The organism is Jiella sonneratiae (genome assembly GCF_017353515.1).
GTDB lineage: Bacteria > Pseudomonadota > Alphaproteobacteria > Rhizobiales > Rhizobiaceae > Jiella > Jiella sonneratiae.
In genome coordinates this window covers 115,344-171,070 of record NZ_JAFMPY010000013.1, presented here as the reverse complement: position 1 = coordinate 171,070, position 55,727 = coordinate 115,344, and the positions used below count along the sequence as shown (strand labels likewise).

Genomic DNA, 55,727 nt, shown 5'->3' with positions numbered 1-55,727 from the left:
ACCCAGCGTTCCGAAAAGGCCAGGATCTCCGCCACCTCTGCCCGCGATCGACCCTTCGCCAGAAGCAGGATCGTCTGGAAATGGTTGCGCTCGACGACGTCGGCGGCGTCGCGAAATCGCCGTTCAAGCTCATCGATCGTCAGCGGCTCGGGACTGAACGCCATCAAAGGCCTCCTTCAAATCGCTCCCATCAAGCCTATGAAATTCGAGCCCAAGCGGGAATCCTCTGAATCAATCCCCCGAATTCGGTATCAGAGAGATCTGCCGTTTCAGGACATCGAGGTGATTGTCGTCGACAACGGCTCTTCCGATCCCCCGACGATCGAGGATCTTGCACGTCCTGGCCTATCCGTCGCGGTGCATCGCTTTTGCAGCCCGACCGTCTCACCCGTCGCGGCGATGAATTTCGGGCTCAAGCAAGCACGGGGCGACATCATGGCTGCGATGATCGACGGCGCGCGCATGGCCTCGCGAGGCCTGGTGCGCGCGGCTCTCGCCGCCGTCGCGCTTCATCCTCGGGCTGTCGTCGCAAGCTACAACTATCACCTTGGCCCGAAACCCCAGCACGAAAGCATCAAGGACGGCTATACGAAGGCCGTCGAAGATGCCCTCCTGGCCTCGATCGACTGGCCGACTGGCGGCGGCAGGCTGTTCGAGATCGCCTGTTGCGGCCATTGTGAAGGTTGGCCCGGGCCGCTCATCGAAAGCAACGCGCTCTTCATGCGCCGGGACATGTGGGAGGAACTCGGCTACTACGAAACACGCTTCAAGAGCCCGGGCGGCGGCGCGGCGAACCCGGACCTTTTCGCGCGCGCCTGCGCACTGCCCGACGCACAACTCGTCAAGCTCATCGGCGAGGCGACGTTTCACCAGATCCATGGCGGCACCATCGCCAACATGGAGAAACGCGACGCTCTCAAACTCCTGCTCCTCGAATACGCCAAGATCCGCAAGCGGCGGCTGGCGCCGGTCGAACAGCCCGCTTGGCTCTACGATTCGCGGACCGGAACCGTGACGCGCCAGAGCGGGATGAAATGAGCTTCGCTCATCCTCCCGCTCCATCTTCCTGTTTGCGCATGATCTCTTCAGAAAACCGAGTGCATCAGTGCACTAGTGGACTGAATTTGACATTTGAGTCCCGATCGGATGAGGCGTTGTATCAAATGTCAAATTCGAAAAATCCACTAGGATCATAATCTTGGCTCGTGGTCTTTCGATTCCGACATTTGCTGCGCGGTCTCGACAAAGCGGTACCAGATGTCGGAATCGGACCACTAGAGGCTGTCACGGACCCTGGACATGGAATGCGCTGACGAGGCTTCGAAGCGCGAGGTCATCCAAGGTGGCGACCAGACTTGCCAGGATGAAAGTCTTGGCTTCGTCACCCTCCTGGCGGAATGATCTTCGCCGGTCGAACGAACGCGGACCGTCTCGAAGGTCCACAACAGCCCCCAGGCCCGACATGCCAGCTCTCAGCATCATCATCGTCAGTTACGCGATGACACCCCAACTCCGCCGCACGCTCCTGTCGCTCGCCAGTCCGCATCAGCTTGGGCCTCCTTTGATACCGGCGACAGGGTTCTCGCCAAGCGCAGCACGACGGCGACCAAGACCGACACGCCGGTTCTCGAGACGCCGCAGTCGGTCTCGACGATCACCCGCAAGCAGCTCGACCTGCAGGATCCGGACACCGTCGGCGAGGCGCTGCTCTATACGTCGGGGGTGCTCGCCGATCGTGATACGAATTCACGATACGATTCTGTGTTCCTGCGCGGTTTCGGCGCCTTCGGCACCTCGACCAGCTACGTGTCCTATCTCGACGGGCTGAAACTGCCGCGCGGCCAGGCCTTCGCGCAGACTGCGATCGATCCCTATCTCCTGGACCGCATCGACGTCATCAAGGGTGCGTCGGGCCTTCTCTACGGACAGGTCAGCCCCGGCGGGCTGGTCAATCAGGTCAGCCGTGCCGCCTCGGCGACGCCGTCCCACGAGATCTTCGTCGAGGGGGGCACCGACGGGCGCATCCAGGGGGGAGCAACGTGGCGCGGGGCTCTCGTCGAGGACGGCAGCGTCCAATACAGTCTCACCACCATCGGCCGCTATTCCGGCACCCGCTACGAAGATGTCGACGAGGGGCGTTTCGCCGTCGCGCCGGCGCTCACCTTCGAGCCCGATGCCGATACCAGGCTGACGATCCTCGGATATTACCAGAAGGATCCGGAAGGCGGCTATTTCAACTCGCTCTATCCGGACTTTCTCGCCCCGTCCACCTACCGGTCCTACCTCAACCGCGGCCTCAATGTCGGCGATCCCGACTTCGATTCATTCGATCGCGAGGAGTACGGCGTCGGCTACCAGTTCGAGCACCGGTTCAACGACCTCGCCACGGTGCGCTCGAACCTGCGCTATTCATCCGTCGACCTCGACTTCCAGTCGCTGCAGATGGCCGGCCCGATCACCGCCGCCGGCCTGATTCCGCGCCAGGCGCTGCGCTCGATCGAGAATGTCGGCGGCGTCTCGACCGACAATCAGGTGGAACTCGAATTCGACACGGGCGCGATCGGGCACGCGGTGCTGGCCGGTTTCGACTACCAGCATTCCCGGAGCAGTTGGGAATACCGCTACGGCCTGGCCCCGTCGCTCGACGTGACCAATCCCGTCTATGGTCAACCCATCGCTCCCCTCGTACCGATCATCGACAGCGACCAGACGCTCCAGCAGACCGGACTATATCTCCAAGACCAGCTGAGCTTTGGCAACTTCCGTGCGGTCCTGGGGGCGCGCCACGACTGGGCGGACCAGGAGACGGAAAATCTCCTCGCCGGAACCAGCAACGACCAGTCGAACGAGGCGAACAGCTACCGGGCCGGGCTGCTCTATCTGTTCGACAACGGCCTCGCCCCATATGCGAGCTACTCGACGTCCTTCGAGCCGGAAGTCGGCGTCGACCCGGCTGGCAACGCCTTCGTTCCGAGCACGGCCGAGCAGTACGAGGTCGGCGTGAAATACGCGCCGCCCGGGATGGATGCGCTGTTCACCGCGGCGGCCTTCGACATCACCAAGAAGAACGCGCTCGTGCCGGATGCGATCGGCTTCAGCCGGCAGGAGGGCGAGATCAGGTCGCGGGGTCTGGAATTCGAGGCCCGCGGCAGCCTGACGCGAAACATCGAAGTGATCGGGGCGGTGACCCTGCTCGACGTGGAGGTGACGCAAGCCGCCGTCGCGGCCAATGTCGGCAACCGCCCCCAGGCCGTGCCGGACTACTATGGATCGCTCTGGGCGAACTACTCCTTCACCGATGCGACCTTCGACGGGTTGACGGTCGGCGGTGGCCTCCGCGTGGTGGGGCCGAGCTATGCCGACGATGCCAACACCATCGAGGCCGACGGCTATGCCCTGGTCGACCTCGCTCTTCGATACGACTTCGGCCGGAAATTTGCGGATCTGGACGGGCTGCAGGCGACGCTCAACGTCACCAATCTGTTCGACAAGGACTATTACTCGAGCTGCAGCTCGAACATCTACTGCCAGTTCGGCAATGGCCGGCAGATCCTGGCGGGGCTCAAGAAGGTATGGTGAGGCCGGCCGCCGGCATCAGCCGCCGCGGGCTCCTGGCGGGTGCGGCGGCGTTGGCGGCGGTGAATGCCGCCCGCTCCGCGGCGCCGCCGTCCGTCACCGACATGCTCGGGCGGAAAGTCTCGCTGCCGGAGCGGCCGGGCCGCATCGTGCTCTTGGAGGCGGGCGACATCCTGACGATGGGAGCCATTCATCCGTCTCCCGCCTCGCTCGTGGTCGGTTGGGCGGCGACCGACCGGATCGACAGCGAGACGCTGCGCCGGGCCTATGAAGAACGGGCCGGGCATTCCATCGCGCTCGTCGGCGGACAGGGCCCGGACACCGTCTCGCTCGAAGCGGTCGTCGCGCTGGCTCCCGATCTCGTCGTTGCGAGCGCCTATGCCAACGGCGGCAGCGACGCCTTCGTGGAGCGGCTCGAGGCGGCCGGCATCCCGGTGATCTTCAGCGACGCCGCGGACAATCGAGGCGGGGGCGGCCGTCGCGACGACCTGGCGGCCGTGATGCGGCTGTGGGGCGCGGTTCTCGGCCGCCAACGGGAGGCCGAAAGCTACCTGTCCTTCGTCGATGACCACCGCGCGGCGGTGCGCCGGCGGCTGGAGGGTGCCACGGCGGTCAAGACCTATCTCGAGGTGCAATCGACCTACGACGACTGCTGCTGGGCTGCCGGCAGGTCGATCTGGGGAGAACTTCTTGCCGAGGGCGGTGGCCGCGCCCTCGACGCGGTCACGGCGCCCTGGTTCCAGAAGATCTCCGCCGAGCAGCTGATCGTCGAGGATCCCGATGTCTACATCGCCTGCGGGGGCGGCTTTTCGCCGTCCCTGCGGCCGGCCATCGGGCCGGGGATTTCGCGCGGGGAGGGGCGAGCGGGATTGCGGCGGCTCGTCAGGCGAAGCGCTCTGTCGAGTGTCGAAGCGGTCCGCGACGGGCGGGTCCACGGCATCTGGACGGGCTTGATCACGGTGCCGCCGCTCCATCCGCTTTTCGTCGAGCTCGTCGCCAAGTGGACGCATCCCGACGCCTGCGCCGACCTCGATCCCCGCCGCACTCTGGCAACGATGAACGAGCGATTCTTCTCCGTCGCCATCTCGGAGCCCTTGTGGGTCAGCCTCGAAGAGGACGACGGATGACCCTGAAGGCGCAGTGCGGCATCGCATTTCCCCGGATCGCCGACTTCATCGACGTGATCGTCGACGCGCTCGACGCCCACGACATGCGCGTCGAGCGCCAGGCGCAAGGCTTCGTCGCCGTCTCGCCCTTCGGAACGGCGCGCCTGACGCCCGGCGACGAACGGCTCGATCTAGTGATCGAAGCCGTGGACGGCATCAATCTCAACCGGGTTCGATATTCGCTCACCGGTCTGATTCAGTTCAACGCCAAGTCCGAGCGTCTCGCAATCGAGTGGACGGGCGACACGGCCGGCGACACCCTCCCGCCGGACCTGCGCATCCTCACGGTGCGCGAGGTATTCGACGTGACGCCGCGCATGCGGCGGGTATCCTTCGCCGGCGAGGACCTCTTCCGGTTCGCCTCGCCACATCAGCTGCATGCGCGTCTTCTGTTCCAGCCGAGGGGAACGTTCGCGCCGGAATGGCCGCGGCTCGACGACCGCGGAAGCATCGTCTGGCCGGGCGGGCGGCAACGGATCGGATCGCGGGTCTATACGATCCGCTCCGTCGACGCCGGGGCGGGCGTCCTCGCCATCGACTTCGTTCTGCACGAGAGCACGTCGGGACCGGGCATCGAATGGGTCCGTTCCGCCCGTCACGGCGACGTCGTCGGGATCCTCGGTCCCGCGGCGCATGGGCCGAAGCCGGCGGACCACCATCTGCTCGTCGGCGACGAGACCGGGCTCCCGGGAATCGCCCGGATTTTGGAAACGCTCCCCGAGGCGGCGGTCGGCGCCGCCCTGATCGAGGTGAACGATCCCGGCGAGCGCCAGAGCCTCGCCGGGCCGCCGGGCGTCGCCGTGCATTGGCTCTATCGAGACGGATCGCCGGCGGGCACGGCGCGGCTGCTCGAACACGCTGTCGAGGCGATGCCGCCTCTTGCGACCGACAGCTTCGTGTGGGTCGGATGCGAGTTCCACGCCTTCCGGGCCATTCGCGCGATTCTGAAGGCGAGGGGTTTCCCCGCGTCGCGGCAGGTGTGCTTTCCGCATTGGCGGCGCGGCATGAGCGAGGAGGACATCGTCGACGTCGGAGGCGCCGCGGTCGCCGGGTGACCCGGTCGCGCCATCCGTGCCGGTCGCCGAAGACCAGACCGCCATGACGCGGCAGAGCCCGTCGCCGGCAGCGGCCGCGGATGCCGCCTGTCGACGGCTGCTGCGCCGGATGGCGATTGTCGACCGCTTGTCGGGGGGTGGGCGGCGCCAACTCCTCAGCCTGGGCCAGGCCATCGTCCGCAGCCCGCGGGTTCTGCTCCTCGATGAACCGACGAGCGCACTCGATCTCAGGCATCGGCACCGGGTGATGGCGTTCGCGAAAGCGTTCGCCCGTTCGGGCACAGACTTTCACATGAGTGCGTTGATGAAGGTCCGCATCTTGGTGGCTGTCTCGGCGTGTTCCTTTTCCGGATCGGACCCGGAAACGATACCCGCCCCACCGAAAACCGTCGCTTCTTTGCCATTCACGATTCCGCAACGTAGAGCGAGCACCCATTCGCCGTTGCCCTCGCCATCCATCCAGCCGATGAGCCCCGCATACCAACCTCGCGGGAAATCCTCGAGGTCGGCGATGGTCCGCTCCGCGGCGACTTGCGGCCAACCGCCGACCGCCGGCGTGGGATGCAGCGCATAGGCAAGTTCGATCGGCGAGATCCCTTCGTGCAGCGTCCCGGATATGCGCGTCCCAAGATGCCAGACGACGGGGGTCTCGAACAGGGTGGGCTCGCCCGGTACCTCGACATCCTCGGCGAAGCCGCGGAATGTCTCCCCCACTGCCCGCACAACCAAAAGATGCTCTCGACGATCCTTGCCAGAAGCAAGGAGAGACTCCGCCGCCTGCCTGTCCTCGCTCGATCCGGCGAGACGGGGGGCCGATCCCGCCAGCGGATGGCTCGATACACGGCGCCCGGAACTGCCGAGCACCAGTTCCGGGCTGGCGCCGAGAAACACGCTGGACGTCTCTCCGGCTTCGCAGGGCAGGTCTATGCGGTATACGAAGGCCGCGCGGTTATGGGCGCGCAGACGGGCGTGGACGCGGTCGCAGTCGATCGGAGCCGGGCATTCGACGATGACGCGGCGGGCGAGCACCACCTTCTCCAATTCGCAGGCCCCTATGCGCCGCACGGCCTCAGCGACCCACTCGCGAAAGGCCGGTGAATCGCTTCCCTGGATAGAAACGGGGTCCGTGACCTCGTCTCGAACGGGCAGAGCTCCTTGGTCGGCGCAATCCCACTTTACGACCTCAGGCACCCACAGTCTGGCCGGCGCGCCTCGCTCGAACGGGACGAGCCCCACGACGACCGGCTTCTCGGCGGCTCCTCGCCCGCCTTGCGCCGAGGCAAATCCGTTGCGGACCGCCTCGGCGACCGCCGGCCCGTTCCAGACGTCGGCCGTCACACGCCGGGAGACACCACGACAGCGCAGCCGATAGCGTGGTGTCGTCAACTCGAAACTCGCATGCATGCTTCGGGTCCGCTCGGTCGAGCCCGCTGGCGGGCTTTCCCCATCGGGCATGATGACAGGGGCACCACTGCAGGACGCTTGGCGCATCCGGTTCGATGCAGCGGTGAAGGAGGATCGCCTCGCTTCCGATCGCCAGTTACCAAAACGGGACGGCATCGTCCAGTTAAATATGAGTGGAAATGTCATGTTTTAAGTGGACGTGATCGTGCAGCGCCGCGCGCGCCCCGAGCGCCGCACCCGCCGCAACGCTGTGGTGACGATTAGCTACCTGATCGAGATGGCGATGGCGGCGAGTTTGACGAAGCCGAGGGAGTTGGCGAACAACTTGTCGTATCGTGTTGCGACGCGACGGAACTGCTTCAGCTCGCTGAAGAAGCGCTCGACGACGTTTCGCTCAGTGTAGAGGTCTTCGTCGTCGTTGCGCGGCAGTGCCGCCGCGGCAGTCCGCGGATCACGACGACCGGTGCACCTCTGCAGGTCGTGGGATGCAGACGGCCTTCTGTCCTTCTCCACAAACCGGTATCTTGTTCCCTAGCGTCAATGAAATCTGGAAGGCGGAAGCGGATGGTGAAACGTCATCGCAGATTCCCCGGTGCTTTCCTGTTGATCGCCATGGGCTGGGTCGCGCCGGCGGCCGCCGGTTCGCTGACATACGGACCGTTCAGCATCGACGACGCGGCGCCGACCGTCATCAGATTCACCGGCGTCATCGGCCCGCGCGACGGCGTCAATTTCAAGAAGATCCTCCGGGCGGCGCCCGCGGCGCGCACCCTCGAACTCGACAGCCCCGGCGGCAATCTGATCATCGCTCTGGCGATCGCCGAGGACATGGTCGGCGAGAAATTCACGACCGTCATCCCGGCCGGGGCGCATTGTCTCTCGGCCTGCGCGCTTCTGTTCTTTGCCGGGGCGGAGCGCGCGGCGAGGGGGGAACTCGGGGTCCATCAGATCGCGTCGACCAGATCCGGCGACGTCGGCTTCACCCAGGTCGCCCTCGCCGACGTCCTCGACTTCTTTCGCCGCGCCAACGTGGATCCGGAGGTCATCCAGCTGATGCTCTCCACCCCGCCGGAGTCGATGCACGTGTTCACCGCCGCCGAGATCGCCCGCCTGAACATCGACACACGTCCACGAGCCGTCGCCGCCGATCCGACGAGCGAGTGCGACAGGCTTGCCGCGTCGCCGCTCGACGAGACGCGGCCCGCAACGATCGCCGGGGTCGACCTTTCGAAGATCGATGCCGGCAATGCCGTCAAGGCCTGCGAAGCCGCCGTCGCCGCCCATCCGGACGAGGCGCGGCTGATGTTCGACCTGGCGCGGGCCCTTCGGGCGGCGGGATCGCGCGACCGGGAGGCCGCCGAATGGAACCGCAAGGCGGCCGAGCTCGGCCACGCCATCGCCGCCTTCGATCTCGGCGTCATGTACGAAGAGGGCCGCGGCCTCAACAAGGACAACGCCCAGGCGGTGGTCTGGTACCGGCGCGGAGCCGAGAAGGGCTTTCCGACCGCACAGACCTATCTCGGCGACATGTATGCCAACGGCCTCGGCATCGCCCGCGACGACGGCGAGGCCGTCGCCTGGTACCGCCGGGCGGCCGGAGAGGGGGATGCACAGGCTGCGTCCAATCTCGCCGACATGCTCGACGGCGGTCGCGGCGCTGCCGAGAACCCGGCGGAGGCGGTGTCCTGGTATCGCAAGGCCGCCGACCAGGGCCTCGCGCAGGGCGCGTTCGGCCTCGCCTCGATGTACGATCGGGGCCGCGGCATCGCCAGGGACGATGTCCAGGCCGTGCAATGGTACCGCAAGGCGGCCGACCAGGGTCATGCGCTGGCACAGCTTCATCTCGGCGACATGTATTTCAACGGCAGGGGGATCCAGAAGGACGAGACCTCCGCCATCGCCTGGTATCGCAAGGCCGCCGAGCAGGGGAACACCCAGGCCCAGCTCTACATGGGATGGATGTATTTCAACGGGCGCGGCGTCGCGAAGGATCTCGGTCAGGCGGCCGTCTGGTACCGCAAGTCGGCGGAGGCCGGCAACGCCGCGGCACAGTTCACCCTCGGTTCGATGTACGAAGAGGGACGCGGCCTGACCAAGGACCTCCAGCAGGCGGTCGACTGGTATCGCAAGGCGGTGGATCAGAACAACAATTCCGCCCAGCTCAATCTCGGCGTGATGTATGCCAACGGCTCCGGCGTCGCCAAGGACGAAGCGACGGCCTTCGACCTCTTCCGCCGCTCGGCCGACCAGGGCAATGCGAGCGCCGAGAACAATCTCGGCTGGATGTACGGGAACGGGCTCGGGGTCGCCAAAGACGAGACCGCTGCCCTCGCCTGGTACACGAAAGCCGCCAGCCAGGGGAACGCCATCGCACTCTTCCATCTGGGCGAGGTCTACGAGAACGGCCGCGGCGTGGCAAAGGACAGGACCAAGGCGGTGGAATACTATCGCCAGTCGGCCGAGAAGGGGAATGCAAGCGCCAAGCAGGCGCTGGCGCGGCTCGGCGGATGAAGGAGAGACCGGCATGTCGTGGCCGGGCAGGTCGCGGATGGTGCCGACGGGAAAGCAGATCGGCGTGCGAACGCCGGCATCCTGCGCACGACGACCGCCGCAGCCGACCACCGCATGCCTGCGGCACTGCCGTCGGCCGCGGATGCCGGCGCGCGCGATAGTTCTGCGGCCGCCGATCCGCCCGCCGTCGGAAGTGGCGGTTCGGTGCAGACGGGATCCGAACCGACCGTGTTTGATCCGCCGGCATGCTTCAAGTCGGACAGGAAGGGATTTGGTGGAGCCAAGGGGGATCGAACCCCTGACCTCTACAATGCCATTGTAGCGCTCTCCCAGCTGAGCTATGGCCCCACGCGCCGCGAGCGGCTCGGGACGGGACTGGGTGGCCCGTCTCGTGTGGGCGGGTTCATATGCGAGACCGGGCGACAGATCAAGGGATTTTCGTCGCGTCGGCGAAGCCTCTCGCGCGGCGGTGCCGGATCGCCGCGCCGGCCTGCGGGAGACTGCCCCGCGCCGCCCCGGGCGCCCCACCGCGGGCGGGCCTCACAGACTGGTGCGGGCCCGCATCGCCGCCGAAAGCGTGCCCTCGTCGAGATAGTCGAGTTCGCCGCCGACCGGCACGCCGTGGGCGAGCCGCGTGACCTTCACCTCGAGCCCCTCCAGCCGGTCCATGATGTAGTGGGCGGTCGTCTGGCCTTCGACCGTGGCGTTGACGGCGATGATCAGCTCCGTGACGCCGCCGGCCTCGATCCGGTCGATCAGCTGGCGGATCGTCAGGTCCTCGGGGCCGATCCCTTCCAGGGGCGAGAGCACGCCGCCGAGGACGTGATAGGCGGCGTTGAGCGCCTTCGCGCGCTCCAGCGCCCAGAGATCGGCGACGTCCTCGACGACGATCACAGTCGCCTGGTCGCGGGACGGATCGGTGCAGATCGTACAGGGATCGCGCGAATCGATGTTGCCGCAGGTCGAGCACACGCCGATCCTGTCGCGCGCCTCGGCCATCGCCGTCGTGAGCGGCGCGAGCAGCTGCTCGCGGCGCTTGACGAGATGCAGCGCGGCTCTTCGGGCCGAACGGGGACCAAGGCCCGGAAGCTTGGCGAGGAGCTGGATCAGCTTCTCGATTTCCGGCCCGGCGACGGATTTTGCCATGTGTTTCTATCGCAATTTGCAGATGAGATGGGGCGCTTGCACGGTCACGCTCTCGATTTCGGGGGGCGGCTCGCCGCTGCGGAACGTCTGCTTCAGGGAAGCGGCCGCCAGGCCGGCGTCTCGTCGGCGTTCCCATCTCACGCGCAATCGTGCGGGCAGGAGGCACGATGCTCTCCGCTTCGTCATCCCGGCCACCGCGCCGGGATCCATGCCTCTTTCCCGGAATGGCCCTCGTCGGAACAGAAAGATCGATGAGCTGGCAATTCACCGCCGCGTCGGCATTGATGAATTGGAATGGATCCCGGTTCAAGACCGGGATGACGACGCATCGATGATCTTACCCGCACGCTCATTGCGCCGTGGAGGCGGAAACTCCGCTCAAGCCGCGACGAGAAATGTGCATCAGCCAGAGCAGGCTGCATGGATCTCATCGAGCGCGGCGCCGGGATCGATCGTCCCCACCCTGATCAGAACGGAAACTTCATGCCGGCCGGCAGGTTCAGCCCGGCGGTCAGTTCCTGGGTCTTTTCCTGGATCGCCAGCTGCAGCTTGGAGTGGGCGTCGGCATGGGCGGCGACGACCAGATCCTCGAGGATGTCCTTTTCCTCTTCCTTCATCAGCGAGGGGTCGATCGCGAGACCGGCCATCTCGCCGGTGCCGCTGAGCGTGACGGTGACGAGGCCGCCGCCCGACTGGCCGGTCACCTCGATCGCCTTCACCTCGTCCTGCAGCCCGGCCATCTTCTCCTGCATGGCTTTCGCCTGCTTCATCATGTTCATCAGGTCTTTCATGTCGGCAAACTCCTCGGTCGGATGGGGCGGCCCGGGGTCCCGGTCGGGCCTTCGGCGATATAGGGGCGACGGCGCCGGGGTTTGAGGCCGGATCTTCGGCTTTTCACGGCTCATTCATTGCCGATCTCTCGGCGGCCGGCTTTGCCGGCGCCACTTGCGACCGGCCGTCAATCCTCGTCGAGGAATTCCTCGGGGTCGCCGGTGAAGTCGGCCTCGGCGGCCTCGGCCGGCGAAAGCTCCGCCGCCTCCGCCTCGGCGGTCCCGCCGCGCAGGGTGACGTTGGTGATCCGGGCGCCGGGGAAGGCGGCGAGGATCGTCGCGACCTCCGGATCGTTCGCCGCGTCGTCGATCAGCGAGGCGCGCTTTTCGGCTTCGCGCTCGTCGAGGGTCGGCTCGCCCTTGGCGGACGAGACCGAGATCACCCAGCGCCGCCCGGTCCAGGCGTGCAGCCGCTTGGTCAAATCGCCGACGAGGGTCGCCGGGGCCTCGGGCGCCAGCGCCACCTCGATGCGTCCCGGCTGGAAGCGCACGGGCCTGAGATAGCGGCGGATCGACACCCGCATCAGCGAATCGCGCCTGTCCTCGGCAAGCCGCGCCAGCGCCTCGACGCTGCCGATCACGGGCTCGTCCGACACCGGTTGGGGCGCGGTTTCCGGCCGGGCGCGGGCCTCCAACCTGGCGCCGCCGCCGGAGGCGACGAGCCGCGGCTGCGCGCCGGCATTCGCGGTGCCTGCGGCGCGGCCGGCATGGCCCGCCTCGCCGCTCCCCGGCGCGGCCGGCAAAGCGCTCGCCCGCGGGGCGGAGCCATTGCCGCCACCGCTGCCGCCGTCCGCTCCCCGCGGCGCGGCACCTGCCGGAAGCGCGGCCCCGCCGCCCTCGCGAACGAGGCGCAGCAGCTCGTCCGGGGAGGGCAGGTCGGCGGCATGGGCGATGCGGATGAGCGCCATCTCGGCGGCCTGCCGGGGCGTCGTCGTCGAGCGCAGCTCCTCCGACGCCTTCAGGAGCATCTGCCAGACCTGGCCGAGGGTGCGGATCGAGAGCTTGCGGGAAAGCGCCAGCCCGCGTTCGGCCTCCATCGGCGAGATCGCCGCGTCCTCGGTCGATTCCGGCACGTAGCGCAGCGTCGTGACGAGATGGGTAAAGTCGGCGAGTTCGGAGATCACCACCGCCGGATCGGCGCCGGAGGCATATTGATCGCGCAGTTCCTTCAGCGCGCCGGCGGCGTCGCCGGCCATCAGCGTCTCGAAGAGGTCGATGATCCGCACCCGATCGGCGAGACCCAGCATGTCCCGGACCGCGAGGGCGGTGACGGTGCCGGCGCCATGGGCGATCGCCTGGTCGGTGAGCGACAGCGAATCGCGGACCGACCCTTCGGCGGCCCGGGAAATCAGGCGCAGCGCGTCGTCCTCGATCGAGACGTGTTCCGCCTCGGCGATCTTTTTCAGATGCCGGATCAGCACCGCCGATTCGACGCGGCGGAGGTCGAAGCGCTGGCAGCGCGACAGGACGGTGATCGGAACTTTCCGGATCTCGGTCGTCGCGAAGACGAACTTGACGTGCTCCGGCGGCTCCTCGAGCGTCTTGAGCAGGCCGTTGAACGCCTGGTTCGACAGCATGTGCACTTCGTCGATGATGTAGACCTTGTAGCGCGCCGAGACCGGGCGGTAGCGCACCTGGGCGATGATCTCGCGCACGTCGTCGATGCCGGTGTGGGAGGCGGCGTCCATCTCGACGACGTCGACATGCCGGCCCTCCATGATCGCCTGGCAGTGGACGCCGGGGGCGGTCATGTGGATCGTCGGCTCGTTGATCGCGTCGGTCTCGTAGTTCAGCGCGCGGGCGAGGATGCGCGCCGTCGTCGTCTTGCCGACGCCTCTGACGCCCGTCAGCATCCAGGCCTGGGCGATGCGGCCGGTCTCGAAGGCGTTGGTGAGGGTGCGCACCATCGGCTCCTGGCCGATGAGGTCGTCGAAGGAGCGCGGCCGGTATTTGCGCGCAAGAACGCGATAGGGCTCGGGCTTTTCGCCGCCTGCCGGGCCGTTTCCTGCGCTGCCCTCGGTTTCGCTCATGATGCCGCTTCAGCCGGTCCTGGTCGCTCGCTGTGAGATCCGTTCTGACGGCATCGCCGCACCGGCGCAAGGGTGGTGGCGTGGCATCGATCCATTCGTATCGTCACCCGTCCGCTCTCAGGGTCTCGTGGGACTTCATGCTTCGGGCACTCCCACCCATCGCCGACACCGCGCCACGACGGCCGGAGCGAGTTAGACTCTCTCGCGATACCGGAATTGCTTTGCCTGTCCGGGTGCACAATCATCTGTCCGGCCTGGGCGGGGAGCCTGGCCGACACGGCGCCAGACGTGAAACGGGCGGCGGACCGTCCGGCCGCCGCCCGTCTCGGTTTCGCTGTCACGTCCCCGTGGCTCAGCGCATACGATTGACTGCTCAGCGCACGCGAATGACGGCGCCGCTGTCGCGGTCGATGTCGACGCGGATGTCGTTGCCGCGGCGATCGATGCCGGCGACCTTGTAGGTGCTGCGGGTCTTGGTCACCGCCTCGACGTCGTGGAGACCCTGGCGCCGGGCGATGCGGATCGCGTCGCGCTCGGAGATCTCGTCCCGGACGACATGCCGCTCGTCGCGGCGGTGGTCGCGATCCTGGTCGCGCATCTCCTGCGGCGGCACGAGGCGGACGCCGTCGCGGCCGATCTGGATTGACTGGGCTGCCGCGGGAACTGCGGCCGAAAGGCTGGCCGCCGCCAGAATACCGTAAGTCCAATACGCCTTGCGCATGGTCGTTTCTCCTCCGCCGGCACGATCATCCGGCGTCTTCTTGTGTGAAAGTGGAGGAAAAACCCTCGTCTTTGCAAATGGTTCCCGTGCGATAAGGTCGCAGGCCGGCGGCACGGCTTCGAGCGCGGCGGCAAGGGCCTCCCCGAGACTTCGTATGTGGGCATTGTTTACCCGAGCGGCCTGCCGAACGTGCGGGCTCTTCATCCGTCTTCCAGCCCGCCGCCGTGGCCCTCTGGAAATCCGTCCGGCGTGACGGAGGCGGCAGCGGCGAAGAGGGCCCGTCGATGCCGCCGCCCCGTCAGACCCTGGTCAGGCCATATACTGGCCGCCATTCGCCGACAGCGTCGAGCCGGTGATGAAGCCGGCCTCGTCCGAGGCGAGGAAGACGACGCAGCGGGCGATCTCCTCCGCCTCGCCGAGGCGGCCGACCGGGATGTTCGCGACGATCTGCTTTGCCATGACGTCCGGCGGGATCGTCGCCATCATGTCGGTGTTGATGTAGCCCGGGCAGACGGCGTTGACCGTGACGTTCTTGCGCGCGCCCTCTTGGGCGAGGGCCTTGGTGAAGCCGATGTCGCCGGCCTTGGCGGCGGAATAGTTCGCCTGGCCCATCTGGCCCTTCTGGCCGTTGATCGACGAGATGTTGACGATGCGGCCGAAGGAGCGGGCGCGCATACCCTCCCAGACCGGCCGGGTCATGTTGAACAGGCCGTTGAGATTGGTGTTGATCACCTGCTGCCACTGCTCCGGCGTCATCTTGTGGAACATCGCGTCGCGGGTGATGCCGGCATTGTTGACGAGGATGTCGACCGGGCCGAGCTCGGCCTCGACCCTGGCGATGCCCTCGACGCAGGCGTCGTAGGAAGAGACGTCCCATTTGTAGACCGAGATGCCGGTCTCCGCCTTGAAGGCGTTCGCCCGCTCGTCGTTGCCGGCATAGGTGGCCGCGACGTTGTGCCCGGCGGCCTTGAGAGCCTTCGAGATCGCCGCGCCGATGCCGCGCGATCCGCCCGTCACGATTGCTGTTCTGGCCATGTTTCCTCCCTTTCGACGATCCGCTGGCGGTTGGCCTTTGCCGGCGGTAGGCTTTGGGAGGAGACTAGGGTTCGCGCGGACCCGTGGCTAGCTGCCTTTCGGCGGAATGTCCGGCGAATTTGCGCCGGCCCTCGCCGGGTCGGGGAGAATTTCGCGTCGAGAGGCGCGCGGCTGCACCATCGGCGGGGTGTGCGGAGATCATCCTGCGATGCCGAAAGATCCCCGTCCCGGTTCCGCCCGCGGCTACTTCCCCAATGTCGTCCCGGGCGAGAAGCGTCACACCCTCTCGAAGCACATGGCGACACCCATGCCGCCGCCGATGCAGAGCGTCGCGAGGCCCTTCTTGGCGTTTCGGCGCTGCATCTCGAAGAGCAGCGTGTTGAGGATGCGGTTGCCGGAGGCGCCGATCGGGTGGCCGATGGCGATCGCCCCGCCATTGACGTTGACGATGTCGGGGTTCCAGCCGAGATCCTTGTTGACCGCGCAGGCCTGCGCGGCGAAGGCCTCGTTCGCCTCGACGAGGTCGAGATCGTCGACCGACCAGCCGGCCTTTTCCAGCGCCTTGCGGGAGGCCGGGATCGGGCCGGTGCCCATGATCGCCGGATCGACGCCCGCGGTCGCCCAGGAGACGATGCGCACCATCGGCGTCAGCCCGCGGCGCTCGGCCTCCGCCTCGCTCATCAGGACGGTCGCGGCGGCGCCGTCGTTGATGCCGGAGGCATTGGCGGCGGTGACGGAGCCCTCCTTGTCGAAGGCCGGCCGCAGCTTGCCGACGCTGTCCATCGTCACGCCGTGCTTGATGTACTCGTCGTCCGAGACCACCGTGTCGCCCTTGCGGCCCTTGACGGTGAAGGGGACGATCTCGTCCTTGAAGCGGCCGGCCTTCTGTGCCGCCTCGGCCTTGTTCTGGCTCTTCACGGCGAATTCGTCCTGCATCTCGCGGGTCAGCTGCCACTGATTGGCGACGTTTTCCGCCGTATTACCCATGTGATAGCCGTTGAAGGCGTCGATCAGCCCGTCCTTCAGCATGGTGTCGACCATCTTCAGGTCGCCCATCTTCTGGCCGGCCCTCAGATAGGCGGCGTGCGGCGCCATCGACATCGATTCCTGGCCGCCCGCGACGATGACCTTGGCGTCGCCACAGGCGATCTGCTGCATGCCGATGGCGACGGTGCGAAGGCCGGAGCCGCAGAGCTGGTTGAGGCCCCAGGCGGTGGTCTCCTTCGGGCAGCCCGCGGCCATCGCCGCCTGGCGGGCCGGGTTCTGGCCCTCGGCGGCAGTGAGGATCTGCCCCATGATCACCTCGTCGACTTCGCCGGCGTCGACCTTGGCGCGCGACAGCGCTTCCTTGATCGCCACGGCGCCGAGTTCGTGCGCCGGCACCTGTGCGAAGGCGCCGTTGAAGGCTCCCACCGGCGTGCGCGCCGCGCCCACGATCACCACGGATTGCGTGTTGCTCATCGTCATTTCCTCCGCTGTCCTTCGGAACCTGCCTGCCCGCTCGGTCGCCGGCTGAGCTCCGCCCCTGAGATAGGGTCGCCCCGCGCCCGCGAAAGAGGCCCCACGCCGGGCTTTTCGGCCTTTCGTGCCGCCGCGCCGGCCGGACGCCGAGGGCGCCGGCATTCGGTTCCCGGGGCGTGCCCCCCGTTGTTGAACCCGACGGCGCGGCCTCTGGCAAGTCCCGCCGGCTCGCGCTGCGGCATCGCGAACTTTCCGCAAAGCAGCGACCGCTTCCGGCGCCGCACCGCGAAAAGCTGTCGACGTTCCGATCGAACCATTTGGAATGTGCGGGAAATTGTGCCTATCATTTATGCGGCGCACATGAGCGTCCGCACAAAAGCGCGGCGCTCCGGCCCAGGGCGGGTTCCAAGGGAGTTGGCAATGGCCAGGAACGACGAAGTCACGGTCATCAAGAAATACGCCAACCGGCGCCTCTACAACACCGGAACCAGCACCTACGTGACGCTCGAGAACCTTGCCGCCATGGTCAAGGGAAACGAGGAGTTCGTCGTCCAGGACGCCAAGACCGGCGAGGACATCACCCGCTCGGTGCTCACCCAGATCATCTTCGAGCAGGAGAACAAGGGCGGCCAGAATCTGATGCCGATCGCCTTCCTGCGCCAGCTCATCCGCTTCTACGGCGATCAGATGCAGATGGTGATCCCGGGCTATCTGGAACAGTCGATGACGGCCCTCGCCAAGGAGCAGGAAACCTTCCGCGAGCAGATGACCGGCACCATGACGGCCAATCCCATGCAGCTCATGGAAGCGCAGGTGCGGCGCAACACCGAGATGTTCCGCCGCGCGATGACGATGTTCAACCCCTTCGTCGCCGGCGCCCTCGGCGAGGCCGACCATGCGGGCGAGGCGGCGGCCGAGCCGCGTGCCAACGGCGGCGCGGCGCATGGGCGCGACGACGACCTGAAGGCGATGCGCGAGCAGCTGCAGCGCATGCAGGAGCGCATCGAAGCGCTCGACGCGCGGGACGCCGTCAAGAAGGGCGGCTGACGGAGCAGATCGAGGGGCGCACCGCACCGCACCGCACCGCGCGACGCGCTATGCTCGCGCGGCCGCCGCCGCTGACGCGACCGCTCCTGCGGCCGTCACCGATCCGTCCCGGCCGGCGCCTCGACGAAGGCGCGGATCAGGTGGTGGGCGATGGCGAAGCGCTTCGGGATCGCCAGCCCGTCCGGATGCCGGCCCTCCAGCATGGCGCGGACTTCCTCGCGCGGGAACCAGCGGCAGGCTTCGAGTTCCGTCGCGTCGAAGACGATCTGCCGCGTCTCTGCCTTTGCCAGGCATCCGATCATCAGATTGCCGGGAAACGGCCAGGGCTGCGAGGCGAGCAGCGTGACCTCGCCGACGGCAAGGCCCGCCTCCTCCATCGTCTCGCGGCGCACCGCGTCTTCGAGCGTCTCGCCCGGCTCGACGAAGCCGGCAAGGCACGACCAGAAATTCGCCGCGAAGCGCGGCTGGCGCCCGAGCACGCAGCGGCCCTCGCCGTCATGAACGAGCATGATGGTCACCGGGTCGGTGCGCGGGAAGACGACGTTGTCGCAGGCGGTGCATTCGCGGCGGTAGCCGGCGGCGGCGGAGCGCGTCGCGGCGCCGCAGACGCCGCAGAAGCGGTTCTTGCCGTGCCACTGGAGGAGATGGGCGGCCTGGGCGAGGCGGCCCTCGGTGTCGGGATCGAGGCGCTCCTCCATGCCGATGCCGCGAAGGTCCATGGCCGCGAGCCCCGCGGCGTCCTCCTCGGGCAGGGCAACGACGGCGGAAAGTGCCGGGCCGCCCGCGGGGTCGAAGCCGAGCAGGATGGCCGCCTCGAGATCGGCGCCGAGAAGGCGCGCCTCCTCGATGCCGAAGGCGGCGGAAAGCTCGGGGCCGTCGGTCTTCACCAGCCACTTGCCGGCGCCGCCGAGATAGATGGTCGCCGCCGCATCGGCGAGCGCCGCGGCGAGGCTCTCGCCGGTCCGCAGTTCCCCGTCGCGGCGCAGCCGGTTGCGGGAAAAGCCCATGCGCGCGCTCATTTCGGGCCGGGCGTCCGGCCCTTCGGTGCCGCTGGTGCCGTCGGTGCCATCGGTGCCATCGGTGTCGGCCATCTTCAAGAACTCCTTGCGCGCCGCCTTGCGCCTGCCGCCCGCTATCCGCCCGCGAGCACCGCCTGCGCAAGCCCCTTGCGCATGGTTTCGAGGGCCGGCGGGTCGTAGGGCTCGGCGCTGCCGAAGCCCCAGACCGGGCCCGGCCAGGCGGCGTCGCCGTCGCGCCGGGCGATGACGTGGACGTGCAGCATCGGCACCATGTTGCCCAGCGCGCCGACATTGATCTTGTCGGCGCGGCAATGGCCCTTCAGCGCCTTGGCGACGAGGCAGGTCTCGAAGGTCAGCATGGTCTGGTCGAGGGGGGTGAGGTCGTGGATCTCGGTGACGTCGTTCCTCTGCGGCACGAGGATCAGCCACGGCCAGCGCCGGTCGTTCATCAACAGAAGGACGCACAGGCCCAGGGTCCCGATCGCCACGCTGTCTGCCGCGAGCCGCGGATCGACTTTGAACTTGCGCATGAACCTCGCTTTCCTCCCGATGCCCCCGTGCCACCCCGCTTGCAATTAGAATGCTTTTCGCCGATATGGAGACCCGGGAGGTTGGTGGTGGACGAGCCACTCGCCAACCGGGTCAGGTCCGGAAGGAAGCAGCCCTAACGAGCTATGGCACGGGTCGCCGTGCCAGCCTCCCACCCTTTTTCGCGCAAGGCCTTGTTTCAACGGCGGTCACGGGCCGCCGTCGTCGGACACCCACCGCCCCCGCATCGGCGGTGCAGCACCCTGACCGGGTCGCTTGATGTCACGACAAGCGCCGATTCGCCGCAGCCATGCTTCGCCGACCTCCGGTCTCAGGGCCTTGGAGCGACGCGGTGGCCCCGCCGCGTTCCTCCCGCTCGCCCCCGAAATGCCCGGCATCGACGCCGGTGCAACGCTCGCGTAAGAATGGGCCTGCAGGAGACGGCGCAAACGCGCTGCTGCGGCCCGATGCCCGCCTCGTGCGGGCGGACGTCGAGCGTCTTCCCGTTCAGGCGGCACTCGGGTCGCATTCGGCTTCGAAATGGCCTATTGCCGCGCCACGGGTGTTTCGCGGCGGCGACAGGGCCTGAAGAAAAGCGGATCCGGACGATGTTCACACGCCTCACCATCCTGACGATCGTGATCGCCCTGTTCGGCCTCGGCATGAGCTATCTCGCCCAGCGGGGCGGCAGCCACGCGAAGGGCGGCAACTTCGTCGCCTCGCTGTCCGGCGGCAGTTGCGACTACACCAGCGGGACCGTCTGCCGGATCAACCGCGGCGGTGCCGGCACGAACGGCCTGGAGGCGAAATTTTGAGGCAGCCGGCGTCTTACCCGCGCCACCGAGGGGCGGTAGAGTTCCGGCCATGACAGCGTTCGACACCACCTTTGAGCAACTGCCCGTCGCAAGCCCCGAGCCCGTGCATCCGCAGCCCTTCGCCGACGCCGAGGCGGCGGTCGCCGAGCTGAAGCGGCTCTACGACCGGTCGGTGGCCTTCCTCACGGCGCGGTTCGACGACGTCGTCTCGAACGCCAGGGCCGACAGGCGCTACCGGGCCTTCTATCCGGAAGTCGCCGTCACCACTCGCACCCATGCCCGGGTCGATTCACGGCTCGCCTTCGGCCACGTGCCGCTTCCCGGCGAATATGCAGCGACGGTCACCCGGCCCGATCTCTTCGGCCGCTATCTGGTCGAGCAGCTCGACCTTCTCCTGAAGAACCACGGGCAGCCGGTGCTGATCGGCGACTCCGCCACCCCGATCCCGCTGCACTTCGCGCTTCCCGAAGGCACCCATGTCGACGGCGAGCAGGCGGAGCGGCTGGCACATCCGCTGCGCGACGTCTTCGACGTTCCGGACCTTGCCGCGACGGACGACCGGATCGTCAACGGCACCTTCGAGCCGCCGGCCGGCGGGCGCCTGCCGCTCGCCCCGTTCACCGCCCAGCGGGTGGACTATTCGCTGCATCGCCTCGCCCACTACACGGCGACGCGCCCGCGGCATTTCCAGAACTTCGTGCTCTTCACCAACTATCAGTTCTACGTCGACGAATTTTGCATCGTGGCGCGCGAGATGATGCGGCGCGGCGGCGAGGGCTACGAGGAATTCGTCGAGCCGGGCGACGTCGCGACGCCCGCCGGCCACGAGCGGCCGGTTGCCGGCAAGGCGCCGCCGCGGCTGCCGCAGATGCCGGCCTATCACCTGAAGCGCGGCGACGGCCACGGCATCACCATGATCAACATCGGCGTCGGCCCGTCCAACGCCAAGACGATCACCGACCACGTCGCGGTGCTGCGGCCGCATGCCTGGCTGATGCTCGGCCACTGCGCCGGCCTCAGGAACAGCCAGGCGCTCGGCGACTACGTCCTCGCCCATGCCTATGTGCGCGAGGACCACGTGCTCGACGCCGACCTGCCGCTCTGGGTGCCGATCCCGGCGCTGGCCGAGGTGCAGGTGGCCCTGGAAAAGGCGGTTGAGGAGGTCACCGGCCTCGAAGGCTACGACCTGAAACGCATCATGCGCACCGGCACGGTCGCGACGATCGACAACCGCAACTGGGAACTCCGCGACCAGCGCGAGCCGGTGCAGCGCCTGTCGCAGTCCCGCGCCATCGCCCTCGACATGGAATCGGCCACCATTGCCGCCAACGGCTTTCGCTTCCGCGTTCCCTACGGCACGCTGCTCTGCGTCTCCGACAAGCCGCTGCACGGGGAATTGAAGCTGCCGGGCATGGCGACGGACTTCTACAAGCGCCAGGTCGCGCAGCATCTGAAGATCGGCATGCGGGCGCTGGAGCTGATGAGCGAACTGCCCTCGGAGCGCGTGCATTCGCGCAAGCTGCGCTCCTTCTTCGAGACGGCCTTCCAGTGATCGCGGGCGCAGCCGGTTGACGACCTCCTTCCTCTCCCGCCTGATCGAGACCGCCCTGCGGGGGCTGGCGCTCGTGGTCGCCGCGGCGCTCTGCTGCAGCTTCTTCGGCCGCGCCGTGCCGTTCTTCGATTCGCTGTCGCACTTCCGGGCGCATCTCGCCGTCCTGCTCTTCGTCCTCGCCCTTTTCCTGATCGCCATGCGCAGCATCGTCACGGCGACCCTTGCCGCGATCGTCGCCGCCTATGCCGCCGTCTCGGTCTCGCCCTTCGTCGTGCCGCGCCCCGGGGAGGCGGCGGCGACGGGCCCGGCGACCGACCGGGCGTCGCTCAGCCGTCGGCCGCTGACGCTGCTGCAGATGAACCTTCGCTACGACGCCGATCCCGTCCCGGCGATCGCAACGATCGCCCGGCTCGACCCGGACGTCGTCACCCTGCAGGAGATGAACCGCCGCTGGGTCGAGGCGATGCAGCCGCTGCGGGCGACCTATCCCTACGGCGCCTATTGCGGGGTCGGCGAGGTGGTGGGCGGCGTCGCGATCCTGTCGCGGATCCCGTTCGGTGCCGGCGACGCGATCTGCCGGGCCGAGGACGGCTTCGTCTCCCGGCGGCTCGATCTCGGCGGCAAGGCCGCGCTCACCGTCGTGTCGGAGCATCTGGTCTGGCCCTGGCCCTATCGCCAGGGACGGCAGGTCGCGGCGCTCGGCGACGTCCTCGCCGGGCTCGGCGAACCCCTCCTGATCGCCGGCGACTTCAACGCCGTGCCGTGGAGCGCGACGATCGGGCGCTACGCCGCCGCCTCGAAGACGACGGCCGCCGGCGGGATCGGCCCGACCTGGCTCGCCAGGCGGCTGCCGGAAGCGCTTCGCCCGCTGATCGGCCTGCCGATCGACAACATCCTGTTCTCGAAGGGCGTGCGCATCCTTTCGGTCGCGCGCGGCGAGGCGACCGATTCCGACCACCTGCCGGTGCTCGTCAGCTTCGATCTGCCGGCCGCCGCGGCGCTCGACGTCGCCCCGGCCCGCGTCGTCGACGGCGCCGCAAGCCGCTAGCCCTTCGCTCTCAGGATCGCCTTGCCTGCGATCTGCCGCACGCGGCGGGTACTCGCCGCGGCGGATTGTGCGCGACATGCTGGGTCGATCGGAGCGTCGCAACTCCAGGGCAGTCGCGCGAAGGCAAGCGCCATCGGCGACGCCTCGATCTCCCTCCTCGCGGGGGAGATCAGCCCAATCGCCTTGCACCGCCCGATTTTCGAGCCGGAGCCCGGCACGGGCTCTGGACATCATTTATCATATAATATTATCCTTGGATCATCCGGTGTGGAGGCCGGGTGATTTCGGGAGGAATGCATGAGAACTCTGAAGACGCTCGCGGGCGCCGTGGCTTTCGCCGCCCTGATGGCCGGTTCGGCGCTCGCCGCCGACATGACGGTCGGCTTCTCGCAGATCGGTTCGGAATCCGGCTGGCGCGCCGCCGAGACGACGCTGACCAAGGAGCAGGCGGAAAAGCGCGGCATCGATCTGAAATTCGCCGACGCCCAGCAGAAGCAGGAAAACCAGATCAAGGCGATCCGCTCCTTCATCGCGCAAGGGGTCGACGCGATCCTGCTCGCCCCGGTCGTCGCGACCGGCTGGGACCAGGTGCTGGAGGAAGCCAAGGATGCCGAGATTCCGGTGGTGCTGCTCGACCGGCAGGTGGATTCCTCCGACGACCTCTATCTGACCGCCGTCGGCTCGGACCTCGAGCACGAGGGCGCGGTGGCCGGCGACTGGCTGGTCAAGGCGGTCGGCGACAAGCCCTGCAACGTCGTCCAGCTCGAGGGCACGACCGGCTCGTCGCCGGCGATCAAGCGCAAGGAAGGCTTCGAGAAGGCCGTCTCCGGCCACGACAACATCAAGATCGTGCGCTCGCAGACCGGCGACTTCACCCGCACCAAGGGCAAGGAAGTCATGGAGAGCTTCCTGAAGGCGGAGAATGGCGGCAAGGACATCTGCGCCCTCTACGCCCACAACGACGACATGGCGCTCGGCGCGATCCAGGCGATCAAGGAAGCCGGCCTGAAACCGGGCAAGGACATTCTCGTCGTCTCGATCGACTCGGTGCCCGACATCTTCCTCGCCATGCAGAACGGCGAGGCGAACGCCTCCGTCGAGCTGACGCCGAACATGGCCGGCCCGGCATTCGACGCGCTGGAAGCCTATTTCAAGGACAAGAAGCAGCCGCCGAAGTTCATCCAGACCGAATCGAAGCTCTACACCCAGGACGACGACCCCAAGTCGGTCTACGAAGCCAAGAAGAACCAGGGCTACTGATACCCGGCCGAAGGCCTTAACCCGTCTCCGGCCGGCCGGTTCGCACCCCGGCCGGAGGCGGCCATCGCCGGCGGTCCGAGGCCGGCCGCCGCGAGGCTCTTCATGCGGCCGCCGCGCCGGCATGGCAAACGGGCCTGCGGCGGGGTGCGTCATTGCCTCTCCGCTTCGCCGGATCCTATTGTCGTCGTGCCGGGCGCCGCCGCCGCCCCGGCAAAATCGTGGAACTTGCCATGGCCGCAAGCGAGCCGCTGCTTCGCGCAGAAGGCATCAGCAAGGACTTTCTCGGCGTGACGGCGCTTTCCGGCGTCGATTTCGACCTCGCCGCCGGGGAGATCCATGCTCTCGTCGGCGAGAACGGCGCCGGCAAGTCGACCCTGATCAAGATCCTCACCGGCGCCTATCGCCGCGACGCCGGCCGCATCGTGCTTTCGGGCGAGCCGATCAGTCCTTCCGACGTGATGGAGGCGCAGTCGCTCGGCATCGGCACGGTCTACCAGGAGGTCAACCTGCTGCCCAATCTGACGGTGGCGGAAAACCTCTTTCTCGGCCGGGAGCCGAAGCGTTTCGGCCTGATCGACCGGCGCGCCGCCAACCGCCGCTCGCGCGAGATCCTGGCGCAATACGGCCTTTCCATCGACGTTTCGGCCCAGCTCTCGGCCTATTCGGTCGCGGTCCGGCAGATCGTCGCGATCGCCCGCGCCGTCGATCTCTCCGGCAAGGTGCTGATCCTCGACGAGCCGACCGCCAGCCTCGACGCCGCCGAGGTCTCGCGGCTGTTCGCGATCCTCGAAGACCTCAAGGCCCGCGGCCTCGGCATCGTCTTCATCACCCACTTCTTCGATCAGGTCTACCGCATCGCCGACCGCGTTACGATCCTGCGCAACGGCCACAAGGTGGCGACCCGGCCGCTGGCCGGGCTCGAACGGCTGGAACTGGTCTCGATGATGCTCGGCCGCGAACTGAAGGAGGAGGAGAGCCACCGCGCCCCGGCGGGCGAGGCCGGCGAGCGGCCCGTCGTCGCGCGCTTCAGGGGCGTCGGCAAGCGTGGGCGCATCGCCCCCTTCGACCTCGATCTGCGGGCCGGCGAGGTGGTGGGCGTCGCCGGCCTCCTCGGCTCCGGCCGCACCGAGACCGCCGAACTGATGTTCGGCATCGCCCAGCCCGACGAAGGCCGCGTCGAGGTCGACGGCCGGCCGGCCGGCTTCGCCTCGCCGCGCGACGCGATCGCCGAGGGCTTCGGTTTCTGCCCGGAGGACCGCAAGCAGGACGGGATCATCGACGACCTGTCGGTGCGCGAGAACATCGTGCTCGCCCTGCAGGCCCGGCGCGGCTGGACGAAGCCTTTGTCGCGCAAGGAGCAGGAGGCGATCGCCGACCGCTACATCGCCGCCCTCGACATCCGCACCAGCGACCGCGAGAAGCCGATCAAGTTCCTTTCCGGCGGCAACCAGCAGAAGGTGATCCTGGCGCGCTGGCTCGCCACCGATCCGCGGCTGCTGATCCTCGACGAGCCGACGCGCGGCATCGACGTCGGCGCCCATGCCGAGATCATCCGGCTGATCGGCGAACTTCGGGAGCGCGGCATGTCGCTCCTCGTCATCTCCTCCGAGCTCGAGGAGATCGTCGCCTATGCGACGCGGGTGCGGATCCTCGCCGACCGCCGCCACGCCGGCGAGCTCGATGCCGGCGCCATCAGCGCCGACGCGATCATGCGGGCGATCGCCGCCGGGGAGAGGCACGGCGACGGGCAGGGCCGGGCCGCCGAGATCATGCAGGAGGGCGCGGCGTGACGTTGCCTGCCACCATGCGCCGCGTCCTGCCGCAGCTCGTCGCCCTCCTCGTGATCCTCGCCCTGAACACGGCGATCGCGCCGGGCTTCCTCGACGTCGCCTTCGCCAACGGGCGGCTCTACGGCAGCCTGATCGACATCCTCAACCGCGGCGCGCCGGTGGCGCTGCTCGCCATCGGCATGACGCTGGTGATCGCGACGCGGGGCATCGACCTTTCCGTCGGCGCTGTCATGGCGATCGCCGGCGCCGTCGCGGCGGCGCTGATCACCACCGGCCAGCCGCTCGCCGTCACGCTCGTCGCCACCCTCGGGGCCGGCGCGCTCTGCGGCCTGTGGAACGGCGCGCTCGTCGCCTTTCTCGGCATCCAGCCGATCATCGCGACGCTGATCCTGATGGTCGCCGGCCGCGGCATCGCCCAGCTGATCACCGAAGGCATCATCCTCACCTTCAACGATCCGGGCCTCGTCTTCGTCGGCAGCGGCACCGTCCTCGGCGTGCCGTTTCCGATCATCCTGTGGGTGGTGATCGGCCTCTGCGTCTCGCTGCTGTTCCGCGTCACCGCGCTCGGCCTCCTGGTCGAGGCGATCGGCGTCAACCGAAGGGCCTCGACGCTCGCCGGCATCGGCACCTCGGCGCTGCTCCTCGCCGTCTATGCGGCGTCGGGCCTCTGCGCCGCCGTCGCCGGCGTCGTCGCAGCCGCCGACATCATGGGCGCCGACGCCAACAATGCCGGGCTCTGGCTCGAACTCGACGCGATCCTCGCCGTCGTCGTCGGCGGCAATTCGCTGATGGGCGGGCGGTTCTCGATCGCCGGGTCGCTGATCGGCGCGATGATCATCCAGTCGGTCAACACCGGCATCCTGCTCGCCGGCTTCCCGCCGGAGTTCAACCTCGTCATCAAGGCGGCGATCATCGTCGTCATTCTCGTCGTCCAGTCGCCGGCGAGTCACACGCTCTCTGCCTATTTCAGGCACCGGCCCGGTGCCGCGCAGGACAGGTCGGCGGGCGCGGTCCGTGCTGCCGGAAAGACCGGAAGCGCCGGAAAGGAGGCGGTGCGATGACTTCGTCGAGGCTCTTCCCCCTGGCGACGACGCTGCTGATCTTCGTCGTCGCCTACGCGCTCTGCATCGTTCAGTATCCCAACATGCTGTCGACGCGGGTGCTCGGCAATCTCCTCACCGACAACGCCTTTCTCGGCATCGCCGCGGTCGGCATGACCTTCGTCATCCTGTCCGGCGGCATCGACCTGTCGATCGGCTCGGTGATCGCCTTCACCGGCGTCTTCCTCGCCGTCGCCATGGGCGAGTGGGGCGTTCCGCCGCTCCTCGCCATCGCCCTTCTGCTCGTCCTCGCCACGCTGTTCGGGGCGGTGATGGGAGCGATGATCCACTATCTCGCCATGCCGCCCTTCATCGTGACGCTCGCCGGCATGTTCTTCGCGCGGGGCATGGCGTTCCTGATCTCGATCGATTCCGTGCCGATCAAGGCCGGGCTCTACGACACGCTGCACGGGCTCTACTTCAAGATGCCCGGCGGCGGCCGGCTGACCTTCATCGGCATGGCGATGCTGGCGGTCTTCGCCGTCGGCATCCTCGTCGCCCACTTCACCTCCTTCGGCCGCAACGTCTATGCGATCGGCGGCAACCGCCAGTCGGCCGAGCTGATGGGCGTGCCGATCGCCCGGACGACGATCGCCATCTACGCCCTGTCGAGCTTCCTCGCGGGCCTCGCCGGCATCGCCTTTTCGCTGTACACATCGGCCGGCTATTCGCTGGCGGCGGTCGGCGTCGAGCTGGACGCCATCGCCGCCGTCGTCATCGGCGGCACGCTGCTCACCGGCGGCTCCGGCTTCGTCGCCGGAACCCTGCTCGGCATCCTGATCATGGGCCTGATCCAGACCTACATCGTCTTCGACGGGACGCTTTCGAGCTGGTGGACCAAGATCGTGATCGGCCTCCTTCTGTTCAGCTTCATCGCGCTGCAGCGCGGCCTCGTCTGGCTGAGCGCGCGCCGCAGCGGCGCGGCCGCGATGCCGGCATGACCGGCCTTCTCGCCAGCGCCGGTGCCGAGCGCCTCGACCGGTCGAGCCATGCCCATGTCGTTACGACGCTCGGCCGGGAGATCGTCGCCGGCAGTTTCCCGCCCGGCTCGATCCTGCCGGGCGACAAGGAGCTCGGGGAGATGTTCGGGGTTTCGCGCACCGTGCTGCGCGAGGCGATGAAGACGCTGGCGGCCAAGCGGCTGATCGAGGCGAAGACCCGCGTCGGCACAAAAGTGCTCGAGCGCGAGCGCTGGAACCTGCTCGACCCCGACGTCCTGCGCTGGCGGGTCGAGACCGGGCTCGACGCCCGCTTCATCGAGGATCTCGCGACGATGCGGCTCGCCTTCGAGCCGGAGGCGGCGGCGCTCGCCTGCCGCCGCGCCACCGGCGAGGACATCGCGCGGCTGAACGCCATCGTCGAGGAGATCGGCGACCTCGGCCACGACCGGACCTCGATCGCCCGGGTCGACCTCAAGTTCCATCTCGCCGTGGCGGAGATCTCGCGCAACCCGTTCATGCGGGCGACCAGCGGCCTGATCGAGGCGGCGCTCGCCTGCGTGCTGCGGCTTTCTTCGCCCGCTGAGGATGCCGAACTGATCCGCGAATGCGCCGACAATCACCGTCGCATCGTCGAGGCGATCGCCTCGGGCGACGAGGAGCGGGCGCGGGCGACGATGCGCACCGTCATCGAGCTCGGCGCGGTCCGCACTCAGTCCGCCCTCGAAGAAGCGGCACGGGGTCCGTCCGCGACGGTGGGGCCGCGCTCCGGCGCCTGAGCCGCGGCCGGGCGCTTGCGGATCGGCGGTCCCGATCGCCGGGCCCGGCCATCAGGCTTGACGAGTGAGCAAGGCGACCCGAGCCCTTCCACCGGCCCCGACCTCGCCGCACCCCCGCCCGTTCCCGTCGTCGAGCTTCGGCTCGGCGGCGCACCGCCGGCGCGTCGTCGGCTGCCCAACCACCCCCCGGAGCTTGCGCGAGATCACCTTCGGCGGGGTCGGCCGGCCCATGTTGCGCACGCCATTTGTTGACATAAGAATATCTTTATGTGATTTGGGACCTGACCCAAAAGGACAAGCGACGCTCATGACTTCTTCGACCGAACAACTCTTCGGGCCGATCGCCGACGGTCGCAATCCGGCCGAGGCCGCAAAGGCGCTGCAGCAGGCCGTCGCCGAGCGGATCCTCATCCTCGACGGTGCGATGGGCACCGAGATCCAGCTCCTCGGCCTCGGCGAGGAGGATTTCCGCGGCCACCGCTTCGGCGCCTGCGAATGCCATCTGCAGGGCAACAACGATCTCCTCAACCTGACCCAGCCGAAGGCAATCGAGGACATCCACTACGCCTATGCGATGGCCGGCGCGGACATCCTGGAGACCAACACCTTCTCCTCGACGACCATCGCCCAGGCCGACTACCAGATGGAGGATCAGGTCTACGAGCTGAACCGCGACGGCGCGCGTCTCGCCCGCCGCGCGGCGATCCGCGCCGAACAGGCGGACGGCAAGCGCCGCTTCGTCGCCGGCGCGCTCGGGCCGACCAACCGCACCGCCTCGATCTCGCCGGACGTCAACAATCCCGGCTTTCGCGCCGTCACCTTCGACGACCTGCGCATTGCCTACGGCGAGCAGTTGCGCGGGCTGATCGACGGCGGCGCCGACATCGTGCTCATCGAGACGATCTTCGACACGCTGAACGCCAAGGCGGCGATCTTCGCGGCCGAGGAGATCTTCGAGGAAAAGGGCGTGCGGCTGCCGGTGATGATCTCCGGCACGATCACCGACCTGTCGGGCCGCACGCTCTCCGGCCAGACGCCGACCGCCTTCTGGCATTCGGTGCGCCATGCCAAGCCCTTCACCATCGGTCTCAACTGCGCCCTCGGCGCGGCGGCGATGCGCGACCATCTGGCGGAGATCTCGGCGGCCGCCGACACCTTCGTCTGCGCCTATCCGAATGCCGGCCTGCCGAACGAGTTCGGCGAATACGACCAGAGCCCCGAGGCGATGGCCAAGGAGGTCGAGGTCTTCGCGAGAGACGGCCTCGTCAACGTCGTCGGCGGCTGCTGCGGCTCGACGCCCGACCACATCAGGGCCGTCGCCGAGATGCTGAAGCGCCACGCGCCGCGCAAGATCCCGCGCGTCGAGCGGCGGATGAAGCTCTCCGGCCTCGAGCCCTTCACGCTGACCAGGGACATCCCCTTCGTCAATGTCGGCGAGCGGACCAACGTCACCGGCTCGGCGCGTTTCCGCAAGCTGATCAAGGACAACGACTATCCGGCCGCCCTCGAGGTCGCGCGGCAGCAGGTGGAGAACGGCGCCCAGGTCATCGACGTCAACATGGACGAGGGCCTGATCGATTCGAAGCAGGCGATGGTCGACTATCTCAACCTCGTCGCCGCCGAGCCGGACATCGCCAAGGTACCGGTGATGATCGATTCCTCGAAGTTCGAGGTGATCGAGGCCGGCCTGAAATGCGTCCAGGGCAAGCCGCTGGTCAATTCGATCTCGATGAAGGAGGGCGAGGAGAACTTCCTCGCCCAGGCCAAGCTGATCCAGCGCTACGGCGCTGCCGTCGTCGTCATGGCCTTCGACGAAAAGGGCCAGGCCGACAGTTACGAGCGCAAGGTCGAGATCTGCACCAAGGCCTACAGGCTTCTGACCGAAAAGGCCGGTTTCGCGCCGGAGGACATCGTCTTCGACCCGAACATCTTCGCGGTCGCCACCGGCATCGAGGAGCACAATCCCTACGGTGTCGCCTTCATCGAGGCGACGCGGACGATCCGGCAGACCCTGCCGCACGCCCATATCTCCGGCGGCGTCTCCAACCTTTCCTTCTCCTTCCGCGGCAACGAGGCCGTGCGCGAGGCGATGCACGCCGTGTTCCTCTACCACGCCATCCAGGCGGGGATGGACATGGGCATCGTCAATGCCGGCCAGCTCGCGGTCTACGACTCGATCGATCCGGAGCTGCGCGAGGCCTGCGAGGACGTCATCCTCAACCGCGTGCCGAAGGACGGCGGCGATCCGACCGAGCGGATGCTGGAGCTTGCCGAGCGCTACAAGGGGCAGGGCGGCGGCAAGGCCAAGGAAAAGGATCTCTCCTGGCGCGAGAAGCCGGTGAACGAGCGTCTCGCCCATGCCCTCGTCAACGGCATCACCGAATATATCGAGCCCGACACCGAGGAGGCGCGGGCTGCCGCCGAGCGGCCGCTGCACGTCATCGAAGGCCCGCTGATGGACGGCATGAACATCGTCGGCGACCTCTTCGGCTCCGGCAAGATGTTCCTGCCGCAGGTGGTGAAGTCCGCCCGCGTCATGAAGCAGGCGGTCGCCTATCTGATGCCCTTCATGGAGGAGGAGAAGCGGCGGACCGGCGGCGAAGGCCGGAAGAACGCCGGCAAGATCCTGATGGCGACGGTGAAGGGCGACGTCCACGACATCGGCAAGAACATCGTCGGCGTCGTGCTTGCCTGCAACAATTACGAGGTCGTCGATCTCGGCGTCATGGTGCCGGCGGCGAAGATCCTCGAGACGGCGAAAAAGGAAGAGGTCGACATCATCGGCCTGTCCGGCCTGATCACCCCGTCGCTGGACGAGATGGTGCATGTCGCCGCGGAGATGGAGCGCGAAGGCTTCGACATCCCGCTCCTGATCGGCGGGGCGACGACGAGCCGCGTCCACACGGCGGTGAAGATCCACCCGCAATACGAACGCGGCCAGAGCATCTACGTCACCGATGCGAGCCGTGCCGTCGGCGTCGTCTCGAACCTTCTGTCGCAGGACAATCGCGACAGGACGATCGCCGATATCCGCGAGGAATACAAAAAGGTCGCCGAGGCGCACGAGAAGTCCGAGCGCGACAAGAAGCGCATGACCATCGCCGACGCCCGGGCGAACGCCATGAAGATCGACTGGTCGGGCTACGAGGCGAAGGCGCCGTCCTTCCTCGGCACCAGGGTCTTCGAGGATTTCGATCTCGCCGACCTCGCGGCGCATATCGACTGGACGCCGTTCTTCCAGACCTGGGAGATGAAGGGCCGCTATCCGGCGATCCTCGAGGACGAGCGCCAGGGCGAGGCGGCGCGGGCGCTGTTCGCCGACGCGAAAGCCATGCTGAAGCAGATCGTCGAGGAGAAGTGGTTCCGGCCGCAGGCGGTGGTCGGCTTCTGGCCGGCCAATGCCGTCGGCGACGACATCCGCCTGTTTGCCGACGAGACGCGCAAGGACGAGCGCGCCACCTTCTATACCCTGCGCCAGCAGCTCACCAAGCGCGGCGACCGGCCGAATCTTGCTTTGTCGGACTTCGTCGCGCCGCAGGACTCCGGCCGGCCGGACTATGTCGGCGGCTTCGTCGTCACCGCCGGCATCGAGGAAGAGGCGATCGCCAACCGCTTCGCCAAGGCCAACGACGACTACGCCTCGATCATGGTCAAGGCGCTGGCCGACCGCTTCGCCGAAGCCTTTGCCGAGCGCATGCATGCGCTGGTGCGCACCGAACTCTGGGGCTATGCGCCGGACGAGACCTATACGCCGGAGGAACTGATCGCCGAGCCCTATGCCGGCATTCGCCCGGCGCCGGGCTATCCGGCCCAGCCGGACCACACCGAGAAGCTGACGCTGTTCGAACTGCTCGACGCGGAGGCGAGGATCGGCGTCAAGCTGACGGAGAGCCTCGCCATGTGGCCGGGTTCGTCGGTCTCGGGGCTTTATATCGGTCATCCGGACTCGCACTATTTCGGCGTCGCCAAGGTGGAACGGGACCAGGTCGAGGATTATGCGAGGCGAAAGGGCATGGCGGTCGAGGAGGTCGAGCGCTGGCTGGCGCCGGTCCTGAACTACGTGCCGAAACCGCGGGCCGAGGCGGTCGACGAGGCGGCGTGAGGGTCAGATCGGTGTCAGGCGGGCCCCGAGATCGCTAAGGGAACTTGACCATCGCGGGGGTTGCAGTCAAATGGGGCGTGCCTCGCCAAACACCGCTCAGCATCGCCGACTGGTGGTCGCTCGTCGACGAAAAGCAGCAGCTCGCCGCGTTCGCCGTCGAGCAGCGCATCACCCGCCAGGTATACGAGCTTTCAGGCTTCGGCATGGAGTTCGCGCTGAAGGCGCATATCATGGGATACGAAGGGCTGGACGGCTGGCCGGACCGTTCGTCCCGTCCCGAGTTGTACGATCACAATCTGAATAGGCTGCTTCGCTACAGTGGCCTGGACCTGGCGACGATCCCGCCCGACATTGCGCCGAACTTCCGTCTGGCGCTGAATTGGCGGCGGGACCACGGCTACTCCTCTGCGAAGCCATCCATTATCGTCGCAAGACAGATCTTCGATGCGACATTCGGGGCGAAGGGAGCGGTGACATGGCTGAGAACGTTGCGTTGAACGCGATTTCGGCCGATCGGATGGAAGCGGGGCGTCGTTATCTCGACGCTCTGGATGCCCTCGGCTTCGTCGTCGAAGGCGCGATGTGGACCGTCGATGCGCATGGCGACGACGCGGAACTCGCGCTGCTGACGTCGCTCGTCGAGACGGTGGGACCGCAGACCATCTATGCCGCGCTGTTTCGTGCCGACGAACAGGCAAAGACGCCTCGGGAAGTCTCGCCCTGGATCGTGTCGATCTATGGCCCGCAGACGAACCTCTTCCGGTCATTCCAGTCGGAAGGGGTCGGCGCAATGGATCCGATTTCCGCTGCCGCGCCCGGTGGCGAAACGCAGGATCTTGCGGCGAAAAGTTGGGTGCTCCATGGACGGTTGACGCGTCCGAGCTGGATCTATCGGGTCGGTCTTCATGGCCGGCCGGCCAGCCGGCGGGCCGCCTTGCGAAAGTGGCGCGACTTCGAAAGCCAGATCGCGGTTGCCGCCTGACCCCTCGAATTCGGACGGCTCGACAATCCCACTGTCGGGACCGATCGATTTCGTCGATCCCGAGGGCCCTTTTTTCGCCGGGGGCCATGTTTTTGGAACCTCAGACGCTGCGGTATCGCGCCGCAGCAACTATCTTCCGGCGCGAATCAGCATGAAAGAGGACATAGGATGAGTTCCGTCGCCACCAGCGAAGCAACCACGACGTTCCCGATCCCGGCCGGGGTGTTTGCCGAGACGGTGACGGCCGTCAAACATTACACCGACCGGCTGTTCGCCTTCCGCATGACCCGGCCGGCGAGCTTCCGCTTCCGCTCCGGCGAATTCGTGATGATCGGCCTGCCGAATGCCGAAAAGCCGGTGTTCCGCGCCTATTCAATCGCCAGCCCGGCCTGGGACGAGGAGCTCGAATTCTTCTCGATCAAGGTGCCCGGCGGTCCGCTCACCGAGCATCTGCAGAAGATCAAGGTCGGCGACACGGTGCTGATGCGCAAAAAGCCGACGGGCACGCTGGTGCACGACGCCCTCTTGCCCGGCAAACGGCTGTTCTTGTTCTCCACCGGCACCGGCATCGCGCCCTTCGCCTCGGTCATCCGCGACCCGGAGACCTACGAGAAGTTCGACCAGGTCGTCCTCACCCAGACCTGCCGCCAGAACGCCGAGCTCGACTATGGCCGCGAACTCGTCGAGACGACGCGCAACGACGAGCTGATGCGCGAATTCGTCGGCGACAAGCTGCTGTTTCATGCGAGCGCCACCCGCGAGGGCGAGACGCGCGGCCACCGGGTGACGACGCTGATCGAGAACGGCAAGCTCTTCGCCGACCTCGGCATCGGGCCTCTCGATCCCGCGACCGACCGGGCGATGATCTGCGGCTCGATGGCCATGCTGCGGGAGATCGAGGGACTTCTGAAGGCGCGGGGCTTCGAGGAAGGCGCCAACAACAAGCCCGGCACCTACGTCGTCGAGCGGGCCTTCGTCGACTGACGGCGCCGGGCCGCGGCCCAGCTTTCGTGCAAGAATTCCGGCATTCCGCGCCCCTGCGGCGCCCGGAATGCCGCGGGCCGGGCGCTGCCGGGCATGGGCGCCCGCGCATGGACGAACCGTCGCGCCGCCGGCGGGTTCACGCCTGCCGATGGACGGCACGAGGCGAAGCTCAAGGCGCCCCCTGCCTCAAAAGGCGAGGGGCGCCGAATCCTTGACGACCTTCATGACGAAGAAGGTCCGCGTCTGTCGCACTCCCGGCAGGGCGATCAGCGTCTCGCCGTGCAGCCGGTTGAAGTCCGCCATGTCGCGGACCCGGATCTTCAGGAGATAGTCGAAGTCGCCGGCCACGAGATGGCAGTCGAGCACGACGGAGAGCTTGAGCGCCGCGGTCTCGAAGGCCGCGAAGCTCTCGGGCGTCGAGCGGTCGAGGACGACGCCCACCATCACCACGACGCCGAGCCCGACGCGCCCCGGCTCGATCTCCGCACGCACAGACCTGATCCAGCCTTCGGCGAACAGCCGCTGGGTGCGCCGATGGCAGGTCGCCGGGCTGACGTTTACCCGGTCCGCCAGCTCGGCATTGGAAAGCCGGCCGTCGGCCTGCAGGACCCTGAGGATGTTGCGGTCGATACGGTCGATTGCGGCCATGGAAGCATCTTCCAACATGAAGCCATGAGGCGAGAGAATTTCGGCATCATTCGCGGATCGATCTCGAGGAATGCCCGGAAAGCTGCCGAAATACGAAAGCACCTTTCTCGGGTCGGATGCTAGTCTCGCCGGCGATCGTCCGACACCCGAAAGGAGCCGCCATGCTGGAAAAATTCGAGCGCTATCCTCTGACCTTCGGCCCGACGCCGATCGAGCACCTGCCGCGGCTCAGCGCGGCGATCGGCGGCAAGATCGACGTCTATGCCAAGCGCGACGACTGCAATTCCGGCCTCGCCTTTGGCGGCAACAAGCTGCGCAAGCTCGAATACATCGTGCCCGACATCATCGCCTCGGGTGCCGACACCCTCGTCTCGATCGGCGGGGTGCAGTCGAACCACACCCGCATGGTGGCGGCGACGGCCGCCAAGCTCGGGCTGAAATGCGTGGTCGTCCAGGAAAAATGGGTGCCGCATTACGACGCGGTCTACGACCGGGTCGGCAACATCCTGCTCACCCGGCTGATGGGCGCCGATTCCCGGCTCGTCGAGGACGAGTTCGACATCGGCATCCGCCAGAGCTGGGAAGCCGCCATGCAGTCCGTCCGCGATGCCGGCGGCAAGCCTTACGGCATTCCGGCCGGCGCCTCGGTGCACAAGTTCGGCGGCCTCGGCTATGTCGGCTTTGCCGAGGAGGTACGCGAGCAGGAGGCCGAGCTCGGCTTCAGCTTCGACTACGTCGTCGTCTGCGTCGTCACCGGCTCGACCTTCGGCGGCATGGTGGTGGGCTTTGCCGCCGACGGCCGGGCCGACCGGGTGATCGGCATCGACGCCTCGGGAACGCTCGACCAGACCCGCGCGCAGGTGCGCCAGATCGTCGACAACACCGCCGAACTCGTCGGCCTCGGGCGAAAGGTCGCGGATGAGGAGATCGTCATCAATCCGGACTACGCCTATCCCGCCTACGGGGTGCCGAGCGAGGAGACGAACGCGGCGATACGCCTTGCGGCCCGCACCGAGGCGATGATCACCGATCCGGTCTATGAGGGAAAGTCGATGCAGGGGCTCATCGACCTTGCGAAGAAGGACTTCTTCCCCGAGGGCTCGAAGGTGCTCTACGCCCATCTCGGCGGCGCGCCGGCACTCAACGGCTACAGCTACTACTACCGCGAAGGCTGAGCTTTCGTCCCGCGATCAGCCGGCCGAGGGGATGCGGTGCATCCTTCGGCCGGCATCCGGCATCCGGCATTTGTCGTGCCGGGGAAAGCCCGGAGCCGGCCGTCCCCCAGGATTTTCGTCAGGATTCCCGGCTCGTCCGGCTGGTGAAGTCGGGCCGCTGCCTGACTTCGTCGCGGAAGCTGATGCCGTGTCCCGGGGCTTGCGACAGGGTGATGAAGCCGCGCTCGACGGCCGGCAGGCCGACGACGATCTCCGGATACCAGCCGGTGTAGAAGGCGCGCACCGATTCCTGGATCAGCGTGTTGGTCGCATGCATCGAAAGATGGCAGGAGGCGGCATAGACCACCGGCCCGGTGCAGTCGTGCGGCGCGATCGGCACCTTGAAGGCCTCGGCCATCGCCGCGATCTTGCGCGCCTCGGTGATGCCCCCGCACCAGGAAAGGTCGAGCATGCAGACGCCAGCCCTGCCGGTCTGAAGATATTCGCGGAAGGCGTGCTTGGAGGCGAGCGTCTCCGAGGCGCAGACGAAGGCGTCGCTGTGCCGGGCGTATTCGGCGAGGTCGCCGACATTGTCGAGCCTGAACGGGTCCTCGTGCCAGTAGGTCTTGAACGGCTTCAGCTCCCGCGCGAGCTTCTTGGCCATCGGCAGCGACCAGAGCGAGTGGAATTCGACCATCACGTCGATCTCGTCGCCGACGGCTTCGCGGATCTGCTCGAAGGGCTTCAGCGCCGCCTTCAGTTCCGCCGGGGTGATGTCCCAGCCCGCCGAGCGCTCGGCGGCGATGTCGAAGGGCCAGATCTTCATCGCGGTGATGCCCTGGTCGAGCAGCGAGCGGGCCAGCGCCCCGGCATCGGTCAGGAACGCCTCGAGATCCTCGTAGGGCCCGTCGCTCGCGCCGCGATGCCAGTTCGCCACCGACTGGGCTCTGGCGTCGCGGATGTATTTGTAGCCGGCGCAGGTGTTGTAGGTCCGCACGCTCTCGCGCGACCTGCCGCCCAGCATGTCGGCGACCGGTTTGCCGTATGCCTTGCCGAAAAGATCCCACAGCGCGATGTCGATCGCCGAATAGGCGCGGGTTTCGACGCCCGCGCCGCGCCAGCCGATATAGTCGGTGAGCTCGTTGACCCGCGCCTGCAGCGCCAGCGGATCCTTGCCGATCAGCCGCGGCGCACACCAGTCGTGGACGTAGGCCTCGACCGCCGACGCGCCGAAGAAGGTCTCGCCGAGACCGCTCAGGCCCTCGTCGGTGTGGAGGAGGACCCAGACGAGATTGGCGAACTCGGCGAGCCGCACGGTCTCGACGCCGGTGATCTTCATGATCGGGCCTTTTCGGATTGATGCCGTCTCAGCGCCCGGTGATGCCGGGGAAGAAGACGAGGATCGCGACCGCGACGACCTGCATGCAGATGAACGGCACCAGCGACTTGAAGATGTCGCCGAGCGAGATGTCCGGCGGGGCGACGCTCTTCAGATAGAAGCCGGCCGGGCCGAAGGGCGGCGACAGGAACGAGACCTGCATGTTCATGCAGAAGACGACGCCGAACCAGATCGGGTCCATGCCGAGCTGCTTCACGATCGGCACGAAGATCGGCAGGGTCAAAAGCGCGATGCCGACCCAGTCGAGGAACATGCCGAGGATGAACAGGATCAGCATCATGAACAGGATGATGACCGTCGGATTCTCCGAAATGCCGGTGATCAGGTTGTTCACGAAGGTGAGGCCGCCCATCAGATTGTAGACGCCGACGATGGCGCTGGCGCCGATGCCGATCCACACGATCATGCCGCAGGTCGCCAGGGTCTGCACCGCGGCGCCGCGCATCAGCTCGAAGCTGAGTTCGCGGCGGATCGCCGTCGACAGGACGACGCCGGCGACGCCGACCGCCGAGGCCTCGGTCACCGAGGCGATGCCGCCGTAGATCGAGCCGAGGACGAAGGTGATGACCAGCGCCGGCAGGATCAGGCCCTGCAGGAGCTTCAGCTTTTCCTTCATCGTCATGTCGTCCTCTTCGAGGACGGGGGCGATCGAGGGATCGAGATACGCCCGCACGAGGACGTAGATCACGTAGAAGGCGGCCAGCATGAAGCCGGGAATGAAGGCGGCGGTGAAGAGATCGCCGATCGAGACGTTGGCGGTGAGGCCGTAGATGATCAGGACGATCGACGGCGGCACCATGGTGCCGAGCGAGCCGCCGGCGCAGACGACGCCGATGGCGAGGTTGCGGTCGTAGCCGAGGCGCAGCATCTGCGGCAGGGCCAAAAGGCCGAGAAGCACGATCTCGCCGCCGATGATGCCGCTCATGGCGGCGAGGATCACCGCGACGAAGATCGTCTGGATGGCGACGCCGCCGCGGATCCGCCCGGCGATCAGCTTCATCGCGTCGAACAGGTCCCTCGCGATCCCCGATCGGTCGAGGATCGCCGCCATCAGCACGAACATCGGCACCGAGACGAAGACGTAGGAGGCGACGAAGGAATAGACGCGCGTCGTGATCAGCGGCACCACCATCGGGCCGAACCAGCCGACGGCAAAGAACAGCGCCACGAACAGGGTGACGAAGGCGAGCGGCATGCCGACGATCAGCATGACGAGAAGCATACCGAACATCAGGAGGGTGCCGTCGGCGACACCGAGTGCGGATAGGTGGAACATGGCTCAGCGGCCCCGGCGCGCGTAATTGACCGCGAGAATGACGAACTGGATCGCCATGGTGATCATGACGAGCATCAGGAAGCCCTTCATGAGAGCGGGCGTCGGCGGATTCCAGGCGCTGCCGGTGCCTTCGAGACGCAGCGCGCCGGTCGGCGCCCACCAGGACTTTTCGACCATCGTCCAGCTCGCCCAGGCGAAGAAGCAGGCCGAGATCAGGCAGAGCGCCGAAATCGCCACGTCGAAGACCCGGCGCCAGGCGGGCGGCAGGAAGTCGTAGAGCAGCACGACGCGGATGTGCCGGTCGCGCGCCACGCAGTAGAGCCCGCCATAGATGAAGGCCACCGCACAGAGGAAGATCGTCGTCTCCGTCACCCACAGCGTCGGCTCGTTCAGCACGTAGCGCATGAAGATTTCGTAGATGATGATCGCGGCGGAGACGACGAAAAGGCTGGCGACGAAGACGCCGCCCTTCTCGATCAGCCGGCCGAGCAGACCGGCCTCGGCGACCGCGCTTTCGTCCGCCAGCGCATGCTCGGCAAGCGCCTGGTCGACGTCGGCGTCGGATGGGAGATCATGTGACATGCGGCCGATCCCTCGAATGAACAACGCCGGCGCGAGGCGCGCCGGCGTCCGGACGAATCCTTATTTCATCAGATCGTGGTCTTTGAGATAGGCGGTCAGCGTGTCGTAGACCTTCTGGGCGTTCGGCGACTGCTTGGCGACCTTCTCCCATTCGCCCTGGGCGATCTTGCGGAACTTCGCCCGCTCGTCCTGCGACCAGTCGTGAATGGTGATCTGGCCGCCGGCCTTCGCCTTCTCCACGGCCTCTTCGTCGCGCTTCTGCAGCACGTCCAGCTCGTGATCGGCGAAATCCTTCACCGACTGGGTGAGCGTCTCCTGGATGTCGGCCGGCAGCGAATCCCACTTCTGCTGGTTCATCGCGATCTCGACGAGGGGCAGCGAGTGGAAGCCGGGATAGACCGGGTTCGGGGCGATGTCGTTCAGGCCCTGCGCTTGGTTGGTCGAGAACACGGTGTAGTCGGCGGCGTCGATGACGCCCTTGTCGAGCGAGGTGTAGACCTCGGAGCCCGGCAGGTTGACCGGAGCGGCGCCCGCGGCGGCGAAGACGTTCTGCACCAGGCCTTCCGGCGCGCGCATCTTCAGGCCCTTGAGGTCGGCGACGCCGTCGAGCGGCACCTTGGAGACCAGCGATTCCAGCCCCGGCGTCGTCACGCCGATGAAGTGCAGGCCGTATTCGCCGTCGAGCGCGTTCATCAGCTCGCCGCCGCCGCCGTTCCTCATGAAGTCGAGCATGGTCTTGGGATCCGACCAGGCGCCGACCGGATTGGCGATCAGGCCGAAGGCGGGGTCCTTGCCGGCGAAATAGGACACGTCGGTGATGTGGCCGTCGAGGATGCCGGCCTGGATCGCGTCCTGCGTCTCGGCGTGGTCGACGATCGCGTCGACCGGCAGGAGGGTGATCGAGACCTTGCCGTCGGTGAGCTTCGAGACGTTCTCGGCCCAGCCCTGCTGCAGCTCGAAGTTCGGGTTGCCGGAAGGATCCGACGACTGGAACTTGAACTCGAAGTCGGCGGCGAGGGCCGAGGCCGAGAGAGCCGTCAGAGCGACGGTGGCGAGGGCGGCTTTGGCGATTGATTTCAGCATGATGTCTCCCTGGTTGAAATGATCTTCGTTAGGTCCGGCGTCGGCGCCTCACGGGCCGGCGGCGTTTGAAGGGGCGGCGGCGCGGGCATAGCCGGCGGCAAATTCCTGAAGGTCCTGAAGCGTCCAGCCGACATCGACCGTGACGCAGGGCTCCTCCGCTTCGTCCGGCTCCTCCATCGCGCCGAACTGGCTCTGGAGGAGGTCGGGCGACATGAAATGGCCGCGCCGCGCCGAAAGCCGCCGACCGATCACCTCGCGCGAGCCGGTCAGATGGACGATGGCGATGCGGCCGAGGCGCTCGCGCAGCCGGTCGCGATAGCTCCGCTTCAGCGCCGAGCAGGCAAAGACGACCGGCCCGCCGCCGTCCGTGCTCTGCACCGCGGCGACGGCTTCGGCGACCGCGTCGAGCCAGCTCCAGCGCATGGCGTCGTCGAGCGGCCGGCCCGACCGCATGGTCTCGATGTTGTCGGAAGAATGAAAGTCGTCCGCCTCGACGAACGCGCGGCCGATCGTCTCGGCGAGGGTGCGGCCGACGGTGGATTTGCCCACGCCGCAGACGCCCATGACCAGTATCGCGGCAGCCGTGTCCGACAAGCCGAAACCTCCCTCTCCCATGTGATAGCGTTAACAGCGATCGCTCTTGGTGGCAAGGCGCTTTTTTGTATAATCGGCCCTGCCGATCGCCGGCACGCGGGGAGGCTTGGGAATTCAATGAGCAAGGAACGGGTGACGCTGTCGCATGTGGCGCAGCGTGCGGGTGTTAGCGCTATGACGGTCTCGCGCGCGCTGCGCAGTCCCGACAAGGTCTCGCCGGCGCTGCTGCGGCGCATCGAGAAGATCGTCGCCGAGCTCGGCTACGTCCCCAATCCCGCGGCGCGGGCGCTTGCCTCCGGCCGCACCAACGTCATCGGGGCGCTGATCCCCTCCGTCACCAACAACGTCTTTTCCGACGTCCTGCGCGGGATCTACGCCGCGACCGAGGACGGGCCGTTCGAGGTGCAGCTCGGCAACACCCGCTACTCGCCGCTGACGGAGGAAAAGCTGCTCGCGGTGTTCCTCAGCCAGAAGCCGGCGGGGCTGATCGTCACCGGCATCGACCAGTCGCCCGCCTCCCGGCGCATGCTCGAAGGCGCCTCCTGTCCGATCGTCCAGATCATGGAGATCGGCAGCGGGCCGATCGACATGATGATCGGATTTTCCCACTATGACGGCGCGGCGGCAGCGACCAGGCACCTGATCGAGACCGGCAGCCGGTTTCCCGCCTTCGTCGGCGCCCGCATGGATCCGCGGACGCAGCGGCGCTTCGCCGGCTTTCGCGACGTCTGCAGCGCCGCCGGCTGCTTTTCGATGTCGCGCTGCGTGACGACGCCGACGCCCTCGACGGTGACCCTCGGCACCCGGCTCTTCGCCGACCTCGTCGCGCGGCATCCCGAGGTCGACGGCGTCTTCTGCAACAACGACGATCTGGCGCTCGGCATTCTCTTCGAGGCGCAGCGGCGGTGCATCGCCATCCCCGAGAAGCTCACCGTCTGCGGCTTCAACGACCTTGAGATGATGGCGGCGGCCGAGCCCTCGATCACCAGCGTCAGGACGCCGCGCTTTGCGATCGGCCGCAGGGCCGTCGAGATGATCGTCGCGCGCCTCGCCGATCCCGGTCCCGACACCGGCCGCGGCGCGGCGGAACGCGTCGACACCGGCTTCGAACTCGTCGCCCGGCAGAGCACCGCCCGCCGGCCGCGCTGACAGGCCCGGCGTCGCTGAGCTCGGGCGCGCACCGCGACCGCCGGTGGCTTTGCTGCCGCGCCGCGCGAGCGTCGCAGCCCACGGTCCTGCTGCCGCCCACGGTCCTGCTGCCGCGCCGCGGGAGCGGCGGTGCCCACCGCAGGTCGCGGGAACGAGTGGCCATCTGGAAGGCTGAACCCCTCGGGCGGCGCGTCGATCCCGCCCCGCAAGCCGGAGGCCCCGTCGATGACGTAGCAAGCCGCGATCTCGATCGATCGCGACGCCCCGAAGGATCGGCCCGATCGACGCGGGGGCGGGGCAGGGCGATCGGCTGATCTCCGCCTCTGCGCGAAGATGCCGGTCAGGCAGGGGAATGCCGGTCAGGCCCAGCGGGGCGAGCTTGCGCTGAATCTCCGGAAGACGGCGCGCCCCCCCGTTGGGTTGCCGGCCATTGCTCCCTGAAGGGGAGTTCGACGTGTCGTCGATGGCACTTGCCTTCAAACGATTGCCCCGACGGAAAAATCGGGACTTGAAGCGCAACGCGTTCTGTCATATCCCCCCGCCGTTCGAGGAGGGGCTGTGCCGACGGCCCCGGGCGCTTTTCCGTATCGTGCCGCGACGCTTGAAGGGCCTTTCGCGCCCCGACGCGCCGCGGCTTCGAAAGGACCCGCAACTCGGACATGGGTGAGGTGGCCGAGTGGTTGAAGGCGCACGCCTGGAACGCGTGTATACGGGAAACCGTATCGAGGGTTCGAATCCCTCTCTCACCGCCATTCCCTGTAAATTCCTCTAAACATCTGATTTTTAAGGCAAATCGAGGTTGGTTGCACTTTGCTCCGACCAAGCGTTCAGACCAAGATTGAGATTGTCCATACGTTTCAGCGGAAATCGGGGCTGGGAGAGCGCCGAGTGGCGCCGCTCCGATTCTCTGAGTGACCACGCGGGGGCTCCTAGATGACCCGTCGCTGCGCTTCGGCTTCCGCCAGCACGTCCGCCCGTTCGTTCATTTCGTTGCCGTCGTGGCCACGAACCCATGTCCACACAATGTCCCGGCCGTCTGCAAGAGCTTCCAGCTCCAGCCAGAGGCCCTTGTTCTTGACCGGCTTCTTCGCCGAGTTCTTCCAGCCCTTCCGCTTCCATCGAGGCAGCCATTCCGTGCTTCCAGTGACGACATATTGGCTGTCGCTGATGATCTCGACGGGCTGCCTTGCCGGGATAGACCGGAGGGCCTCTATGGCGGCCGTGAGTTCCATGCGGTTGTTCGTGGTGTCGCTTTCGCCGCCGACCATCTCTCGTAGCGTGGAAAGCTCTCCCGTCGCAGGGTCCACATCTTGGACGAGGACGGCCCATCCGCCCGGACCGGGATTGCCGATACATGCGCCGTCGGTATGCACGAGGCTCCGAGGCGAGCCCGAAGCAGTTTCGTTTGAATTCATGTCTTCCTTTCGAGTTGTTGAAGTGAAGACCGCGCCGAAGCGCGGCCTTTGAGTATCGTCGTGATTGTCCCGCTACGCCGCCGGACGCGCGGACACGACTTCAGCATTGTCGTTGCTGACGGAGGCGCCTTCGGCTCTCACGAAGCAGCTCGGCTTCCCGCGTCCGCCTCCGCAATGATAGGTCCAGCCTCGCAACGCCATCGCCTGCCGGACCACCGGATTTGCGAGAAGCCGTGCCCTGTCCTTGTTCAAGTTGATGCCGACGGTTCGGAGTTCTGGCCCGGTTAGACGATGGGCGTCCGTCGAAGCGAGGAGCGCAGCGAGTCCCTTGGCCCCGCCTCCGGTCTTCCGCCTTTGGACGGAGCTATCGACATGGAACGTCGCTCCGGGAAAGAGCGTGTTCCGGTACTTCATGAAGCGGCTGAATTCCGAGGTGACAAACAGCCTCTGATGACCGCAGACGCCATCGGCCGAAATGTTCCTGGCGTTGCCCCGCATGGCGAGTTGCTTCTCCCAGCGAAGAAGATGGCCGTCCCGCACGAGGCGGAGGAGGTCATCCTGACTGTTCGGGCCGTCCATGCTCTTCAGGCGTGGCGAGCCGGCCGGCTGATCGAGAAGGCCGAGCGTAGTCGCAACCGTGGCCCGTTTGGGGACGTGAAATTCTCCGAAGAGAAAGACGCTCGTCGCCTCCTTCCAGCGATTGGACCCGATGCCGTATCCCCAATGGATGAAGGCGACGCTCCGGCCCTCTAGATCGAATGCGCCCTCCCCGAATTCCGAGACATCCGGCAGGTAGTCATGGCTGAGGAGGACCTTATGGACGACGGCCAAGACCTTCTCGCCCGGTTTGGAATTGGCGAGCACGGTCTCCATGATCCATTCCGCGTAGGGTCTCGCGCCCTTGGCCGACTGGAGCAATGGGACGAGCCTTTGCTTTGGCCCGACGACTTCCTCCGGTGGCGCCATGAGCGAGACACTCAGATTGTCGTAGGCGACTTGTGGGGACCGCACTGCCGCCCGCCATGGCACGAGGGATGAGACCCCGTCGATATCGCTAGTCGCGTCAAGAAGGATCGTTCCGGGCATAATAGGCAGGTCCATTCGATACCCGACGAAGCGGCCACCGTGGCTGCTGCCTTCGTACCGAGCCATGAACGCATAACCGGTGCTGAGCGCTTGGGCGAAGGAGACCACGCGGGCGGGGAGCTGCTCGCCTTCCCCAGCCGAGACCTCCCGAGCCTCAAGTGAGGTGAACCATGACAGGTCCGATCGTCGAAGGGCGCGGAAGTTTTTGCCGCCCTCCGAGCGCTCGATCTCCCACGCGTCTCCGAGATAATCGTGAAGAGCCCGGAGCGCCCGAACAGCCTCGCTTTCCCCGCCGAAGTGCCCGATCGCCCAATCCCGGACCTTGCCCACGTCGCCTTGATCAATGTCGAAGACTGAGACCTCCTTGGGGCGCTCATCGACCACGGTCAGGGTCCGATCTCGGCCGCGATATTCCATCGCCAGCCTTCCCCGAGCGCCTTTATAGAAGGCGTGGGTGGCGACGACCACACGCTTATTTGGCAGGTCATTGGCATGGAAGCGGGCCGAAGGCTCGAAGCCATAATCCCGCTGAATGTCCTCCAGAGGCTTCTTCGCATCGTGAGCCCCTGTCCAAATGGCGAGGTGTTCCGGCGGAACGAGCTTGGTGAGTTCCCGATAGGTGTCCTCACATTGATGGATCGTCTCGCATAGGAACAGCGCGGACGAGTCCGCCTCGGCCTGAACGACGGCGCCGACGAGCGCCCATGCGTACGACGATTTCCCTGAGCCGGTAGGAGCGCTTATCACCTGATAGCGAGGGCTTTGACGGAAGCTGTCTTCGAGAGCAGCGAACCCTCCGTTCAAGACGGCCTCGGCGACCTCCTTGTTGAATGGACTAAGGGTTTGGTCTCGATCATGAGCCTGCTTCTCGGCGAGATTCCAGAAGGCATCCGTGACGATTTCAGATTTCAATGGTCTCTTTCCCCTCGTTCAAAAAGGGCCGAACCATGCTTAGAGTCACTTAGCACGATGCGGCGGTTTCTTTGGGATGGTGATGGTCGGTGCGCTGCTGAATTGCCGATCCGGCCAGCCCGTCGTGCCGCTCGCAATATCCCGCGTCGGTCCGCTTAGCCTTGCCGCGTTCGACGATCAGGTTCCGCTGCCGGAGGTCGAGGCGGTCCCCCGTGAGATACGCGACGATCTCGCCGGGACCGGCCCCCATGATCACCCGAGCGACCGTGACGAGGCCGCCCGAGGCGGTCCTGCTATGGGCCTTCACGTAGCTGCGGCGCTTGCCATCCGAATTGAGATGCCACGTCAGGCTCAGCCCGTCGGCAATGATCCTGTCGAAGTCTCTCGCGTCGAGCGTCGCCCATTTGTCGCCCCGCGCATCGACGGGGACGCGGGCGATCGGCGTACCCTGTTCGTCCGTGCACCTCTGCGGTGAGGGTCGCGTGTGTTTCCTCATGATTTTCCTTTTCTGGTAGTAGTAAATGCCGCACGACAAAGCGCCGACGCGGCACGAAAAAGCCCGCCCGGATGATCCCGAGCGGGCGATGGCTAGTTGGCTGGAGGTCTGTGAGGAGGCCGAACGCCTCGCGTTACCGCCCCGGCCGCAAGGTCTGCCAGCGGACGGTCTTCTCGTCGGCCGACCATGTGACGGCCGGACTCACGACAGGGTTCTCCCGGTAGTCCCTCGTGGGGGTGCTGCGGCGGAACCACGTCCCCGAGACGGCGTCATAGGCGATGCCCTCGCGGTCGGCTTGGGCCTCTACGAAGTTCTGGATTTTCTCGCGCTCCTGCTTGTCGCTGAGGAACGCCTTGGCCTGCTCGTCGGTCATGTTGGAGTCCTCGACCTCGAAGCCGTTCTTCGCCCAATCGAGGTAGGCCCATACGGGTCCCTCTTCGTCCACCTTACGGCCCCACTCGGCCTGCTTGCGCATTTCCCGAGCCTGGGACTGCTTGGCGTAGGCCCTGATCTCCTCCATGGTGACGACGCCGATGTCCGGGTCGCCGTTCTTGCTCATGATGGCGAAGTTGCCCGTCGCTTCGTCGAGAGGCACGAGATAGAGGTCGGACCCGGTGACGGTCCCTCCCTGTTCCTCGGCGAGGTCCGAGAGGTATCCCTCGGCATACTCTCCGAACTTCGGAGGGAACATTCGGCGTTCCTGCATGACCGCCACGCCATTCACGAAGACGGCCCGCTCCTTCATCGCCTTCTTCGCCTTCTCGGCCGCCGTGTCGCGGTCGAAGCCTTGGGACATGAACCGTTTAACGAGGTCAGAGCCGATCTTGAGGTTGCGCGGGTTGTCGAGGAAGTCTTCATCGATGTCCGTCCCGCCGAACAACGATCCGCCCATCGCGTCTCTGACCACGTCATCCGCCACCGCGCGAGGGACCGACGCCATGCGCTTCTCTGCGGGGGTCCTGTTGAGGAGCCTGGAGGCTTGCTTCAGCGCGTCCGCTTCTGACATCACGGCGTCTCCCACGACGGGAGAGGACCGGGCGTCGGAGTAGGCGTCGAGGAACTCCTGGGCTTGCTCATCCTTGACGATCATCGCCGCATAGGCGGGATTGAGGCCCTTCAGCTTGTGATAGGTCTCGGCCACTCCGGCGAGCTGTTCGGGGATTTCACCGCTCTCGGCGACCGTCGAGGCGGAAGAGACGACGGCCATGGAATTGAAGAGACCGGACCACTCCTTGTTCTCCAGCCCGTTGCCGGAGAAGAAGTTGACCTTCTGGCGGAAGATGGACTCCTTGGCCTGGGCAGGGTCCACGCCCTCCTCGACCATCTGCTGTTCCTGTTTCTTCCACATGGGCCGGAAGTAGTCCTCGACGGCCTCCTCGATCTGATCGTCAGCCTTGAGGACCTTCGTGCCGCCCGAGGGCGTGTCGATCACCGCGTCCTCGACCTGCTGCGCTCCGAAGAGCCGCGTGAGTCCGTTGACGGTGCTCGTGACGGCCTCTTGGCGGGACCTGTCGGCCTGCTGCCGAAGGACCGTCTTGGCTTCGAGCTTCTGGCGCTTGGCCTCGGCCCGAGCCTTATTGTTGCGGGACCGCTGGACCATGTTCGAGTACCGCTCGGGGTTCTCGTCTTTCATCCACGGGTGCGCGGTCTGGAGTTCCTGGAGCCGCTTCGGGGTCAGCTCGCCGGCCTCTTCGAGCTGGTTCAACTCCTCATAGACGTCGAAGGCGCCCTTCTTGGCCTCGTCGTTGGCAGCTTTCTGAGCCGCTTCGACCAGCCGGAGGGACTTCGTGGCATACTGAGAGGTCTCAGCGACGGCCCCGATGCCGCCCCGCTTGTTCTCCAAGAGAGCCTTGACGAGGTCCGGGCGGCCCTGAAGAGCGTATTCCTGGGCGAGCCCGAAGAGGGTCGCGTTCTGTTCCTGCCCGGTCATCCCGTAGAAGGAACGATTGAGCTTGCTCTCGTTGATGATCTTCGAGGCGACCGCTGAGGGGTCCTCGCCGGCTGCCAGCGCGTCGTCAGCGATGTTGCGGAATTTCGACACGACGGCGTCGTTGCGGTGAAGCTGAGCCTGCTCGGCTTGCTCCTTGAGGTCCGCTCCGGCCATCCGCTGGAGGTAGCCTTCGGTCTCCTTGAAGAAGGCCGCGCGGGCTGCATCGGAGGGGAGCGCCTCGGCGAACTGCTGCCGGCGCTGCTCAGCCTCCGCAGCGAAGTTGCCGGAGGTCTTGTCGAAATCGCTCATATACCACTCGGAGGTGTCCAAGCGGTAGTCGTTGGCGGCTTTCGAGCCGAGGAGCCCGTTGAGGGCGTCCGACTGGATTTCGTTGGAGAACTCGCCGTTGCGGACCATGAGTTCGAGGTCGGCGGCGGACTTGCCCTGGATGGCGTTGAGGAACGCCTTGTTCTCGTCGGACTTCGGGTCGCGGGACTGTTGGTCCTGGACGGCCATGTAGTTGTCGAGGGACCGGGAGAAGCCGGAGAGGCTCTGCGCCAGGGCTCGCGCATTGCCTCCCGTCTGGGTCCGCTGGGGCTGGACGAAGGTGCTTCCGGGGGTCGGTGAGGGCCGGATGGGCTCCGGCCGGAGTTCGGGGACGGCAACGCCGGTCCCAAAGAGTCCGTTGTTCGTATTCGCTGGCATGGTTCTCCTTTTTGAGATGTCGCCGGGGACCTCAGACGGGGCCGGCGGGTAGGTCGAAGGGGGAGCTTGGCGGCATGAAAAAGCCCGCCGGGAGGTTTCCAAGCGGGCATAGGAAGGTGAGGTGGACGCCGTCGTGGTGCGCTGAGAGAATTCGTCCGCAGCGGCGTCCCTACATCGCTGAGAACAGATAGGCAGGGACGAAGGCCGGCGCGGACCGGGATGGGCGGCGGGCGGACCCTACATCCGTCGGTCCTAGACCGTGGCATAACGCCGAACCCGCCCTGTCGCCCCTTATGCGCAGCCCCAGATACGGCCAACGGCCTCCTCGTCGTCGTCTTCGGCGGCCGACGCCTCGCCATAGACCCTGAAGTCGTGGCCCATCGCCGAACACGCCTCGGTCTCCCTCAGCACGTCTTCACAGAGGAGCACAAAGTCACGGGCGCGATTGAGCTTCGCCGCGACCTGCCCGACCGAATTCTGACTCGACGCCATATCGGCGAGTGCCGCCATGAGGTTCGAACTCGCGGTCCAGGCGAGGTGCGTGAACCTGTCCCTCAGCTCATCCGTAATTGGGGCCTGAAGTGCCTTCTGCCGTGCGGCCATTCTGGCCTCTCTCGCGAGGTCTCTTTGGTGTTCCATTAAGTCGTCGTCTTCCTCTCTTGGGTTGCATCGACGGCGCCAAGGAGAGCAGACGGGATTCCACCTGTCAATGAAATATCAATGAAATCATATACTTGTTCCCTTGAGGGAACGCTTGCACCTATCGTGCTCGCGCAATTCCTTGTGCGATAGGGCATGAGGCAGTCGACTGCGCGAGTGGCGCGTTCCTCTGCCGGGAGACCCCGGCGCGGGGGCCTCCTTGATCCCCTCCGATCCGCCTGCCTTAGCGGCGAAACCATGCGGTCCAGAGATAGACCACGCCGGGACCGGAGAAGACGGCGCACATGAGAACGAAGAACCAGGCCTCAGGAGCGGGCATTACGCGGTCTCCCCGGCCTTGGTGGTGGCCGGCGCATCCCCGAGCACCCGATAGACGCTCGCTCGGGCAATCTTGAGCCGCTTGGCGATGTCGGACGCGCCTACGCCTTCGTCCTTAAGCCGCCTGATCTCCTCAGCATCGATCTTCGGCGGTCGACCGCGATAGACCCCCCGTGCCTTGGCAGCCGAAATTCCTTCCATCTGCCGCTCTCGGCGCAAGTTGGTCTCAAATTCAGCGAAGACACCGAGCATCTGAAGGAACGCCTTGCCGGCCGCGCTGGAGGTATCCACGGGCTGGTCGATCGCCTGGAGTGCGGCGCCCGTGGCCTGGAGCCCTTCGACGATTTTCAGAAGGTCCGCAAGGGACCGTGCGAGGCGGTCGATCTTGGTGACCACGAGGATGTCGCCCGGCCGCAGGAAAGACAGCACTGTGTCTAGCTCCTCGCGCCCCTTGGTGCTTGTCCCGCTCCTTTTCTCGCTACGGATGACATCACACCCCGCTTGCCGGAGAGCTTCCTCCTGAAGTCGACAGTCCTGGTCGGACGTGCTGACACGCGCATAGCCAATCTTGGTCACGGCTCTTTCCTGTCTCGTTTGGGTCTAGAGCCATTGACGATAATGCCTCGAAATCCGAAAGACAATCCAAAAAAGACATAAAGTACGTCTCGCCACGGCGTCCCGCTCGGGTTTACCTTCTGAGACACAATTAGGAATTCGACAATCGAGCCCTGAGGCTAAGCACGAAGTAGGCGGCGTCGGCCGTAGCTTTCTCGACGATTGCTCGACGCTGAAAGTCGTTCGCTGGTTTGCGGCCAGCGACCGAGACAAGCTTGTCAATGCATTCCCTAGCAACGATCGAACCGATCACAGCCGCGTCGGTCCGCCCATCGTCAAGTGCTTTGGTGTTGCGGTCGAGGCAGACGGCATACGTCAGCCATGCTCGATCCTTATCTAAATGGCCGGGGTGGCCGCTATGTCCTGAATTGCCGCCAGTGCAGCCTGAAAAAAGCGAGGCTGCAAGAGCTATGGATGAAGCACGTCGAAACATATTGCGATCCAAATGAGTGGCTGGAGTTTCAGCCGGATGGGCTCGGTGCGCTGGTAGTTCATGAGCAGGCGTGTTGTTATTCGCTGCCCAGCGGCACCCCCACGGGGGGATTTCTGGCCTTCCCGTTGTCGAGGGGCTGCCTCTCACATTTTTTGCTGATTTTTGGAATGTCTTGGCGATCAAGCCGCCCCGCAGGCGTCCCCCACCGCCTCCCGCCACAACCCCTCCACACCCGCAACCGACAACCCTCAAGGCCCTCTCGAAGGGCCTTTTTCATGCCCGCTTGAAAGGATTGCAGAATGACGAAGAACGCTCCCATCAACGCCACGGCCCTGTCCAACTTCGAGTTCGACGGCCACACCATCCGCGTCGTCGAGATCAGCGGCGAGCCGTGGTTCGTCGCGGCGGACAACTGCCGGGCTCTTGGCGTCTACGTCCGTTCCAACGGTTCGACCAACGTCAACGCTGCGACCACGAAGCTCGACAGCGAGGAGTCCATGAATATGAGCTACCGAGAGGCCAAGCGGATTGGCTTGCAGAGCACCGCCAGCCGTTCGCACGGCATCAAGCTCATCTCCGAGAGCGGCCTCTACAAGCTCATCATGCGCTCCGACAAGGCACTCGCGAAGCCCTTCTAAGATTGGGTGACGAAGGAGGTCCTGCCGGCGACCCGCAAGACTGGTGGCTATCTCCTCAACGAAGAGGCCCGCCAGACGGCCCACGCCGACACCCGCGAAGAGATGCCCCTACCGGAAGCTTTCGGGAAGCTCATGGAGAACATGGCCGAGGCGATAGGGTCCTTCCGCGTGGCCGTCGAGGAGGAAGCCGCATCACTTCCACCATGGCGCAATGAGATATGAGCGCTGTTCGGCGTGGTCGGTGAAGCCGAAATCGCAGTGATTGACGAACCACGAGAAGGGGCCTTGCCCGAGACGAACACCCATTCGTTGTGAGAGTTCAGAAATGCCTTTTGGACTGTCGAGCTGCTCCCCGATCTGTTCCATCAGGATAGAGGCCCGGTCCGCATGTCGCGTGTGCCATACTGACGTGCCTGCGAGCGAGATTAGCGACGTCGACACTACCCGGCCCTGGTGAACACCGTTTGCCGTCAGACCGTGCCTAAGCCACTGAACCTGCTTCCGGCTGCCCTGCGGCTCGCGGGGCGGTTCCACGCCATTGATGACGAGGCCCTGATCATAGCGAAATTCCGTCGCCACCTCATGAAGCATCCCGTCGTTCGGGCTGTTGTGGTCGAGAAGGGCGACGAACGTCACCTCGTGGCGGCGCACATGAACGGCGAGCCATTCTCGCGAGCCTCCGCGCCTTCTCCCCTTGGCGTCGGCTTGCTCCAGGTGGAGATGGTGGAGGTCATAGGCATTGAGCGCCATGTCCTTGTCCCCATGCTTCCCGTCGGCCCACGCGATGCCCCTTTTTCCATCGGGCCTTACGACGAACCCGAGCTTGATCCGCGTCGACAAATAGGTCTCCAGGTCGTCACCGCGTTCGAAGGCATCGACGAGGGGGCTGATCTTCGCCAATTGCTCCGACGTCGCCGGGCGTCGCCAGAACCCCCGCCAGAACAGGACGCGGCGAGGTCGCGGCGCGATATATCGATCTGCCCAATTCATATAGACGCAGAGCAGGGTCGGGAACGGCAGACTTTCAAGCTCCGCTCGTGCCTCCCGCTCTTGCGATGACTCGCAGGGGATGCCCGCAACTAGCAGCTTGCGGAGCGCCTCGATCCGTTTGGCGTTCGTGGTCGGAAGTTGGCTCACTTCGGGACCCCCTGCCGTGGCCCCTTGAAGCGTGAAAACTCGCAGGGCCATAAGTCGGAAAGACGAAGGCGCAGAGAACGCCCCTTCTCAACGAAGACGCGAACGAGCCCTTGCCGAATCGCTTTCCTTTCTGCGTCCATAGTCGCGAGTATCAGTCAGAGAAGCGCTTCCGCCTATGACGCCGCACGAGTTCATCAAGAAGTGGTCCAACTCCAAGCTGAAGGAGCGGTCGGCGGCGCAAGAGCATTTCCTCGATCTCTGCCGCATCCTAAATGAGCCGACGCCCGCCGAGGTCGATCCCTCCGGCGAGAGCTACGGCTTTGAGGTCGGTGCCACGACGACCACCGGCGGCCGGGGCTTCGCCGATGTCTTCAAGCGCGATCATTTCGGCTGGGAATACAAGGGCACCCATTCAAACCTCGACGCCGCCTTCGCGCAGCTCCAGCGCTACGCCGTCGCCCTCGACAATCCGCCGCTGCTCATCGTTTCCGACATCGGCACGACGATCCGTATTCACACCAATTGGACCAACTCGGTCTCCAAGAAGTACGTCATTCCGATCGTCGATCTGGAGGACGCCGAGAAACGCCAGTGGCTGAAATGGGCCTTCAGTGAGCCCGACCTCCTCCGCCCCAAGAAGACCCGGCAGGAGCTGACGGAAGAGGTCGCGGGAGAGTTTGCCGAGCTGGCGAAGTCGCTGCGCTCGCGCGGCCACAAGCCCGAAGAGGTGGCGCATTTCATCAACCGCCTCGTCTTCTGCATGTTCGCCGAGGACGTGAAGCTCCTCCCCGAGCGCATGTTCACGAAGATGATCGAACGCGCCCTCGACGACCCCGCCGAGTTCGAGGCCTTCGCCCGGACCCTTTTCCTCGCGATGAAGGACGGCGGCCGGGTGGGCTTCGAGAAGGTCGCCTGGTTCAATGGCGGGCTGTTCAACGACGATCTGGTCTTTGCGCTGACGAAGGACGAGCTGAAGATCATTCACCGCGCCGCCGTCCAGTATTGGGGCGACATCGATCCCTCGATCCTCGGCACCCTCTTCGAACGTGGTCTCGACCCGGACAAGCGCAGCCAACTCGGGGCGCACTATACCGACCGCGACAAGATCATGATGATCATCAATCCGGTCATCGTGGAGCCGCTGACGGAGGAATGGGAAGCGGCAAAGGGCGAGATCGTCGGGCTTCTCCTCAAAGCCGAGGAAGCCGAGATGAACGCGAAGGCGGCCGGCGGGCGGGCGAGTTCCTCCCGGCGAGGTCGCGCCACGACTGCCCGCAACGAGGCTCAAGCGGTCCTCGATCGATACCTCCAGCGGCTCGCCGATTACCGCGTCCTTGATCCCGCCTGCGGCTCCGGCAATTTCCTCTATCTCGCTTTGCGAGCCCTGAAAGACTTGGAGCACCGGGCGCAGGTGGAAGCCGAGGCGCTGGGATTGCCGAGACGGTTCCCCTCGATTGGGCCCGAGGTCGTCAAAGGTATCGAGATCAACCCTTACGCCGCCGAGCTTGCCCGGGTGTCTGTCTGGGTCGGCGAAATTCAGTGGATGTTGAAGAACGGTTTTGCAGCGTCAATGGAGCCAGTTCTAAAGCCCCTTGAGACAATCGAGTGCCGAGACGCGCTAATCGGTCCCGATGGCAGCGAAGCGGAATGGCCGAAGGCCGACGCCATCGTTGGCAATCCGCCATTCCTAGGGGATCGGTTGATGGTCGGACGGCTTGGCGAGGACGAATCCGAGGCGATCAGGACTGTCTTTGCTGGACGCCTGCCACGTAGCTCAGACCTTGTCTGCTATTGGTTCGAGAAGGCGAGCGCTGCGCTTGGAGCCCACCGGACGGACCGCTTCGGCTTTGTTGCCACGAATAGCATCAGGGGCGGATCGAACCGGAAGTCCATCGAGAAAGCCATGTCCATATGCCCACTTGCAACGGCGTGGTCCGACGAGGAATGGATGGTCGACGGGGCTGCCGTTCGCGTATCGCTGCTGTGCTTCGCTCGCGGCAACGCGCCCATTCTGTTGTTAAATGGGCGTGCAGTTGCAGTGATCAACGCGGACCTGACCGGCGACGGGATCGATCTTACAAAGGCGCTCAAACTTTCGAGCAATCGGGGAGTTTGCGTCCATGGGTCGAAGAAGATTGGCAGTTTTGACATCGATGGTGAAGAGGCCCGGCATCTACTTCAGAGCCCGGTGAACCCGAATGGGCGGCCGAACAGCGATGTCCTCGCCCCGTTGTGGAACGGTGCGGACATCGTCAGGCGACCGGGTGATCGTTGGATCATCGATTTTGGAATGGAAATGAAGGAGGCGGACGCCGCAGTCTTCGAGAGGCCCTTCGCTCTCGTCGTCGATCGCGTGAAACCTGACCGGTTGACAAACCGTAATCCAGTCTTGGTGGAAAACTGGTGGCTTCATGGCGGCCCCCGCCCTGCGATGCGGAATACCTTGCCCTTCCTGACGCGATCGATTGCTACGCCTGCACTAGCAAAGCACCGTCTTTTTGTCTTTGTCCCAAAACCAGTTCTAGCGGATTCGCAGTTGATGGTTGTTTTGAGGGACGACGATACGACATTCGGGATTCTGCATTCTTGGTTCCATGAGATTTGGTCTTTGCGCATGG

44 protein-coding genes, 2 tRNA genes, 1 other RNA gene and 2 pseudogenes (1 of these 49 only partly in view) are annotated in these 55,727 nt (G+C 66.1%); 25 read left to right on the top strand and 24 right to left on the bottom strand.

Annotated elements, in window-relative coordinates; genetic code table 11:
- Window positions 1-198 precede the first annotated feature (198 nt).
- The 4 genes and pseudogenes from J1C47_RS13760 (at window position 199) to J1C47_RS13745 (ending at window position 5,797) form a co-directional block, all read left to right on the top strand.
- Complete coding sequence (locus J1C47_RS13760; protein WP_207351338.1) at window positions 199-1,038, top strand: glycosyltransferase; 840 nt, start codon at window positions 199-201, stop codon at window positions 1,036-1,038.
- A 597-nt stretch (window positions 1,039-1,635) separates the two neighbouring features.
- Window positions 1,636-3,579, top strand: a pseudogene (locus J1C47_RS13755) (TonB-dependent siderophore receptor); the annotation flags it as partial.
- Complete coding sequence (locus tag J1C47_RS13750; protein ID WP_207351337.1) at window positions 3,573-4,703, top strand: ABC transporter substrate-binding protein; 1,131 nt, start codon at window positions 3,573-3,575, stop codon at window positions 4,701-4,703. The pseudogene J1C47_RS13755 and the gene J1C47_RS13750, both read left to right, overlap by 7 nt.
- Window positions 4,700-5,797: a siderophore-interacting protein gene (locus J1C47_RS13745; protein WP_207351336.1), complete on the top strand. Its 1,098-nt coding sequence runs from the start codon at window positions 4,700-4,702 to the stop codon at window positions 5,795-5,797. Before J1C47_RS13750 ends, J1C47_RS13745 begins: the two co-directional genes overlap by 4 nt.
- A gap of 288 nt (window positions 5,798-6,085) precedes the next feature.
- Here J1C47_RS13745 and J1C47_RS13740 read toward each other — a convergent pair whose 3' ends face one another.
- Together J1C47_RS13740 and J1C47_RS13735 are read right to left on the bottom strand one after the other, a co-directional pair.
- Window positions 6,086-7,201 carry an isochorismate synthase gene (locus tag J1C47_RS13740; RefSeq protein ID WP_207351335.1) on the bottom strand — a complete coding sequence of 372 codons (1,116 nt, stop codon included), beginning with the start codon at window positions 7,199-7,201 and terminating at the stop codon, window positions 6,086-6,088.
- Window positions 7,202-7,465: 264 nt separating this feature from the next.
- Window positions 7,466-7,615, bottom strand: a pseudogene (locus J1C47_RS13735) (transposase); the annotation flags it as partial.
- Window positions 7,616-7,765: 150 nt separating this feature from the next.
- Here J1C47_RS13735 and J1C47_RS13730 point away from each other — a divergent pair.
- Entirely contained in the window at window positions 7,766-9,712 is a 1,947-nt protein-coding gene (locus J1C47_RS13730) for an SEL1-like repeat protein (protein WP_207351334.1), read from the top strand.
- A gap of 272 nt (window positions 9,713-9,984) precedes the next feature.
- Here J1C47_RS13730 and J1C47_RS13725 read toward each other — a convergent pair.
- The 7 genes from J1C47_RS13725 to J1C47_RS13695 all read right to left on the bottom strand — a co-directional run bounded on the left by J1C47_RS13725 (window position 9,985) and on the right by J1C47_RS13695 (window position 16,935).
- Window positions 9,985-10,060, bottom strand: a tRNA-Ala gene (locus tag J1C47_RS13725).
- 192 nt (window positions 10,061-10,252) lie between these two features.
- Window positions 10,253-10,858, bottom strand: a complete 606-nt coding sequence (recR, locus tag J1C47_RS13720) for a recombination mediator RecR (RefSeq protein ID WP_207351333.1) — start codon at window positions 10,856-10,858, stop codon at window positions 10,253-10,255.
- A 467-nt stretch (window positions 10,859-11,325) separates the two neighbouring features.
- A complete protein-coding gene (locus J1C47_RS13715) occupies window positions 11,326-11,649 on the bottom strand; it encodes a YbaB/EbfC family nucleoid-associated protein (RefSeq protein WP_207351332.1) in 324 nt (107 codons plus the stop codon).
- Window positions 11,650-11,816: 167 nt separating this feature from the next.
- Window positions 11,817-13,718 (bottom strand): DNA polymerase III subunit gamma/tau, encoded by a 1,902-nt coding sequence (locus tag J1C47_RS13710; protein ID WP_207351331.1) that lies wholly within the window; start codon window positions 13,716-13,718, stop codon window positions 11,817-11,819.
- A gap of 373 nt (window positions 13,719-14,091) precedes the next feature.
- A complete protein-coding gene (locus J1C47_RS13705; RefSeq protein WP_207351330.1) occupies window positions 14,092-14,439 on the bottom strand; it encodes a PepSY domain-containing protein in 348 nt (115 codons plus the stop codon).
- A 309-nt stretch (window positions 14,440-14,748) separates the two neighbouring features.
- Window positions 14,749-15,474 carry an acetoacetyl-CoA reductase gene (phbB, locus tag J1C47_RS13700; protein WP_207351329.1) on the bottom strand — a complete coding sequence of 242 codons (726 nt, stop codon included), beginning with the start codon at window positions 15,472-15,474 and terminating at the stop codon, window positions 14,749-14,751.
- 276 nt (window positions 15,475-15,750) lie between these two features.
- Window positions 15,751-16,935 (bottom strand): acetyl-CoA C-acetyltransferase, encoded by a 1,185-nt coding sequence (locus J1C47_RS13695; protein ID WP_207351328.1) that lies wholly within the window; start codon window positions 16,933-16,935, stop codon window positions 15,751-15,753.
- A 420-nt stretch (window positions 16,936-17,355) separates the two neighbouring features.
- On the opposite strand from J1C47_RS13695, the gene phaR reads away from it, so the two are divergent.
- A complete protein-coding gene (gene phaR, locus J1C47_RS13690) occupies window positions 17,356-17,982 on the top strand; it encodes a polyhydroxyalkanoate synthesis repressor PhaR (RefSeq protein ID WP_207351327.1) in 627 nt (208 codons plus the stop codon).
- Window positions 17,983-18,077: 95 nt separating this feature from the next.
- Here the strand turns inward: phaR and nudC are convergent, their stop codons facing one another.
- Window positions 18,078-19,073 (bottom strand): NAD(+) diphosphatase, encoded by a 996-nt coding sequence (gene nudC / locus J1C47_RS13685; RefSeq protein ID WP_207351326.1) that lies wholly within the window; start codon window positions 19,071-19,073, stop codon window positions 18,078-18,080.
- A 41-nt stretch (window positions 19,074-19,114) separates the two neighbouring features.
- On the bottom strand, window positions 19,115-19,531 hold the full coding sequence (locus tag J1C47_RS13680; protein WP_207351325.1) for an HIT domain-containing protein: 417 nt from the start codon (window positions 19,529-19,531) through the stop codon (window positions 19,115-19,117).
- A gap of 76 nt (window positions 19,532-19,607) precedes the next feature.
- Between J1C47_RS13680 and ffs the strand changes: the two genes are divergently transcribed.
- From ffs to J1C47_RS13615, 13 genes are all read left to right on the top strand, one after another.
- An RNA gene (gene ffs / locus J1C47_RS13675) (signal recognition particle sRNA small type) lies at window positions 19,608-19,705 on the top strand.
- A gap of 432 nt (window positions 19,706-20,137) precedes the next feature.
- Window positions 20,138-20,344, top strand: a complete 207-nt coding sequence (locus J1C47_RS13670) for a hypothetical protein (RefSeq protein WP_207351324.1) — start codon at window positions 20,138-20,140, stop codon at window positions 20,342-20,344.
- A 49-nt stretch (window positions 20,345-20,393) separates the two neighbouring features.
- Complete coding sequence (locus J1C47_RS13665; RefSeq protein WP_207351323.1) at window positions 20,394-21,896, top strand: AMP nucleosidase; 1,503 nt, start codon at window positions 20,394-20,396, stop codon at window positions 21,894-21,896.
- Between the two features lie 16 nt (window positions 21,897-21,912).
- Entirely contained in the window at window positions 21,913-22,944 is a 1,032-nt protein-coding gene (locus J1C47_RS13660) for an endonuclease/exonuclease/phosphatase family protein (protein ID WP_207351322.1), read from the top strand.
- Window positions 22,945-23,241: 297 nt separating this feature from the next.
- Entirely contained in the window at window positions 23,242-24,204 is a 963-nt protein-coding gene (ytfQ, locus tag J1C47_RS13655) for a galactofuranose ABC transporter, galactofuranose-binding protein YtfQ (RefSeq protein WP_207351321.1), read from the top strand.
- 230 nt (window positions 24,205-24,434) lie between these two features.
- Window positions 24,435-25,994, top strand: a complete 1,560-nt coding sequence (locus J1C47_RS13650) for a sugar ABC transporter ATP-binding protein (protein ID WP_207351320.1) — start codon at window positions 24,435-24,437, stop codon at window positions 25,992-25,994.
- Between the two features lie 14 nt (window positions 25,995-26,008).
- Entirely contained in the window at window positions 26,009-27,055 is a 1,047-nt protein-coding gene (locus J1C47_RS13645) for an ABC transporter permease (protein ID WP_207351350.1), read from the top strand.
- Window positions 27,052-28,035, top strand: a complete 984-nt coding sequence (gene yjfF / locus J1C47_RS13640; RefSeq protein WP_207351319.1) for a galactofuranose ABC transporter, permease protein YjfF — start codon at window positions 27,052-27,054, stop codon at window positions 28,033-28,035. The genes J1C47_RS13645 and yjfF overlap by 4 nt, the downstream gene beginning before the upstream one ends.
- Window positions 28,032-28,811: a FadR/GntR family transcriptional regulator gene (locus J1C47_RS13635; protein ID WP_207351318.1), complete on the top strand. Its 780-nt coding sequence runs from the start codon at window positions 28,032-28,034 to the stop codon at window positions 28,809-28,811. Before yjfF ends, J1C47_RS13635 begins: the two co-directional genes overlap by 4 nt.
- 307 nt (window positions 28,812-29,118) lie before the next feature.
- Complete coding sequence (gene metH, locus J1C47_RS13630) at window positions 29,119-32,913, top strand: methionine synthase (RefSeq protein WP_207351317.1); 3,795 nt, start codon at window positions 29,119-29,121, stop codon at window positions 32,911-32,913.
- Window positions 32,914-32,957: 44 nt separating this feature from the next.
- Entirely contained in the window at window positions 32,958-33,410 is a 453-nt protein-coding gene (locus J1C47_RS13625; protein WP_207351316.1) for a hypothetical protein, read from the top strand.
- Complete coding sequence (locus J1C47_RS13620; RefSeq protein ID WP_207351315.1) at window positions 33,389-33,895, top strand: hypothetical protein; 507 nt, start codon at window positions 33,389-33,391, stop codon at window positions 33,893-33,895. The genes J1C47_RS13625 and J1C47_RS13620 overlap by 22 nt, the downstream gene beginning before the upstream one ends.
- 168 nt (window positions 33,896-34,063) lie before the next feature.
- Window positions 34,064-34,879 (top strand): ferredoxin--NADP reductase, encoded by an 816-nt coding sequence (locus J1C47_RS13615; protein ID WP_207351314.1) that lies wholly within the window; start codon window positions 34,064-34,066, stop codon window positions 34,877-34,879.
- 186 nt (window positions 34,880-35,065) lie between these two features.
- Here J1C47_RS13615 and J1C47_RS13610 read toward each other — a convergent pair whose 3' ends face one another.
- Complete coding sequence (locus tag J1C47_RS13610; protein WP_425354562.1) at window positions 35,066-35,527, bottom strand: Lrp/AsnC ligand binding domain-containing protein; 462 nt, start codon at window positions 35,525-35,527, stop codon at window positions 35,066-35,068.
- A 161-nt stretch (window positions 35,528-35,688) separates the two neighbouring features.
- On the opposite strand from J1C47_RS13610, the gene J1C47_RS13605 reads away from it, so the two are divergent.
- The gene (locus J1C47_RS13605; RefSeq protein ID WP_207351313.1) at window positions 35,689-36,702 is read left to right on the top strand and encodes a 1-aminocyclopropane-1-carboxylate deaminase; all 1,014 of its coding nucleotides are present in this window, start codon (window positions 35,689-35,691) and stop codon (window positions 36,700-36,702) included.
- Between the two features lie 118 nt (window positions 36,703-36,820).
- Here J1C47_RS13605 and J1C47_RS13600 read toward each other — a convergent pair whose 3' ends face one another.
- From J1C47_RS13600 to J1C47_RS13580, 5 genes are read right to left on the bottom strand one after another with little or no spacing between them, the layout of a single operon-like run.
- The gene (locus J1C47_RS13600) at window positions 36,821-38,020 is read right to left on the bottom strand and encodes a mandelate racemase/muconate lactonizing enzyme family protein (RefSeq protein ID WP_207351312.1); all 1,200 of its coding nucleotides are present in this window, start codon (window positions 38,018-38,020) and stop codon (window positions 36,821-36,823) included.
- A 28-nt stretch (window positions 38,021-38,048) separates the two neighbouring features.
- Window positions 38,049-39,356, bottom strand: a complete 1,308-nt coding sequence (locus J1C47_RS13595) for a TRAP transporter large permease (RefSeq protein ID WP_207351311.1) — start codon at window positions 39,354-39,356, stop codon at window positions 38,049-38,051.
- Between the two features lie 3 nt (window positions 39,357-39,359).
- On the bottom strand, window positions 39,360-39,938 hold the full coding sequence (locus J1C47_RS13590) for a TRAP transporter small permease subunit (RefSeq protein WP_207351310.1): 579 nt from the start codon (window positions 39,936-39,938) through the stop codon (window positions 39,360-39,362).
- Between the two features lie 60 nt (window positions 39,939-39,998).
- A complete protein-coding gene (locus J1C47_RS13585; protein ID WP_207351309.1) occupies window positions 39,999-41,021 on the bottom strand; it encodes a TRAP transporter substrate-binding protein in 1,023 nt (340 codons plus the stop codon).
- A 48-nt stretch (window positions 41,022-41,069) separates the two neighbouring features.
- The gene (locus J1C47_RS13580; protein ID WP_245396550.1) at window positions 41,070-41,615 is read right to left on the bottom strand and encodes a gluconokinase; all 546 of its coding nucleotides are present in this window, start codon (window positions 41,613-41,615) and stop codon (window positions 41,070-41,072) included.
- 117 nt (window positions 41,616-41,732) lie between these two features.
- On the opposite strand from J1C47_RS13580, the gene gntR reads away from it, so the two are divergent.
- Window positions 41,733-42,764 carry an HTH-type transcriptional regulator GntR gene (gene gntR, locus J1C47_RS13575; protein WP_207351307.1) on the top strand — a complete coding sequence of 344 codons (1,032 nt, stop codon included), beginning with the start codon at window positions 41,733-41,735 and terminating at the stop codon, window positions 42,762-42,764.
- A 662-nt stretch (window positions 42,765-43,426) separates the two neighbouring features.
- Window positions 43,427-43,516 (top strand) — tRNA-Ser (locus J1C47_RS13570).
- A 177-nt stretch (window positions 43,517-43,693) separates the two neighbouring features.
- Here the strand turns inward: J1C47_RS13570 and rnhA are convergent.
- The 6 genes from rnhA to J1C47_RS13540 all read right to left on the bottom strand — a co-directional run bounded on the left by rnhA (window position 43,694) and on the right by J1C47_RS13540 (window position 50,862).
- A complete protein-coding gene (gene rnhA, locus J1C47_RS13565; RefSeq protein ID WP_207351306.1) occupies window positions 43,694-44,179 on the bottom strand; it encodes a ribonuclease HI in 486 nt (161 codons plus the stop codon).
- Window positions 44,180-44,251: 72 nt separating this feature from the next.
- Entirely contained in the window at window positions 44,252-46,177 is a 1,926-nt protein-coding gene (locus J1C47_RS13560; protein WP_210382317.1) for a DEAD/DEAH box helicase family protein, read from the bottom strand.
- Between the two features lie 49 nt (window positions 46,178-46,226).
- A complete protein-coding gene (locus J1C47_RS13555) occupies window positions 46,227-46,673 on the bottom strand; it encodes a hypothetical protein (RefSeq protein ID WP_207351305.1) in 447 nt (148 codons plus the stop codon).
- Window positions 46,674-46,806: 133 nt separating this feature from the next.
- Entirely contained in the window at window positions 46,807-49,308 is a 2,502-nt protein-coding gene (locus J1C47_RS13550) for a hypothetical protein (RefSeq protein ID WP_207351304.1), read from the bottom strand.
- Between the two features lie 291 nt (window positions 49,309-49,599).
- Window positions 49,600-49,911 carry a hypothetical protein gene (locus J1C47_RS13545; RefSeq protein WP_207351303.1) on the bottom strand — a complete coding sequence of 104 codons (312 nt, stop codon included), beginning with the start codon at window positions 49,909-49,911 and terminating at the stop codon, window positions 49,600-49,602.
- Between the two features lie 375 nt (window positions 49,912-50,286).
- Window positions 50,287-50,862, bottom strand: a complete 576-nt coding sequence (locus tag J1C47_RS13540; protein WP_207351302.1) for a recombinase family protein — start codon at window positions 50,860-50,862, stop codon at window positions 50,287-50,289.
- Window positions 50,863-51,633: 771 nt separating this feature from the next.
- Here J1C47_RS13540 and J1C47_RS13535 point away from each other — a divergent pair.
- Both J1C47_RS13535 and J1C47_RS13530 read left to right on the top strand, forming a co-directional pair.
- Window positions 51,634-51,972 (top strand): BRO-N domain-containing protein, encoded by a 339-nt coding sequence (locus tag J1C47_RS13535; RefSeq protein WP_207351301.1) that lies wholly within the window; start codon window positions 51,634-51,636, stop codon window positions 51,970-51,972.
- A 6-nt stretch (window positions 51,973-51,978) separates the two neighbouring features.
- Complete coding sequence (locus J1C47_RS13530; RefSeq protein ID WP_207351300.1) at window positions 51,979-52,194, top strand: hypothetical protein; 216 nt, start codon at window positions 51,979-51,981, stop codon at window positions 52,192-52,194.
- Here the strand turns inward: J1C47_RS13530 and J1C47_RS13525 are convergent.
- Window positions 52,165-53,109: a hypothetical protein gene (locus tag J1C47_RS13525; protein WP_207351299.1), complete on the bottom strand. Its 945-nt coding sequence runs from the start codon at window positions 53,107-53,109 to the stop codon at window positions 52,165-52,167. The genes J1C47_RS13530 and J1C47_RS13525 overlap by 30 nt on opposite strands.
- A 175-nt stretch (window positions 53,110-53,284) precedes the next feature.
- Between J1C47_RS13525 and J1C47_RS13520 the strand changes: the two genes are divergently transcribed.
- Window positions 53,285-55,727, top strand: the 5' portion of a protein-coding gene (locus J1C47_RS13520) for a class I SAM-dependent DNA methyltransferase (protein WP_207351298.1). The gene runs 449 nt beyond the window's last position; the window shows 2,443 of its 2,892 coding nt (coding positions 1-2,443); its start codon is at window positions 53,285-53,287; its stop codon lies beyond the right edge, outside the window.

What these genes read in the sequence shown, in the direction of transcription:
- J1C47_RS13585 (WP_207351309.1), bottom strand. Translation starts at nt 41,021, where the DNA reads ATGCTGAAATCAATCGCCAAAGCCGCCCTCGCCACCGTCGCTCTGACG.
- J1C47_RS13590 (WP_207351310.1), bottom strand. Translation starts at nt 39,938, where the DNA reads ATGTCACATGATCTCCCATCCGACGCCGACGTCGACCAGGCGCTTGCC.
- J1C47_RS13620 (WP_207351315.1), top strand. Translation starts at nt 33,389, where the DNA reads ATGGCTGAGAACGTTGCGTTGAACGCGATTTCGGCCGATCGGATGGAA.
- recR (WP_207351333.1), bottom strand. Translation starts at nt 10,858, where the DNA reads ATGGCAAAATCCGTCGCCGGGCCGGAAATCGAGAAGCTGATCCAGCTC.
- J1C47_RS13645 (WP_207351350.1), top strand. Translation starts at nt 26,009, where the DNA reads ATGCGCCGCGTCCTGCCGCAGCTCGTCGCCCTCCTCGTGATCCTCGCC.
- J1C47_RS13745 (WP_207351336.1), top strand. Translation starts at nt 4,700, where the DNA reads ATGACCCTGAAGGCGCAGTGCGGCATCGCATTTCCCCGGATCGCCGAC.
- metH (WP_207351317.1), top strand. Translation starts at nt 29,119, where the DNA reads ATGACTTCTTCGACCGAACAACTCTTCGGGCCGATCGCCGACGGTCGC.
- J1C47_RS13750 (WP_207351337.1), top strand. Translation starts at nt 3,573, where the DNA reads ATGGTGAGGCCGGCCGCCGGCATCAGCCGCCGCGGGCTCCTGGCGGGT.
- J1C47_RS13615 (WP_207351314.1), top strand. Translation starts at nt 34,064, where the DNA reads ATGAGTTCCGTCGCCACCAGCGAAGCAACCACGACGTTCCCGATCCCG.
- rnhA (WP_207351306.1), bottom strand. Translation starts at nt 44,179, where the DNA reads ATGAATTCAAACGAAACTGCTTCGGGCTCGCCTCGGAGCCTCGTGCAT.
- J1C47_RS13635 (WP_207351318.1), top strand. Translation starts at nt 28,032, where the DNA reads ATGACCGGCCTTCTCGCCAGCGCCGGTGCCGAGCGCCTCGACCGGTCG.
- yjfF (WP_207351319.1), top strand. Translation starts at nt 27,052, where the DNA reads ATGACTTCGTCGAGGCTCTTCCCCCTGGCGACGACGCTGCTGATCTTC.
- J1C47_RS13605 (WP_207351313.1), top strand. Translation starts at nt 35,689, where the DNA reads ATGCTGGAAAAATTCGAGCGCTATCCTCTGACCTTCGGCCCGACGCCG.
- phaR (WP_207351327.1), top strand. Translation starts at nt 17,356, where the DNA reads ATGGCCAGGAACGACGAAGTCACGGTCATCAAGAAATACGCCAACCGG.
- J1C47_RS13740 (WP_207351335.1), bottom strand. Translation starts at nt 7,201, where the DNA reads ATGCATGCGAGTTTCGAGTTGACGACACCACGCTATCGGCTGCGCTGT.
- nudC (WP_207351326.1), bottom strand. Translation starts at nt 19,073, where the DNA reads ATGGCCGACACCGATGGCACCGATGGCACCGACGGCACCAGCGGCACC.
- J1C47_RS13730 (WP_207351334.1), top strand. Translation starts at nt 7,766, where the DNA reads ATGGTGAAACGTCATCGCAGATTCCCCGGTGCTTTCCTGTTGATCGCC.
- J1C47_RS13680 (WP_207351325.1), bottom strand. Translation starts at nt 19,531, where the DNA reads ATGCGCAAGTTCAAAGTCGATCCGCGGCTCGCGGCAGACAGCGTGGCG.
- J1C47_RS13665 (WP_207351323.1), top strand. Translation starts at nt 20,394, where the DNA reads ATGACAGCGTTCGACACCACCTTTGAGCAACTGCCCGTCGCAAGCCCC.
- J1C47_RS13535 (WP_207351301.1), top strand. Translation starts at nt 51,634, where the DNA reads ATGACGAAGAACGCTCCCATCAACGCCACGGCCCTGTCCAACTTCGAG.
- J1C47_RS13555 (WP_207351305.1), bottom strand. Translation starts at nt 46,673, where the DNA reads ATGAGGAAACACACGCGACCCTCACCGCAGAGGTGCACGGACGAACAG.
- J1C47_RS13715 (WP_207351332.1), bottom strand. Translation starts at nt 11,649, where the DNA reads ATGAAAGACCTGATGAACATGATGAAGCAGGCGAAAGCCATGCAGGAG.
- J1C47_RS13670 (WP_207351324.1), top strand. Translation starts at nt 20,138, where the DNA reads ATGTTCACACGCCTCACCATCCTGACGATCGTGATCGCCCTGTTCGGC.
- gntR (WP_207351307.1), top strand. Translation starts at nt 41,733, where the DNA reads ATGAGCAAGGAACGGGTGACGCTGTCGCATGTGGCGCAGCGTGCGGGT.
- J1C47_RS13595 (WP_207351311.1), bottom strand. Translation starts at nt 39,356, where the DNA reads ATGTTCCACCTATCCGCACTCGGTGTCGCCGACGGCACCCTCCTGATG.
- J1C47_RS13610 (WP_425354562.1), bottom strand. Translation starts at nt 35,527, where the DNA reads ATGGCCGCAATCGACCGTATCGACCGCAACATCCTCAGGGTCCTGCAG.
- J1C47_RS13760 (WP_207351338.1), top strand. Translation starts at nt 199, where the DNA reads ATGAAATTCGAGCCCAAGCGGGAATCCTCTGAATCAATCCCCCGAATT.
- J1C47_RS13710 (WP_207351331.1), bottom strand. Translation starts at nt 13,718, where the DNA reads ATGAGCGAAACCGAGGGCAGCGCAGGAAACGGCCCGGCAGGCGGCGAA.
- J1C47_RS13600 (WP_207351312.1), bottom strand. Translation starts at nt 38,020, where the DNA reads ATGAAGATCACCGGCGTCGAGACCGTGCGGCTCGCCGAGTTCGCCAAT.
- J1C47_RS13545 (WP_207351303.1), bottom strand. Translation starts at nt 49,911, where the DNA reads ATGGCCGCACGGCAGAAGGCACTTCAGGCCCCAATTACGGATGAGCTG.
- J1C47_RS13550 (WP_207351304.1), bottom strand. Translation starts at nt 49,308, where the DNA reads ATGCCAGCGAATACGAACAACGGACTCTTTGGGACCGGCGTTGCCGTC.
- ytfQ (WP_207351321.1), top strand. Translation starts at nt 23,242, where the DNA reads ATGAGAACTCTGAAGACGCTCGCGGGCGCCGTGGCTTTCGCCGCCCTG.
- J1C47_RS13650 (WP_207351320.1), top strand. Translation starts at nt 24,435, where the DNA reads ATGGCCGCAAGCGAGCCGCTGCTTCGCGCAGAAGGCATCAGCAAGGAC.
- J1C47_RS13695 (WP_207351328.1), bottom strand. Translation starts at nt 16,935, where the DNA reads ATGAGCAACACGCAATCCGTGGTGATCGTGGGCGCGGCGCGCACGCCG.
- phbB (WP_207351329.1), bottom strand. Translation starts at nt 15,474, where the DNA reads ATGGCCAGAACAGCAATCGTGACGGGCGGATCGCGCGGCATCGGCGCG.
- J1C47_RS13705 (WP_207351330.1), bottom strand. Translation starts at nt 14,439, where the DNA reads ATGCGCAAGGCGTATTGGACTTACGGTATTCTGGCGGCGGCCAGCCTT.